Source organism: Hymenobacter nitidus, from assembly GCF_020447315.1.
Taxonomy (GTDB): Bacteria; Bacteroidota; Bacteroidia; order Cytophagales; family Hymenobacteraceae; genus Hymenobacter; species Hymenobacter nitidus.
The window spans coordinates 1-57671 of record NZ_JAJADQ010000018.1; the positions used below are offsets into that span (position 1 = coordinate 1).

Sequence of the window (57671 nt, forward strand, 5' to 3'; positions counted from 1 at the left end):
CGTGTAGTAAAAGAAGAGGAAATAGAGCCGTCCTAAAAGTTACCTTACATTAAATCGAGCGGCTTAGACCACCGTTTCGCTGAACGGATGATCGAGTTGCAACCAGCTAAGTGGACTGTCAACTGATTGGATTAGCCTGCGTTTCATTATTTGCACCCATGAATCCATCAGTGCCAGCTTTGCCCAGGTTATCTCTTCCGTTACGGATTGGAATTGCCCTCGTTCCGTTTGTCGTGAATGTACTTGCTATTGGGTGGCTGCTGTTGGAAGGCACGGGATTCGAAATCCACGACACGCCCGATTTGATGGTTTACCATCGCCTCGCCGTGGGGGCCAAAGCGCTGCTTGTAGGGCTTCTGCTTGCTAATTTGGGGCTGTTTGTTTACGTGCGCTACACCCACACCACCCAGGCGGCACGATGGTTCGGCGTGGGTGCGTTGTTTCCTATGCTCTTGCTCTTGCTAAGCTTATGGATGATATAACCCTCCTTTTCCTGAACCGCTATTGGTGAGTGCCTGCAAGCTCTGCAAAGCCCTCTACCGTCCAGAATGAGTTCAGAAAACTGGTTCAATTAGCTAAGTACAGAAAACCTTGTGTAGGAGATGAGTTTCGTGAACTCCTTCAAAGAGGTGCCTATGCTATCGTATCGGTGTCTACTTTAGTTCGCGATTAAGCAAAAGGAGCATTAAAATGCTTTACCTTCAAGGCCATGCTACAAGACTTACCACCCCAACGATGGGAAACGACAGCAGCGTTGCAACAGGTGGCCAGTAAATTAGGGCTTCCTTATAACGAGAATGACGAGGCCATGCAGGATTGGTCGTGGGAAGTAGCGTCGCCGGACCGCTTGCCAGACTACCTACAGCTCTATACTTCCTCTTCGGATGACGAGCGAGTCGTGCTCATGGAAATAATGCTGCAGGCAACTACGGACCAAGAAGAGCCAGCAGCCTTTGAACGTGCTTGGCACCACGTAAAAGAGCTGCTAGACCAAAACCCGACATTGCACGCGTGGTCAGTGTATTACTGGTGCTATTGGGGAGCAAGAGTAGAGGACTGCTTTGAAGTTACCCCCTACTTACGCACGTGGTGGGCGGCACACTTCGCACTTCCTGTATAACACAAAATCAGTCTTGGCACCAGTTCAGCCAAATGGTCCAAAAAGTAAAACAAGAACTAGTGGCAGGCTGTCATTTTCATTGAAGTGCTAGTTTCTTTACAATCCACTCTTCCGCTTTTTTGACTGGAATAATTGCCCCGACATAGCACCAGGCAAGGGGTATCCCCCCTGCAAGCACTAGAATCATTATCCGTTCCGCTAACACAGGAGCTCGGTGTACCCCATTGATTGTCCACTCATCCTGAAACAATGCGGACGGTATGAAAATGATGGGGAATAGCAACAGGAATGCGATTAAGAAGTAGTTCGGCGTAATCTGCAAGCGAATAGTGGTTGGGGCCTCTTGCATAATCTCGCCTTTGATTTTGGGCATTGCAGGCAAGTTCTGCCGCGGGTAGGCATTGCGCAGGGTAAAGCTGTTGCCAACCAGATCTGCTGAGTAGTTATTTACCTGATAGAGCTGAAACTGCTGACGGGCTGGTTGTAGCTGGTTGAGGAGGGTATTGACCTGCTCGTAGGGAAGCGCACTGGTATAAACTTTCGCAATGGTGAAGGGAAGAACCATGAGTAAAAAGGAGTGGAATGGTGCGGGCCGATTGAAAATGTTCTTTCGTGGCCCACTTTAACAGTTCGTTCACTCAAACGGTCGGAATACTGTATAACGAGACCATGGCTGCCTTACATTAACCTCATGCGCGGCTTCTCGTCCGTCCAATAGAAGGTCAGCGGCTCGCTCTTCTTAAACTGGGGGTCACGTTTCACCACGAGATAACGGCGGTTAGGGTCGTAGGCAATGCCCAACCCGATGGATCGTTCAAAGAGCCCGAAACACCACACCCGGGTGATAAATACATCGACTCGGCCCGCGGCCCGCAAATTGGGCCTACTGGGAAGTTGAAACGAGTCGAGGTAGGCTCCGCCCCGAGGGGTAGACAGCACGCGCTTACCGTCGTAATACACGCGGTAGGCTTCGCGTTTCGGGCCGACGCCCCACATAAACACCGTCAAGGAGTCAGCGGTGGCGGCTGCTTCAAACGGCAAGAAACAGGCGGCCAGTAAGAACAGGCTAATGGGTAGTTTCATGAAGTTAAAACGGGCACAGTCCAAGGTCGTACTTAGACGACCGCCCTTGTTCAGGAAAAGGGTGGTTCTAGCGAAACGAGCGTTATTTTGCTCTCCCTCCGACTTTTCTAGTCAACAATTCAGACCACTCGAATACAAGCAGTACATGCATACCTATTTGACCGTGAGTGACGATCCTGAGGGAAGGACGATTGCAGTAAGAGATAGTGTTCTGGAGGTTTTCATGTATTTGTGGCTCGAATCTCTTGAGAATGAAACGTTAACAGCTGAACAGCAGGAGGTGTATGCGCACTACAAGCGGGAGATGACCCAAGGAAACTACTCGTTCATAGACTTGTGGTTGGGAGAAATTCACGTGAGCCCCTCCTTAACGGAGTGGTATCTAGGCACCTTAATCACTCTGAAGGATCGTCTATCCAAATGGGTCCCCACCATTGATCACCATTTCTTAAATGGCCTTAAGCTCTGGCGCCGAGAGTATTCTCGTCCGTTCCCCGTCATTCTCATGTACTTTCTGATCAATGACCTGCAGTGGCTCTTCTACCAAGAGGGTATGCGCCCGTCAGAGAACTTTAAATGGTTTGAGGAAGGGAAGTCGGGCCCCCCTCTCTAACACCACTGAATATGAAATGCTCCAGAAGTATTCAGTAGCCGTCTAGGTTCACGAAAACGGTGGTTTATCACCTATTGAAACGTGGTAGAACCTGCAAGGCGCAACGCCAAATAGCCGCGAGTAGCGCATGCATCAGGACGGTCTACAGCACAGCCGCAACGGTGGCTTATGGATTCAGTCCTGACCTAACCAGGTGAACGCTCCAGTCTTCTTGTCTAGAAACCCGAATTGCGTGTTATTGTAGGTTAGCCAAATAACTTCCTTTTTCTTGGCCGAGTCATCTTTCCCCAAAGCGAAATAGCTGATGACAGGCCTTGTTACACGGTAGGCTGCTAGGTGATTGTCTTTCCACGCATCTGTCCTCCATAACTTCTTTCCCTGCGGATTAAAGGCCGTAACCATGATTCTCGCCGAATCGAGTACGAATCGGTTTCCAGTGGCGGCATCTGTGAGGGTAATAGCTTTGAATTTGGTAGCCAGCGTGTGATGGCTTACATATTGTTGCTGTCCAAAACAGAAATAGCTCGAAAAACAGCAGAGGATGAGTAAAAGAGCTTTGGCCATAGTGATAGCAGTTTAGGTAGTAATCTGACGAAAGTACCACATTTGATAGTCCAGTGTGGTAAGGCTAGGTAGAAGATGAGCGCTTTTTGCCAGGTAGTTATGCGCAGGTCAGGCAAACGGTTGTTCTCGTGTCCAAAAATCGACTCTATTCTGAACACTTGTAGTACCCACGATAAAGGCCCCGAAAACACTGTTTTCTGGGGCCTTTTTTCAACGAGTAATCTGAACACCTAATTCTGTTCAGAATTCTAGTATCACCAGCCTAGTGCTTTACTATTAGGCTGCTTAGATGAGTATAGGATTAAAAGGGGGCATATGTTATCGTGTGTACATACGTATACCCTCCACTGGTAGAGACATCACGCAAGTGAACGGAGGTAGCTGTGAGTTCTACGATTTCAAGTAGTGTGCTTGGCCTATCGGTGTAGCTGTACCGTAGCTGCGTTTCGTTTTTCTCGAGCGCCCAGCCGTAGCTGAACACCTGTGGACCCGACGCACTGCATTTGACCACGCCTTCGTCCACGGAGAGCGTGTTATCGGCATTGAACCGCAAGAAATTGTCCCGGGCGCAGGCCGGGTCCGCTGCGAGGAAGTCGAGACTGGTTCCAGTGGTGACGTTTAGGGAGATATTGCTCGTCACTTTCCACCTGATACCGGTAAGCAGCGCGGTGCGTTCGGTCAGCACGGTGACATCCTGAGTTTTGGGAGCACTGCTGGCTTCTACAGTCAGAACTTGAGATGGAGGAGCAGCATACCCAGCTACGGGCACAAATTTTAACTCATATTTGCCCAGCGGCAGACTTTGGAATCGATACGTTCCCGTCACGGTCATCGTGGCCACATACTCGGTTCCCCCACCAACTGGAGTAGCCGTAATCTTGGTAAGCGCCGTCGCAGGGGAGAAAGTGCCGACGGCGTCCTGTGATGTTACTGAGGAGACAGGGGCAGGGGATTCCTTTGTTGAGTCGCTGCAAGCGGTGAAACTGACCGTGCTGATGCACAGCGCCAAAAGATGAATGCGGAAAGATATTGCCATGTAATATTGACGAAGACAGTACCGTAAAGATAGTGATTTGGTAGGGTCTGATGAGCAGATGTTGTGATTCATTATGAAAGCTATAGGGAACGTAATGATATCAGGAAGCAAATCGGGGTTGTTGACAATTGATTACGTAAAAGACAGCCATTCCCAAGCTTATAGCATAGTTGAAACAAATGGGCACAGGCAAAATCCGAGTACTTATGGCGAGAAAGGAAGACATTGGGTTTAGCCCGAAAATGGGGCCGGGCCGGTGGTGGCTGCCCAGACGGGTTTGCGTAGTTTTGAAGAATTTTCCACTCCTTGCTTCTGCCATCCAGTGAATCCTACGCTACCCGTATTGGTTACTGTCTTATCTCTAAGCGGCACTCTAGCCCTGCTGCCTCACGCGGCCTGTGCTCAGGCCAAAGTCGGGGTGATTCCGCAGAAGGGCTATATCGTTACGCTGGCCGGTGATACGGTGCAGGGCTACATCCTGCCAGCTCCGGCCACGCGGGCCAGCACCGCCTGCGATTTTATGCTGCCCCGGCAGGTGGAAGTGAAACATTATCTGGCCGGTGAGTTGCGCGGCTACGGCACAGCCGCTATAACCTGCGAAAGCCACCAGGTGCCAAGCGTAACCGGGAAGTTGCCTCGATCAATGGTGCCGGTATTCCTAGCCGTTGTTACCCGCGGTCCACTCACGTTGTTTCATCTGAGCACCGGCGAGACGCCTCGTTATTTCCTGGGGGGCTACCGGCTGGGCAAGGTAGTCGAGCTGGAGATTCGTACCGAGAAAATCTACCGCAATTCCCAAACTTTCCTGGTGCGCATGCCTCTCTACCAGGATACGTTGGCCCGTGCTTTCCGCTCTTGCCCCGGCGAAGCCAAGCGCGTGTCCCAATACAGTTTGCAAACCAAAGAACTTAAGAGGGCCGTGGAGCGCTTTAATTTCTGCGGCAAGCCATGACCAGGCAGCGGGCATAGCCGTTACGCTGGTCTGGCCGACTTCCACTGGTTGAGGGCGACCAGGGGGTAGCGCTAGAGCCTGCCTACAGCTCGGGCATAGGTACCGGCGCGGGGCTTAAGTGTTACCTAGCCAGGAGCCAGCAGTTTTCGACGGGGCTGCGGGCCGAGCGTACGGACTCTCGAACGTGGGCATTAGCAATCACTCCAGGCCGGGCAACATCCGCCTGGGGCTGAGTTGCACGCTGAGACGGCAGACAGCCTGGGACTTTGCGGAAGCTGACTGGTAGCGTGCGTACCCTTGGTAGATGCAGCTAACGTGCTTCGAATCAGTGACCCACCCATTTCAGTTCAGGAAAACGGTCCTACGGTAAACGAGGCTATTGCATTACAACTTTAGGCGTTTGACCTCCTGCAATAAGTCCAAAGCGGGTTTCAGCACAGCGCTGTCAGCGGGTTGTACAAAGGGCGTGCCTTGCTGCTCCAGCCCACGGGCGACTGGCGCCAACGCTATGCTTGGCGGCTTCGGTACGGGCAGGTCTGTAAATTCTCCTACCAGGCTGAGCATGGTAGTGGGGCCTTGCTTGACCCAGAGCATTTCGTACCGGACCACGGAACTGTAGTCCAGGCACATAGTGGAGAAGTATCCGGCGGGCGTTGTCAGCATCTTCTCCAGGGCGGAACTCGAAAAAGTGGTGCTATCCACTTGCCCCGGCCGCTGGTAAACATAGGCCGTGAACTGACCCGGCCCACGCTGCACTACGCGCAGGCAGCGGCTCCGGTCAGGATGTCCCGAGACGGTCACCATGTAGAGCAGAGCATACGGATTGCCTATGTGCCGGGCAAAGTCCTGCACCGCAGCATACGCCACGGTAGTGTCCGCTGCGGCGTACTCGGCCGGCAGTTTTGATCGCATCACGTAATACGTTAACGCCGCCGGGGCAGAAACGCGTGAGGTGGTGCATGCTCCGAGCGCACCTAATACGAGGAAGAAAGGGCGCATGTGGTTGTAAGATACACTTACCTTTCCTTAAGGCATGCAACAGAAATTCGACGAAAGGGTGGTTTAAACAGCTTTCGGAGAAAGCTTACCGCACTACTTCCAGCCATCCTTTATACTGCTTTTTAGAGGTGGTGTGCACTAAATGATAATAATAGACTCCGCTCGGTAACCCAAGCGCCTGCCACCCATTGTCATACGCCTGCGTAGCAAATACCTGCTTTCCCCAGCGAGTATAGAGGGTCACCGACCACTCAGCGGCCTGCACGCCTTTCAGCACCCAGGAATCATTGCGGTTATCGCCGTTGGGCGTAATAATGTTGGGAATGACGAGCGCACATTCCTGCCCGCTAACGACAACCTGTGCTGTAGCTGTACAGCCACTAGCCGACCGAACCTCCACCCAATACGTACCGGGCTGGGACGCCGTGTACGTCGGGCCTGAAGAGCCGTCCTGCCAGCGTAACGTGCTGCCTGCTGCCTGCGGAGAGGGACGCAACACCAGCGAGGAGGCACTCGAGCAAAGGACCGTATCCGGACCCAGGGATACCGTTGGCGCCGGACTGGCAGCGACCAGTACGGAATCCTGGACGATACAACCCTGCGCCGACGTGACGCTCACCCGGTACAGGCCCGGTCGCCGGACCAAGTAGGCCGGCCCGGTGGTGCCATCCTGCCAGCGATAGGTGGCACCCGCCAGGGAATTCACGGTGAGCGGCAAGGAGTCGCCGGGGCATAGCACCCGATTGCGCGGAGCCAGCGAAACGGCCAGGGCCGGCAAGGTTGTGAAGATCGTTGTCGTCTGCGCCAGCAGCGTGCCGGCCGGGTTATGTACCTGCAGACTGACCAGGTAGGTTCCCGGCTGTTGGTACCGATGGGCGGGGTTGGGGCCCGTGGCTGTGTTGGCCGTCCCTGAGGCCGGGTCCCCGAACGTCCAGGTGTAGACACTGCCGACCGGCAGCGGCCCCGGGGCCACACTGGCGGAAAACAGCGTGGCCGAGGCAACACAGCCGGCAGCAGCGGTAATGCGCACAAAGGAGCGCCCCGGGGTCGCAAACTGGTTCGGGAAGTTGGGTAAGCCATAGTCTGCCCCCGCCAGCAGAAACTTTTCCTGATAGCCACAAGCCGCGCCCCGCACGTTGGGCTGCGCAATCACCCCGAGGTACAGGCCTCTCTGGGCGACGTAAATCCGCTCATCCGGCCCTCGCTGCAGCGCACTGGCCTCGCTTCTGGTGTCCGCAAACTTTCCCACCACCATCTGCGAGCGCACGACCTCTGCCGCGGCGCCCGCGAGCAGGTCGTACTGGTAGATCTCGTTATCCCGGATGTTGGAGGCATACAGCTTCGAGCCATCGGCGGAAAACTCCACGCCGTAGACATCGGAGAACTGCCCCAGCAGCACGGCGTTGCTGGGGCGGCCAGTGAGCGGATCGAAGTCCAGCAATTCCAGGCTTCCCTGCCGGGTGACGGCACACGCCAGTTTGGTACCCGTCGGGGAAGCCCGCAGGCAGCCCGCATAGCCGGAGACGCCACTCGTGCCACTGCGTCCGTGCACGACGCCGACGGCGGTGCTGACCGGGCTGGCCGCCACGCCGGCGGGGGAGACCAAGTAGGCATAATACATATTGGTGTAGTAGCCATGCACCAGCACCCACGTGTCCCGGCCGTTAGCATGCACGATGCCTGTTAGCTTTTCCGTCAGCGCGACACCCGGCAGCGATAAAGTGCGCATGGGGCTGACAACATCGCCCAGTCCATCGTTCAGGCGCATGTCGACGACGACATAGCCAAAGCCCTCCGGGTAAGTATACGCGGCCTGACGAAATACATAGTACCGCTGTGCATCACCCGGATCCTGCACAATCAAGGCCCCCTGGGTGGCGGAGTACTGGAAAGAAAGACCCAGACCGGTGCCACGGGGCATGGGCCGATGCCGGCGCGTCCAGATGGTCGACCCGTCGGTGTAGAACAGCAGGTTGCCGGCCGCATCCGAAACGCTGGCGCTGCCTTCCTCACTATCCAGCAGGACCACTGCGGGTTGAGCGACCACACCGGCAGGGGTGAAATGCAGGATCTTTGAGGCGTAGAACCACCAGTTGCCCTCTCCTTGCGCGAGAGCCTGCTGCCCAAGGCTGCTGAACAGTAACAAAAGCAAGCACCATAGACGCTTCATCAACAGAAAATTATATTCTTACGGAGTGCAGGCTGTGGTGAGATATGGGTCAATCACCATCCTATATCGTGCAAAGATAGCTTCAACAAGCAGAGGTTCCTGCTATTGAAGTTATTGACTATCGGGGATAGACAGCGCTCCAATTGGAATGGCAGCGTTGGGCTTTCTTAGAAATTTCGTTTTTCCTCTTCAGGATAGCCTTGTTGCCCATCTTCGGATGGAATAACGACCCTGGAAGAAATATTGTACAGAAAGCACTGCTTGCGAAGAAGTTGACAAGCTATATTCGCACCGAGGTATGCTTTGTTGCGTGCATTATGGAATAGTACCTCACTACTACTTTACGTGTTTACCCGCAACCTATTGATGAAACACCTTTACCATCCTGGGAAAAGTACTGCTTACTGGTCACCGTGTTCTACCGCCTGCCTCCTATTGCTGTGCAGCATCCTTTGGCTGCCAGGGCGAGCACAAACGCCAATCAACAGCCAATACCAAACAAGTCGATATGATTATTCTCCGGTCCGCCCTTCCCCCAAGGTAGCGAAGCTGGGAGAATATGGGGACATCCCGGTGAACGAATATACGGGGTTGCCAGACATCAAGATACCATTATATACCTACCAGAAGAACGGATTGGAGCTACCCATTTACCTCTCATATCATTCCACGGGGCTACGGGTGGATGAGCGGTCCAGTGAAGTGGGATTAGGCTGGTCCTTGCATGCTGGCGGCGTCATTGGCCACACCATGTATGGCTACGACGATAAGGGGTTTGGCGGATACGCTTCCAAAGTGCCCTTACCTTCCATGTATGAGGCTACACTAGATGCCAATCAGCTGAAAAACCTTTGTAAGGAGGTAGCTCAGTTTCAGACGCGCGATTCCGAGCCAGATGTATTCAATTATAGCTATGGGAATCAATCAGGACGATATGTGCTGGATTATATGGGGGTTCCACACCCTACTCCCTTTCGGGATATCCGCATTAACGGAGAGACTATCACCGATGAGCAAGGCATTCGGTATGTCTACCATGGCTATTATGAGCAAACAGAAACCTTCCCTGGTAGCTATTGCGCACTGCCCCCACCGGCCTTTGGTCCAGCCAGCCGCCGTAAATTTACGTCAGCCAGCTACTTATCCGAAATTATTAGCCCCACGAAAGACACAATCCGCCTCAGCTATATTCGAGATACTGTTCGATACTATAACCAATCTGACTTTACCATTACCCGCTTGCGGATGGCTCCCGATTGCAAGCCAGTTTATAATAATAACAACAATCCCAATTTTCAGCCCTGTGTCGAAACAACCGAGCATTACGGTTATAAGATTAATACCATCACCAGCAGTAATGGAGTAGTAGTACGGTTCTTCTACGCAAAACGGTTAGACGTGAGCAGTAGCCGCCGGCTCACTGCCATCGAAGTTAAGGACGGGACGACGACTAAGCGCTTTGACTTCTATCAAAGCTATTTTGTGGCCCCCTCGCCGCTCACCACCAACGACCCGTTGGAACTGGAAAAACGGTATCGGTTGCGATTAGACTCTCTGCGGGAGCAAGGTCAACCCAGCCACACATTTACCTATCATAGGGCGCCCGGGGTCGATTTCCCCATCATTGGAAGCTATGCGCAGGATGTGATGGGGTATTTCAATGGCAAACCCAATACGGCGTTGGTCTCTGCTGATATGCTCGACAAAAAGCCGGTCCTGATTGAGCCCACCCCGGTGTATGGGGTCAATCGACAAATCGATACTGTGGCCGTCAAGCACGGCATGCTGGAGCGTATCACCTATCCAACCGGAGGCACCACTAACTTAGTCTACGAGGCAAATTCCTACTTTGTCGGTAAAAACTTCACGGTTGACAAAGACAGTTTGCTGGTTCACCTGGAAGCGAATGTGAGAAACGAGATCTACAGTGGCAATTTCGCTGAGCGATATCAACTACTCACCGTACACAAAACCACGCGGGTCCGCCTTGATTGGTCTATTAATGTTGAAAATCCAGACGACCTGCCCAGAACCAACAGCTATGTCGATATCAGACTAGAGAGCACAAATGAATCTCTTTATCCAATGCCGCCTGGTTCACGTAATTCAAAGGTTCTTACCCTGCAAGCAGGCACAACATACCGAGTAATCGCTAGTGCATCGGCAGAGACAACAGCCGGCTCACTCACTGTCAAAGTGGATGTAACAGCCTTACTTGGCGAAGATAAGTACGTTCAGAACTACCCCTTTCATGGATGCCGGATAAAGTCTATCACAAGCAGTGGGCGAACTGCTTTTGGACAAGATATACAGACCCTGTATGGGTATAATAAATACAAACCTGGCACGGAGATAATAGGGCGGGACTCCATTGCGTCACAATCTCTAGTAGTGAGTGCTGGGGGTAGTGAAACCGGAGAATACTCTAAGAGACTGGAGCGAACACTTCAAGTAAGTGTGCCTACTCAATACAATATATCCTGTCTCTTACAATCAGGACCTAGTTTGACCGCTACTTTCTCAGTATCAATAGTTGATACGAAAAGAAGCTTTAACAATACCCTCTTTAGCACAACAGAAACGGGAGATTCTCAACCATTTATCCTGCAGCCAGGTGTTTACCGTCTAACTGCCTCAGTGCAGGACAGGGAAAGTCCGGTTCTACTGCAAATAGAACTGACTGCAAGAACAATCATTGGAAGCTACACACCGGAAGTATTTACTCTGACCAATGAGTCCAGTGGCTATATTTTATATCAGCCACAACTGCAATATGATAAGCTCATTCGAGAAGCTATCTCCTTGGCGGATCCTGATCCCAATGGCTCAGTAGACCCTAGTGCTCCAAGTGTCAGGTACGTGTTTTGTGCCTATGACGTGTTGGCCCAAAGCCCGATTAACCCAGTAGGCAGCATTCACGGGGGCAATATTGCTTACTCACACGTCCAGGTATTCCAAAAAGCTGCTACGACGGATCTGCGGACGGATTACGTATACTCCTCAGCTCCTGACCGGGACGTCCACATCGAAACGCCCTTTCCACCACCCACCTCCTTTGACTGGCAACGGGGACAATTACTGAAGAAAATCAGCTTTGTTAAAGAGAAGCAGGCCTATACACCCGTGCAAATTATACGCAGCACCTATAGCTCATTCTTTGAACCTCATCTACTGCGAGACTCCGTCTTCTTATCAACCTACCATCACCTGACCCTGATTCCGGCCTACCGCATACTCATGGTTGGGGCCGAGAATCCTCCGATTACTGGCATTTTTCATTATTTCCCTTATCAGTATATCTCCGCGTTTTCCTATTTGCAACGGGAAAGCACCACGATGGTGGGAGCCACAGGGGACAGTTTAACGACAACCAAGATCTTCACCTACGGCAGCCCTAACCACACACAGCCGACTATCGTCAAAACCGTGACGAGCGGCCGGGATACAGTAGTCAACTATCTCAGCTACCCGGCTGACTATGCCCTTCAGGCAGTTACGCCTACTGCTGATAGCCGGCTCCGGGCCCTGCGCCGGTTACAGGAGTACCACATTCAAACGCCTGTTATCGAGAACCGGACCGCCGTGATTCCGGCTGGCGGAACGGCCGCCCAGACCGTGCGCAGCTCCCTGCTGCAGTATCAACTGGTCAACCAGGTTCCGCTCGTCAGCAGGGTCCTGGAGTGGAAGACTGACCGTCCCCGCCTTTTGAGCCCATTGGTAGCCACGTCCACTACCTGGCAGCAGGACCCCGGTTACCACGTCAAAGAGGAGGTTGTCTATACCCCTGAATACAGCGTAGCATCGCTGCGGAAGACCGGAGGGCTACCCACCAGCTTTGTGCGGGATCAAGACCAGGAAGTAATTGCCAGCGTGCAAAATGCAACGCTGGCCCAGAGTGCCTTTACCAGTTTCGAAACGGGAGCCACCGGGTCCTGGGACTACGATGAACGGCCAACCGGGGGAGCCCGGATCGCCACGGCGCGTACCGGGAAATACGGCTACCACCTGTCCGTTGGCGCGCAGCCGATTGCACGGACTGGTTTGCCCAGTGGAGACTATATGCTTGTCTTCTGGGCGACTGCCCCGCCCCGTGTCGTAGTCAACGGTACTCAGCGCCCCGCCGCGGAGCTACAGCTCGTGGCGCAGGGACCGGGGAGCTGGCGGCAGTACAGCCAGCGACTCTCGGCTGCTACCGCCGTTCAGCTACAGGCCAATGGCCCGGCACTGACCCTCGACGAGCTTCGCCTGTATCCGGTCGGGGCCCAGATGAGCAGCTATACGTTTACTTCCCTCCTCGGCATTACCTCCGCTACGACGCCCGACGGGCGCCTGATGACCTACGAGTATGATGCGCAGGGCCGTTTGCGTCGCGTGCGCGATGAGCAGGGGCGGATTCTGACGCAGCAGCAGTACCAGTACGCCCGCCCCTAAGCTGGCGGCGCCTCCTCCTTCGACTACTATAGCAAGTGCTCCTATGCGTGACCGTTACGCTGCATACCCCTTTCTGCTCGTTTTCCTGTTCTTGTTCGGGGGCTTTCGTCCGCAGGCGCGGGCCCAATCCCAGGGCCTGGTGCCGGACTCCACGGAGGTGCGTGTCCTGCGCCAGCTTTACGCTAAGACGCGCGGCAGCGCGTGGCTCACACAGACAAACTGGCTTGAGGGAACCACGCTGGATGCCGTGGCTACCTGGCACGGAGTCACCGTCGTGGCGGGAGACATCTGGGCTATCCACCTACCCAACAACCGCCTGCAGGGGCCCTTACCAGCTAGCCTGGGCCTGCTGGCCAATCTGCGGGAGCTAGACCTGAGTTACAACCAGCTGCAAGGCGCTTTGCCTACTTCGCTGGGGCAACTCCTCCGGCTTCGAACGCTGGTGCTGAGCCATAATACGTTTACCGGCATCATACCCAAAGTGCTCGGCACCGTGCAGTCCTTGGAGCAGCTACAGCTTAACCACAACCGGTTAGAAGGCTCCCTGCCAGGCAGCCTGTGGTCGATTCCCTACCTGCGTCGTCTGGATGTAAGCTATAACCAGCTCAAGGGTACCGTACCCGACAGCGCGGGCGGACAACCCGTGCTCTATGTGCTCTTACTCCAGCACAATCAGTTTACCGGGCCGCTGCCTGCCTCCCTGGGGCAGGTGACCAGCCTGGCCATCCTGGACCTTTCCGAAAACCGGCTATCCGGGAAGCTACCCACGGCTTGGAGCACCCTCTCCAATCTGGCTAACCTGTACCTGAGTCATAACCAGTTAGCAGGAGAAATACCAAAAGCATGGGAGAACATGCGGGGCTTGCAACAGCTTTCGCTTGACCATAATCAGCTGGAAGGCTCGGTTCCTGCCGAGCTTAAGCGTATCCCTACGTTGTACGGGCTGGTGCTGCATCACAACAAGTTCACATACCTGCCCAGTTGGGCGGGTACCTCCCTGGCCTTGCTAGATGTGCGCGACAACTACCTGGCCTTTAACAGTATCGAGCCCAATTTCTCAGCTACTGGCACCAGCATTGTCCCCTCTTTCTCGTTTACCCCGCAACGTATTCTGCCGCCCGATACGCTCCAGAATTGCCTGGTAGGCAGTCAGCGCAGCCTGCATCGTGGCATGAAAGGCACGGGCCTGCTCTACCAGTGGGAACGCCAGCTGGGCGCGGTGTGGATCGAGGTAGCGGCCCCAAACGACAGCACGCTTCAGCTTTCGCCCGTGACGGCAAGCATGGAAGGCAACTACCGCGTTCGGGTCACGCATCCCAAGGTCACAACATCCTATGGGGCGGCGATCCCCTTGTACACGCGCACGACGTATGTCGATGTGCTGCCATATGCACCGCTGGCGTTAAATGAACCCAAGGACACCGGGTGTCCGCCGCTAACCCTGCTTCCGGCGCTGGTGGTCGCCTCGCGGCCGGCCACGAGTGCCGACTCGGTGAACTACGTGCGGACCTATACGGCGCGGGCCGCTTACACAGATTCGACCCTGCTGGCCCAGGCTCCGGTTGATTCCGTGCAGATCTCCACGGCTTACCTCGATGGCCTGGGGCGGGTGGTACAAACGGTGATACAGCAAGAATCCCCGAATAAGCGCGACATCGTTCAGCCCATCGCCTACGACGCGCTCGGCCGGCAGGAAAAAGAGTATCTGCCCTACACTGCCACTCCCAACGCGGTACGGAAGGAAAAAGCAGGCGGCTACCGGGGCGATGCCTTGCACGAGCAGTACCAGTTCTACGTCGCCCCGACGGGGAGCTGGCCCAGCACGCAGGTGGCGTACAGCAAAAAAGCCTTTGAGCCTTCCCCGCTCAACCGGGTCACCGCGCAGGGATCGGCAGGAGAAGCCTGGAATCTGGATGCCCTGGACAGTCATGCCGTGGTTCTTTTCGAGCGTCCCACGACGGCGCGCGACACAGTTTATCGGTGGGCACCGGGCTTTGGCAACAATCATGAAGATCTGCTTCCTCGGCAGCCCTACGCACCGGGCGAACTCTGGTCTACGCTCACGCGGGATGAACAATGGCACCTGAGCCAGAGCTTTACGGACAAGCAGGGCCGGGTGGTGCTCAAGCAAGTGGCCGAGCACATCACGGCCCGCGACACCAGCTGGCTGAAAACCTACTACGTCTACGACGAGTTTGACCGCTTGCGGGCCGTGCTCCCACCGCTGGCCGTGCAGCGGATTCGCCGCAACAACTTGCAAGTCACGGGGGCAGGGGTAGAGCGGCTACTGTTTCGCTACAACTACGATGACCAGGGCCGCTTAATCGCCAAGCGCATCCCGGACCAGGACGGCTACACCTACAGCGTCTATGATGGCTTGGACCGTCCTGTTCTTACGCAGGATGTTGCTCAGCGAAGCCGCAGTGAATGGGTGGCCACCAAGTATGACGCCCTGGGGCGCGTGGCGTATACGGCCCTGATCCGCCGGCCCGGTAGTGAGCGGGATATGCTGCAAGCCCAGGCCAGCCAGGACACGACTCATTGGGAGAATCCCAGCGCCACCCGCTTGCTGGAGCGGGCCTACTACACCAACCGGAGTTACCCCACCTTGACCAGTGGTGATCAACTGCTCAGCATCGCCTATTACGACACGTACGATTATAACCAGGATGGTGTCACTGATGCGGATGCGGCGTACGTGCCCGCCACCGAGCAACAGCTAGGAGGGAAAGTGCCCGTTGCCGACACGCGGGTAACCGGACTGGCGACCCGTAGTGAGACCCGTGTGCTGGGCACGCCCATGGCCAGCAACGGTGCCTGGCTCACAAGCACGAGCTTTTTCGATGAGAAGCAACGGCTCATTCAGGTTGTAAGCACCAACGCACGGGGAGGTCAGGATGTGGTCAGCAGCCGGTATGACTTTGCCGGCAAAGTCCGGGGGACGTATACGGTCCATACCGATCCCAGGCACGAGGCGATTACCGTGCAGGAGAAACCAACCTACGACCATGCCGGACGGGTCTTATCTACCACGCAGGCCCTCAACGGTGGGGCGGCGGTGCCGCTGGCCCAACATACCTATAACGAGATAGGGCAGCTGGAGAAAAAGGTGTTGGGGAACGCGTTGCAAACCGTTGACTACCGCTATAATATCCGGGGCTGGCTCACCCAGTTGAATAACCCGGATCAGGCGCAGACCGACGATCTGTGGAGCATGTCGCTGCACTACGACTGTGGCTTTACCACGCGGGAATACAACGGGAATATCGCCGGGCAGCGGTGGCGCAGCAAGTCGGATAACATCGAGCGGGCCTATGGCTACCGGTACGACAGCCTGAACCGGGTGCTGCAGGGCGACTTCGTCGCCAAAGGCCTGAACGCGACCACCTGGGAGGCCGAGCGCGGTAACTACCGCTTCTGGGCCGCCAGCTACGACGCGAATGGCAACCTGCTCAGCCTGCGCCGTCGGGGACTCCTGCAGGAAGCGACCCGCACGACACCCCGGCAGTATGGGGTGACGGATAACATCCGCTACCGCTATGCGCCGGCCACCTTGAGCGAGCCGGTCAGCAACCGATTACTGCGGGTGGACGAGTTAGCCCCGGCCGCGGCGGCGCCGGCAGCCGGGCAGCCGGCTCGACCTGACTTCCAGGATGGAGCGACCAGTGGCAGTACCCAGGCGGATTACACCTACGATGCCGCGGGCTCTCTGACCAGTGATCGGAACAAAGGCATTACGGCCATTCGCTATAATCACCTGCGTTTGCCCGAAGCCATTCGTTTTGCGACAGGAGACTCGCTGCTCTACCGCTATACAGCCAGTGGGCAGAAGGTCGCCAAGGTCGCCTATGCCGTGGGCAAGCCCCAGGTGCAGACCGATTACGCGGGTGCCTGGCAGTACGAGAAGGATTCGCTCCGCTGGCTCAACCACAGTGAAGGGCGCCTGCTGCGGTTTGAAACCCGCAATGTGATTGGCCAGCCCGTGGTGCGCTACAGCTACGAATATACGCTGAAGGACCACCTGGGGAATTTGCGGGTAGCCTTCCGTGAGGGAGTGATCGATACGGATACGGCCACATTGGAACCGGTAACGGCCGCCCGCGAACGGCGCCTCTTTGACGCTGCGTCAGTGTCGGCACCTGTGGCACGGGAGACGAGTGAAGCACGCACGGGAAGATTTGCGGCCGTCCTGAATGCAGCGGGCACCTCGCTGCACCCGCCGACGCCCCTTGGCCCATTCAAGCAGATCGCCGTCGCGAAGGGCGATGCTGTGCAGGTCAAGGCTTATGCCCATTATCTCCAGCCCAAGCAGCAATCCAACTGGACGTTTACCCTGGCGGGATTTGTGGCAGGGTTACTACAGCCCGCCCCATTGTCCCCCACGACGGGGCCTGACGTGAGCGGTAAGCTAAAAGTCTTGCCCTTGTTGAACGTGGCGCTGAACTCCTCCATCATTGAGGCCCTGAGACAGTTTCCCGATGGCGTTCCGCAAGCCTATGTCCGCCTCCTAGTCTTCAATCAGGACTCGGTGCCCATTGCGGAGGTAACGCAACAGATCAGCATTCTGGCGCAGACCGAGCACGAGGTATTAATGATAGACATTCCACCCCTGGAACAGGCCGGGTATGTGCAGGTGTATGTGGCCAATGAGAGTGATACGGACGTGTACTTTGATGATATTGAGGTCACCCATCATCAGGGGCTACAAGTACAGGAGAATCACTACGATCCGTTTGGGCTGGACTTAGTTGGCGTTAGTAAGTCAGCTACCCCTGAGAATAAGTATAGCTGGAATGGAAAGGAGAAGCAGAGCGAATTTGGCCTGAACTGGCACGATCACGGCTGGCGCTTTTATGATCCGGCTCTGGGGCGCTGGGTCGTCAGTGACCCCGATGCCGAGGAGGCAGATCAGGAAAGTTGGGGTACTTACCAGTTTGGCTTAGATAATGCCGTTCGTTATAATGACTTAGATGGACGGCAGGCAGGGCCAGGGGATGAAATTCCAACAGTTGCAGGAGCATTTGTTGATTTTTCTGCTTCTGTTGCTAATCTGGTCCTGAGTACATGGGCTTATGCAACCGGTTCATCAACTAAGCTTCAGGCACAGGTTGACAATTTTCAAGTTCACTATGAGACGGTACCAGTTGGTGGTGTAAAGCAGGAGGCAAAATCGTTTGGATTAGATGCTCTTAACGTTGCATTGAATGTTATGCCAACTGGCAAGGCTGGCGCCGGTCGCATGTTAGAAGATGCCACACGACGTGTTGTTGCTACTGAGGTAGCCACAGGTGCTAAAGCAACCAAATTAATTGGACCAGCCGGTGATCCAGGAGCTGTTGTAACAAAACAAATACCTAAAGGGTACAAAGCTGTACCCGCAGGTAAAAATAATGAAGGCACTAGCTTTCAATTATCAGACCCAAAGAAGCCAAACAGCAATCCTAATAGCACGGTGAGGGTAATGCCTGGCAATAAAAACAGCCCGCATCCAGAACAACAAGTTCCATATGTTAAACAAGTAAAAAACGGTCAACAATTAGATGCACAAGGCAATCGTTTGCCAAGTGGGAATGTCGGCCCTGCTCACATACCAAGAGACTCTTTTATATTTAGATAATATGGATGAATTTACTGCTTGGAAACAGATGGTTTACAATGCTATATTTAGCATAGCAGACCTTGATTTTCAAAAAAATGCTTGGTTTAATAACGCATCAGAGCTGTCTTCATCTTTTGTTGAGACTATTAGCATACTTTATGATGACTCTTTTTTTGTTAAGTTCTTAGAGGCTGACAGCTGGAAGTTTTTAAAGCTTAGTAATAAACTTCATGAAGAAATGAGTGCTCTAAAGAATATGATTGATGCCTATAATGAACCTGAGAGCCATAAGGCCATATTAGAAGACCCTAATTGGCTTGCTATTGTGTTTCAAGCTCGAAAAGTAATTCTCTTATTTGACGAGGAAATCAAGTATAAAGGATAAATTATAAAAGGAATACTTCTTTTTAACTACTCAGCATTGAAATAGCAGATAGAGCACCTTTGATAGTCGTGAACAAACAGAATCCCCGGCCAGATGGTCGGAGATTCTGTTTTTGTATTGTGGTAAAGAAAGCAGAGAAAAGAGAGTGAATCTCTTTTTTAACGGGTTTGCGAAAAGGTTAATATGTTCACAATTGTGACATAAGGTCTAGTCCTTGTTCGCTAAGTTATGCCTATGTCGCAGCTACTCCTACTAATCACTCACTATGACCAAGGTGCAGTACGGATATGCTCTAGTACTTCATACAAATCACGCTGGTCACAGGCAAAGCACACTTCCCCCTCTTTACCGACTGTTACACCCTTGCCCGCTACCAACTCCAGCCTCCCATCGGCGTGATGGACTGGATAGCCACAACTTGAATAAAGATAACTTGGTGGTTGCCCCAGCGGAGAGTCTTTGAATCGCTTGATTACAGCAAGACGGCGTGTACGCTTCCCCGAATCGAGAGCCGGCCGGGACTCCGACGGCTGACAGGCCGAAAACAACAAGGAGAGCATCAAAAAGTGTGGGGCAGTCGGGTTCAACCACCTGTTGGCTTAACTTGGGAGCCCATCTCTGACGGTGACCGCCATGCTCCCTGCCGTTACCCCGCCTCCCGCCGGCGCTGACCGTCTGGCGGCGGTCTACCAGCTCAAGATTCACCTGGTCGGCATCAGCCCGCACATCAGCCGGCGCGTGCTCGTGCGGGGCGACACCACCCTGGCGGAGCTGCATCACGTCTTTCAGGTCGCGATGGGCTGGGAGAACTGGCACCTGCACAGTTTTAAGCTCTGGGGCAAGGAGTACGGCATTCCCTATGCCGGTGGCATCTACTTTGCCGACGATGCCCGGCGGGTCCACCTGGGCGATTTCCCCTGGCAGGTCAACGACAAATTCACTTACACCTACGACTTCGGCGATTACTGGCTCCACCAGGTGCGGGTGGAACAGGTGCTGCCGCCGACCGCCTTGTCGGCCCACCCGGTGTGCGTGAGTGGCCGCCGGGCCTGTCCCCCGGAAGAAGTGGGCGGCCCCCGTGGCTACGACCAGCGCACGCTGGACCAGTTCTCATGGAGCTACGAGGCCTTGGACCGGCTGCTGGCCGGCGAGAACATTTTCGAGGACGACGTACCGACCTGATTCTGGACCTACCGGCCGGAACACTTCGACAAAGGCCAAGTCAATCGAAAACTGGCCAAAGTGTATCAACTAAAGGGTAATCCCGATTTCCTGTATTCACAGGGCGGCTACGACTACTTTTTCGCGGATGAGCGGCCGTGAAATGTGTATCAGAAAAACCAGATGGTTTAAATGATACAGCAGGAATAGCTTTGCGCCATGCAACAGGCCGTTATTTTCGTGCGCGTCTCTAAAAAGGAGCAAGACTACCAGCGGCAGGTGGAAGACCTGCGCGCCGTGGCCCAGAGCCAGGCCGTGCAGGTGGTGGCCGAGATTGCGGAGAAAATTAGTGGGGCGAAAAGGAATCAGGAGCGGGAAGGGATTCAGCAATTGCTGAGCATGAGCCGGCGGGGAGCCGTTCAGAAGGTGCTCGTGAGCGAGGTCTCGCGTCTGGGTCGCTCCACGGTCGAAGTCCTGCAAATCGTCGAGGAGCTGACCCTGCTGGGCGTCAGCATCTACGTCCAAAACTTTGGCATCGAAACGCTCAAAAACGGCAAACGCAATCCGGTGGCCCAGTTCATGTTCACGCTGCTGGCCGAATTCGCCCGTCTGGAACGCGAAACCCTGCGCGAGCGCATTCTCTCGGGCATGGACGAAGCGCGGCGGCAAGGCGTCACGATTGGCCGCCCGGTAGGTGCGACGGAAGACAAAGCCGTCTTTCTGAAAAAGTATGCGGCCGTCGCCCGGCAGCTGCGGGCGGGCCTGAGCGTACGTAACACGGCCAAGCTGTGCGACGTGGCCATCAATACGGTTCGTAAAGTGAAGGCCTTGCTCTAATCCTTAACCCCCAGCCCCATGAACTTCAAACTACAACTGGTAGCTTGTCCGTCAACAGGCGACGAGCCCCTCCTCGAAGACGTGTTCACCTGGAGCCGGGAGGACCTGAGCTTAGCCAGCGTGGGCCTGACGCTGGCCGAATCGAAAGAACTGCTGCAGCGCATTCAGCAAAAGATGATTGGGCAGCAGATAGCGACGCACCTGCAGCTGCAACAGCCTGTCGGCTTACGGAAGAAGGGCAGCTACCCGCTCCAACTGAAAACCTTGTTCGGCAACGTCACGGTCGATAGCCCGCGCTACTATCTGCCGCCCACCGAGGCGGGACCCAAAACCTTCAGCCCCCTCCAGCACCTGTTTCCGCAGCACGTGACGCCGGAGCGGCTGTACCTGGAAACCAAGTGGGCCAGCCTGATTCCCTACCAGAAAACGGCCGATTTGCTCCACGATGTGCTGCCCCTGAGTGCGAAGCTCACAGGCACGACCATCCAGCAGCACCTGCACGCCGTGGTCGAGGCGCAGGAACAGCTGCTGCCGCACGAAGTGGCCCCTTTTCACGGCGTTTGCCAGCGCGACCGCGAGGCCTTGCCGTGCCCGCCCCGCCCGCTGGTGGTCGGCCTCGACGGCGGCTACATCCGGCACTGGCATAAAAAAGGCTATTTCGAGGTGATCGCGGGCAAAAGCATTCCCGCCGAAGGAGATGCCAAATGCTTCGGCTTCGTGCAGGAGGTCGATGCCAAGCCGCGCCGACGGGTGTTCGAGGTCCTGCGTTTGCAGGGGCTGCAGGCCAATCAAGCAGTGGAATTTTTCACGGACGGCGCCGCGGTGCTGCGGTCGCTGACCAGTTATTTGAGTGCGGAGTCCACCCACATCCTGGACTGGTTTCACCTGACCATGCGCCTGACGGTGCTGCACCAGTACGCGCTGGGATTCGCCCAGGTCGACACGGCCGGGGGAAAAGCGCTGCAAGACAGCTTGACCAGCATCAAATGGCACCTCTGGCACGGCAACGCTGAGCGGGCCCTGGAGAAAATGCAGGACTTGGACGACGCCCTGGCCGTGCACCAGGACGACCCGCTCGTGGCCAAGAAATACAGCAAGTGTAAGCCGTTGGCCAGGCTGATTGCGGATTTTCACACCTACGTGGAGCAGAACAGCGGCTTTATCGTGGATTACGCCGAGCGCCATCGCTACGGCGAACGCGTCTCCACCGGATTTGTGGAGTCGGCGGTCAACCAGGTGCTGGCCAAGCGCCTGTTGAAACGGCAGCAGATGCAGTGGACCAAGAAAGGCGCGCACCTGCTCGTGCAGGCCCGCACCAAGGTCCTCAATGAAGAGTGGGAAGACTGTTTCCGGCAGCAATACCCCGGCTTCCGGCCACTGCCGACGGAGCCCCTACCGATGGCCGCTTAACCCGCTGCCCCACACTTTTTGATGCTCTCCTACACAGTCACCCGCTTTCGGGGCCTGCTGACGCAGCACGGGGCCGTGCAGAGCATGAGCCAGCCCAGCAACTGCTACGATAACGCCCAGCACAAGTCCTTCTGGAGGAGGCTCAAGACCGAGTTGCTTGATGGCGGTAGTTCTCCTGGTCTGGATAAGGCCCGACTTGAACTGGCCCGCTATAGTGCGTACAACAACAACGAGCGATGCCACTCTGCCTTCGGCTACTACTCGCCAAACTGCTTCGACACCCATCTTCAAACCATATCTCCGAAGTGTCCAGCCTAGCTAGACTACGTCGACTTTGTGTACACAGACAGGCGTTGACTTCCGTGATGTGCCACTGCCCGGCGCCTGCAGTGCATCAGGTTCTACATAGCGTAGCATAAGCTTATGCTTGCGCGGGGGGATATTCGACCGTCAGCTTCACCGGGGTAGCTGTAATCGTGTCAAAAACCAGTTCCATGCCATCGGCTAGCCAGCCTTCCTGGGTTGCTTGCTGAAAGTACCGCTGCGCATCTGCAGGCAAGTTCGGAATCAATTTTTCCAGCAAAGTTACATTCGCGGTAAAGTAACTACGAACCTGAGCCAACCCACCCAACTCACGACTCACGCCAAAGGCCTCAATACTGCCAATGGCGGCGTTTTTGACGAACTCGATGTAGCTGGCCGGGTCTGCCCGAAGCGCAGCCAGCATGGCCTGCTCATACTGTTCGGTTTCTGCTCCTTCTGCATTTGCGCGCTGGCCTGAGGCAGCATGCGTGACCGCGACCGTTGTATCGTCGACCAGCTCTACTTCAATAACAACTTTAACTATCTGGGGGGAAGCCATACGCTTTTCGGATAGAGGAGGTGACGTTTGGAAGGGCAAGAGGAAACAGCCAAACCCAAGCAGGTACTTCTACGCTTAGGCAACTCTTTCCCTACCCGTTCTTGTAAATGTCCTTGCTTCATTAGGTGATGGACTGTGTCGTCACAGAAGATATTTGGACTTACCTCCAATCTACTAGAGTAAACTCAGGCTGTTCAGCAGAGAAAGGCATCGATAACAGGAGACAACAGCAAGAAGAAGAACAGCAGCAAGTATAGCCTATTATAATATGTTTATTGCAATAGGTTTATTATAGTAGGTTACTTTTAAGAGGTGGAAGCCGGACTTTTCCAGTCCATGTCACACCCTGATGCCTCAGCTGATCCCCGCTTAGCGCTTATTGCTGCTCGTTTACGGCAGCTGCGTCTTCAAGCGGGGTATACGTCCTATGAAGCCTTTGCCTACGATCATAATCTGCCCCGTGTCGGCTATGGCCGCCATGAGCAAGGGGTTAATCTGACCCTTAAAAGCTTACTGCGCTTGCTGGACATTCACCACCTAAGCCTGGCCGAGTTCTTTGCTTCCCTCGACGAGTCCCCTTCTACTCCACCCGGGTCACCTACTGAAAGTAAATGAGCGCACATCTACGTCCCAATGGTCTTCATGTGCATACTGCTAGAAGCGTGACAACAGCTTGAGTGACGAAGTGGAGCAGCGTCTTCTGCTGCAACGAGATATACTGTCTAGTCTTATGGATGCTGTAAGAGCGTGAAGCGCACGGAAAACGAAAGCGTCCGATTCTAGCGCACAGAAGCCCTGACCGGTGACGCGGCCAGGGCTTCGGAAAGCAGGTGGTTCTAACACCTACTGCCTAAGGCAAGCACCCCGGCAGGAGGTATCACTCTCCTTCGGGCCACTTGGGACTCCCGCAGCCGGTCAAACAGCGGCGGGAGAAACAGGGGCATCACTGCGTCGTGGCGTGATGCCCCACTGGAAGTAAGGGTAGGGGGACGCAGAGACTAACTCTGTGTTTTTCCTGCGAGCAAGATACCGGATTTCTATTGCTTGTGCTGCGCATCGGTTCCGGTAGGAACCCTACTGTGCATAGGTATAGGGCTGCAGGTGCACCCCCATGAGCTGGGGGACGGGGCGGCAGGGCCCCGTGACGCCAGGCGACTGTTCCGGGATCTGCACCCGGTAGCCGTAGCGGCGAAACAGGCGCTGGAATAAGCGCAGGCGCTCCTGGGTAAAGCCCGTCCGGCTCATGCCCTCGGCTCCTTTGGGTGCGGTGAGCAAGGAGCGCACCACGGCCTGGGGCAGGCGGACATGGCGGCTGATGGCGGAGACATTCCAGGGACGCAACGAATCATTGTTGCGCTCGAACCAGTGCTGCAGGTGCTGCCAGCCGTCGGGCTGTTCATAAATGGTACGATGCGTGGGCATGCGGTGGGAGCAAAAAAACGAATTCAGGCGGCAAGATACCGCTAGCCCAGTAAGTACGAGCGTTCGTAGATGCGGCAGGCGATAGCCGGCGAAATCCGAACGATACGGGTTCTATCTACTGCTGCTCTTATTCACGATCTTCATCCCCGCGAACATCCTGGGTGTACCCATGGGTACCCAGGGCCCGGCTTAACTCCTGACCTACGCCAGCGACGTTGCGCGCCGCGGAAGGCTGGTAGGTACGGGCCATGCGGGTGCCGGGACGGCTGTACGTGGGGGGCACTCGGGGCAGCCTGGCTGTTGCAGCAGCGGCCGAAGGCAGCTCATCGCGCAACTCCTTTTCGGGCTTATGCACGCGGCCGGTTCGTAGAAAAGCATACGGTTCCCGCACGGCTTTCCTCGTGTTGGCCTCCCGCCCAATGCGGTTCAGCCGACCATAAAACGCCTTGCTATACTCTTGCTCTCGGGCTATTTCGAGCACCTGGTTAGGAGCCAACTGCTGCTGCTGTGGTAGCTTTTTATTGAGCCGTTCTACCTGCTCCAGAAGCCGATTATCCCGCTTCTGGTTCTCGGCAATCGTGCTGGCAGCCGTCTTGGCATCCTTCCCCGTACGCAGAAACTCATAGGGGTAGTCGTGGTAATTCTGCTTCGCCCCCTCCTTGCCCAGCTGCCCTAAGCGGCCGTAGAAGGCCTTACTGTAGTCCATCTTTCGGGCGGCTTCCAGCACCTGGTTATGCACCAACTGCCGGTCAGCGGGGAGTGTTTTATTTACCCGGTCTACCTGGTTGAAGAGCTGCTTATCGCGCAGATCATCGCCCGTCCGTGGGCTCCTGCTGCCTCCTTTGTTAGTCGCCGACGAGGCGGACTGGCCCTCGTTGGCAGCTGCGCGGCGGCCGATGGAATCGGCCATTTCCTCGGCTGTTTGGGTACGCCTACGGCCTGCGGTACCGGCCTCCTGCTCGTCGGGCTGACCCGCTTCTTGGCCGCGACGACCGGCCTGTTTTACGGGTCCGAACTGCTCTTCAAAGGCAACGTTGGCCTTGGCCATGAAGCTCACCCGGTTGAAGCGGGCGGCACTTCCCAGCGGGTTCAGCGTCAGCTTTTGCTGCGCATCCCGGGCCGACACCATCAGGTGTAGATGGGTCTGCGGCCCCTCCTTGGGCTGGCCGCTGGGGGCCCCATCGTGGCCTCGATGCTTCCGCTCGTCGTGCCGGGTGGCGACCCACACCAGGTCTTTTTCCGTTAGGGGCTGGCCGGATTTCGTGACAAACGTAGCGGCATATTCCTGCATCACCCGGGCCGTATAGGCCTGCAGTTTCTGCGGATCATGGCCGATGTGTTCCAGCTCCTGGGCACTGGGACTGATGACCAGGGAGTAGAATTTCGCGTCGTCTTTGCGCAGGCCCTTGCGGTTGGAATCGATTAATTGCACGGCTTCATCGCCGCTGATATCGTCCCGATTCGCATTGAAAAACACGGCTTTTTCACCTTGTTTCTTAGCCTCACCTTCGAGATAATTGGTGGCTTGCCGGGCACTGCCCCGGTTAGAATAGGCGTTCTTACCGTTGGTGGCCGGGTTGATAATCTTGATGTACATGCGCTGGAAAGGCGGGCTTAGTAGGCGCTGGCCGCCGGGGTGGACTCCTCCGGTTTGGCCGCGGGTTTGGGCCGCTCGGGCCAGGGTGTTGGTTGCGGCGTGGCCTGAGGGGGTGCCAGCGTGGGCAGCAGTTTTTCGACAAACTTGTTCCACTTGGCCTGCACCTCCGCATCCCGTTTCACGTTGAACTCGCGGTGCTTGTCGGGGTACTCAGCCAGCTCCCGGCCCAGGACTTTGAGCATGATCTGCTCGCCCAGCCGCCGGCCATACAGGGCCTCGACATTGTTGAGAAACAGCTCGCGGAGCATGGGCTGAAAGAACAATTCTTCCTGCCCGCTCAGGTGTTCGTGCACGTTACTTTCCATGCCCTGCAGGTAGCCGAACAAGGTCCTTTCGTGGCCGCGCAAATAGCCCGACATATTCTTTTCGTGCTGGGTCAGCCAGCCGAAGACCCGGTTGCCCAGGGCCGTGACCACCTTCTCTAAGTCGTGAATTTTGCCTTGGAGTATCATCCCATCCCGCTGAACTTCCTGCAGGGGGTTGATGCCCCGCTGGGTGAAATAGTCGATGGCCGCTGTGGCATACTCGGCGTTAGTGACTCCCATATTCGTGGTGGCCGCCGTCAACTGGGCGTGGGTTGTTCGGTCAATTTGCACGGCGGTCTTCAGACTGGCCCGCTGCTTTTTGGGGGCTGGGGTGGGAGCGGATTTCTTCATTGGATAGGCATAGCATGGCACAAAACGAGGCCTGAGGCATCGAAAGGTAAAAGGTATGCAATTATTTCTAATCGCATTGTGAGAATCAAGTAGCTAGATCGAATAATTACCAGTATCTTGTAGTAGGCGTTAAATGGGCCATTTTGGCAGCATAGAAAAGTAGAGTTATTACTATTTCCCTATTGACTGTTAAGCAGTTAGAGTATATTATTACCGAAAATCTCTGATTTTTGGACTAAATCATTGACTACCATCGCTTTAGCGTGGAGTCTGTGATGCTCCTCTTGCTAACTATCGTTAGCGTTTTTTTAGGCCGGCTTTCTAGGGCTATTTCCGTCTGCTCTGGCTGGGGGCTGTTTGCTGCGGATCTGCCTACCTCGCGCCTCCCTGGACCCTGCTGTTTCCGGAGCATCCGAACAGCCAGGCCTCCCTACTCCCAGCCCTACCTTGACCAGCTACCTGGTACTCTGTCGGCCCTGGATGTTGACCACTGCCCCAGTTGAGCGGGTGCCCGGTTTGTACCTGGTGGCTGCTCGACTCCCGGGTCCCTTCCTCGCCCAGGTCTCCCCTCCGCTGCACTGCTCTGGCCTGGCCTGGCTGCTCCCTGTGGCCACCAACTCCTGCAGCAGCTCCCGTGGCTCTGCGTTTCTGCCGGCACTTCTTCCCCGAGCTACCCGACTGCCCACTGCCCCCTTGCTGCCTCCCTCGCGCCTGCTCCCGCCCTCGTGTGTGTGCGACCCCCGATCAGCGTGAAAAATGGCACTCCCTCTCCCCGGCCATTTCCGACTGTGCGCCTCCTGCAGCTCCTGGCCCTTCTGCCTCAGCTGCCCTGTTCCCTTCGCGTCTCTTGTGGCCGAACCTTCCCGATGGCCACTACCGGCCGTTGGGGAATTCTTGGCGCGGGTGTTTCTCCAGACTCTTGGGTATCCTGCGCTGGCCAGTACCCAGCTTTCACCCAGTTGCTGACTACTGCTCTCCCACCCAGGTCCTACGCGCTCCCCTGCCCATCACCCGAAGCACCTGCTCCCGGGTACTCCTACCTGCTTGGGTATGCGGTTGTGTGTGCTCGCCTGTCTGCCTGCTCGCTCCCGTGTCCTTGCACTCACCCACCTGCGCACTCCTGCCCCCACACGTGCACGCCTACCCACGCACATGCCTACTCGCACGCGACCCCTAAATAGCCTGACTAGCTGATAAAGCATAACGGGCAGTCGAGCTAAAAACTCGCCCCTCCCCCTTGTCATCACCTCCGAATTGTGCTGCTGACCTGGTGCTGGATTTTCCCTGCAAAAGCATCTCTAGAATCTGACGCCTCTTCAGCTGCTTCAGATTCCTCACTCCTCAGGCTTCTGAGAAACTTCATCGGAGCCGTTGTTGGTCGTTGCCATGGTAATCAGAAATCGAAGCTGCTCGAAATCCAGAGTCACACGCCCGCCCACGTGTATACACGTGCGTGCGCGTGTGACCCCCATTGCCGGCTGAGCGAATATTTACTACAAAGCCGAAATCAGGAAGTACAAGGAATTCTATTTTCCCAGAAATGCGGTACAATGGCAAATTCCAGAAAGTCCATTTTAGTCTAAAACCGCATTCTGGCCATGTCCCATTTTATACCAATATGGGCCGCCCATAATTCCTGGTTTCCTAGATTTTATACCTCGCACACAGGCGCGCAGTACATGTGCGCACGTGAGCATGTACCTGCTCATCCCTACGTACCCATTGTGTGTGCCTGCTCCTGACTCCCACCTTTCAGAAATTCCTGTACCTTGCTTCCGACTCGAACGCATTAGGCCTCCGAGTTCGACTATCACTACCCCGCTACCTTTCCCATCATGAGCAATCTGGAAAATCAATCCTCCCCTGGTTCGGATGCCTCAGAGGCTGCAGCAGACTCGGCCGGCCCCTCTCCCGCGCCCACGTCTGCCCCTGCTCGTACGAGCACGACGGCCACCACCGGCAAAAAGAAGAACAGCCCGCCGACGCCCACGACGGTTGAGCGCGTCGGCCAGCCCTACCGTCTGACTCAACCCCTGGACTGGGGCGTACGGTTTGCCTGTTTGATGCTGGAGCAGGAAGATGGCACCCGACGCACCCAACAGGACTTCGTGGATGAAGCCGTCCGGGCCCACCTCGACCGCCTCCGCAAAAAGGGCATGGCCTTCCCTGACAAGATGCTGGAGTAAGCGGTTTCCCCCAGGCCCTGAGGCTGCTCCTGGCGCCGAGAAAACCTGAATTCTCTCCGGCGTGATTCGTGCTCTCTCGTTTTACGCGTTTTTAAGCCCGTCACTGCACGATCAGCTTTTAGGCAGCCCTTTGTACGCATTTGGGGTCGTTCTTCTCACAGCGCACAGGAATCTATCGGATAGTGGCTGTTCCTATCCCACTCCTCCCTATCCTGTTGCTGATTTTTGAGAGACAGCACACCATTTTGTATGTTAATGTATAATTAATATTTAAATAGTGCAATCGCCTTCACTGGCTTCGTGTTGATTTGTTTTGTCTGTTTCGTTTCGCTTGTGTTTTGATTTACGAACAGATCCTTTCAATGCTTTTTACCCCTTCCCAATTATTGTGAGCTTTTTATTTATTTGTTCTATTTGAGGGCTTTCTAACTGCATGTATTCCAATGCATTACAATGGTTAACTGTTAGGTTTCGTGTGTTAACTGTTAGGTTTCGTGTGTTAACTGTTAGGTTTCGTGTGTTAACTGTTAGGTTTCGTGTGTTGAACTGTTAGGTTTCGTGTGTTAACTGTTAGCAAGGTTATAAACACTAACACATGGTCGATAATTGGTTAGGTTGGTCGATTTCAGTCATCCACATTAGTCTTTCCTCCTTAAATCGGGATTATTTTGTCCTCTAAAGCACTGTTTAAGAGCCCGATAAGCTATTAATTTTAATAGCTTATCGGGCTAACTGTTAGGTTTCGTGCGTCGAACTGTTAGAGTTCGTGTGTAATGTTTGAAAGCCATTTTCACCCTAGTATGAGTCTCAGGTGGGTTCTGTATTTCACGTATTCATCATAATCATTGTCAATATAATGTTGATATATAAAGCTTCATGCAATTAAATTTAATTGCATCACATTCAAACTGTTAGGTTTCGTGTGTTGAACTGTTAGAGTTCGTGTATCAAATTGTTAGTATTTTTGATAGCACTAACAGTTCCTATTGTTAGTATGCTTGCGGCAACTAACAATTTGATTATATTGTCACACAATTAATCCATTATACGATGGCAGGAACGCTGACAGTGGTTAAATCGCCACTTCATATTCGTCAACATAATGCTTTAACAACTGCTCGTTACGAGTATTCAGAGTTACAGTTGGATTTCCTGTTTTTTCTGATTTCCAAGCTTCGGGCGACTAAGGATAACGTCTCTTATACTCTTTCAATCTCCGAATTGTCTGCGCTCACAGGTAAGCGCTATAACTATAAATATTTGCAGGAAGCTACTGCTGCTATGGGTTCAAGGCTCTTTGAGATTAAAACTGAGGGCAGCTACAAACAGCTCTGGATGTTTCAATCCGTAGACTATCTGCACGGGCAAGGGATCATTGAAGTGAAGTTATCGGAGGATATACTTCCCTTCCTATTCGATCTCAAGAACAACTTCACTTCTTATGAATTACAAGCCGCGCTGAAGCTTACCAGTAAGTATGCTAAACGGATTTACCCTTTGTGCTCCCAATGGAAAGACAGAGGAGCTACTCCTCTTCAGACTCTGCGCGATTTCAAGCACATGTTAGGTCTTATCACAAAAGGAAAGGAAGAATATCCTACTTTCGGCCCTTTTAAGACATTCGTATTAAATACAGCGATCAAGCAGATTAACGAGAATACTGATATTGAGATCGAGTTGGTAACAGAGAAACTGGGAAGAGCCGTTCATCAAATTGGCTTCAAAGTATCTGTTAAGCCATATGCGCTGCAGATTCAGTTCAGTAACGATCACCTGCCCGCTATTTTAGCACCTGATGGCATTAACCATGAACAGTACGACAATGCTGAACGCATTCTTGATGAGGTCCGCATTGTCGACGAAAAGCTACGCCACCAAATTCTCAGTAGTTCAAAATTGGTTAGGGCTGTACTTAAGTTCAGCTATGACTTACGGACAGGGAAGATAGTGAAACCTAAGAATGCTGGTGGTTACCTCCTTACCGCACTTGGTTTAGCTCCCAGAGCGACCAAGTCCGCCGCCAAATCATCCTAAATTTCGTGGCGAAGGAGTCCATCAGTAGCCGGTTCGCTTCGACGAGTCTCCCAAGCAAACCAAGATTCGATGGCGCACCGGCATCTGAAGTTACTGAGTATCAAAGGTCCCAAGCTGATCAGCCAAATCATCAACGATGATGGGCTCGTAAATGAGCTGTTCAAGTTTATGTACCGTCTGAAGACTGATAAGATCAAAGCCGATAAGAACCCCGCCGGGCTCCTGTTAACTGTCCTGGGGCTCAAAACCCCGGCCAAAAGTAGCTACTCTACCCCTCCTCTGCCATGACACCACACGACCAAGAGGCCTATCGCGTGCTCAGAGCCTATCTGACGCATCTTCTGACCGATCCTCGGGACAAAGCCCTACAGGATGTGCCGGCGCTGCTACGCGCCAGTGTAGAAGCCTTTATGCAGGGCAAGACTGTGTACCATGATGCACAGGATCAGCCCATGATCTATGCCCATGACCTAGCCGCGTGGGCCCACCAGGTCATTCACGTTTCCGGCCTGGAGTACCCAGTAGCCTTGGCTACAGTCGACGTGGAGAGCCTGCGCCAAGCCATGGCGGCATGAGTTGGAGTGAAATTGAGCGCCTAACGGCGCTGGTGCAGCAGATAGAGGCCTCCGAACGCCTGTCGCGCCAACAGCTCAACCACGTGCTGGTATCTGCCCACTCGACGATGATTGAGGGCTCTCGAGTAACGGTACAGTCAGCCTTCGACTTCCTGGTAGGTGATGAAGCCAAAGTAGATCCCAGGCTTCCCTGGGATGGTTACGACATGCTGGCCGACCACGCCCAGGCACTGGACCTGGCGTTGCGGTGGGCTGATGAGCGGCGTCTTCCATCGGTGCACCTACTGCAGGAGTTAGCCGGGGCCGTCATGCGCACTACGGGGCTGCAAACCAATAGTATTTTAGGCACAACCGATGCTGCCCGCGGAGATTTCCGGTTGGACAAGGTTTCGATCCTAGGGGCCAGTTCCTTCCCCAACGCCCAGAAAGTACCGGCGCTCGTGGAGCAGCTTACCCAACAGTTGCGGGAACAAATGAAGCAAGCAGCTACGCTGCAGGAGCAGCTCACCCTTGCGTTTGATGCCCACCAGCAACTGGTGAGTATCCATCCCTTCAACGATGGCAATGGACGTACCTCCCGGTTGCTCATGAACTACATCCAGCACTATTATGGCCAGCCATTAACCGTCGTCTTCCGGGAGTATAAAGCCGCTTATTTCTCGGCGCTGGAAGTAAGCCGGCAAACCCAGGACCTCACCCAATTCCGTGTGTTTATGCAGGCCCAACATATAAAATCGTTGGAGCACCAGTTACGCAAGTGAAACAACAACTGATTCTACAACTAAAATAGGATGTTAAAAAAGTTGTATATTAAGATACACATTCTATCTCAAGACATTCAAAAACAATGCATTACCCGTTTTTTCGCTGGTCTGGCATACACGATAGGCTATGAATATAGTTCGATGTCAAAGCACACTTTATATACTCGGCAGGATCCACTGTTGGTGAAATTACTGCACTAGTACCTATCGAGTTCCAGAGCAAAAGAACGCTTGCTGAGTCGCGCCTAGCGCAACCCTACATGGTCGTATTCCCAATCGGCATCAAGCAGATCAAAGAAGGTTTCTACAGGGGCCGCAGCGGCTTGAGCACCGCATATTATCTCTACTAACCCCTGCTTCTGGAAGTCCTTTTTGTAGCAGCTGGGGATAAAATTACGCTAAGCTTTTACGGCCAGTTGAGTTAGTAGCTCAGCGTGGCCTGCAGGTGCTTGGCCTTAGTTAAACGTTTGGTCCAAAGGTTACATGGGCGGCTTTATGGTGGCGGCATCCCACTCAATGGTAAGTAGAGTTTCCAAGTCGAATTGCAGCACACCTATCAGGCTTCATCAAAGAAATCAAACTCGCCTTAGAGGCTATCGCTACAACCCGTCTAAAAATTTCGTTAAGTCCGAGTAGGACATTGTAGCCCCTGTAGCTGTTTTACAGCAACTTCGAACCACTAGACAGCCAAGAAGGCCTTGGGAAATACCACCACAGCCGCTGCTTCCACCAATACTCTACAGCGCCGCTGGTCACCGATTTCAGCCCGGTGGTCAAATCATTTTCTGGCCGACAAGTAGTTGGAGTTCCTTTGGCAGAAAGACCTTGCACCGCTGACTTCAAGCCCATGGAACCAACTCCCCGCCAACCCTACCTCGACTGGCTGCGCCTGCTGTGCATTGCCGGTGTGCTAGTATTTCACTGCGCGATGCCCTTTGCCGCCGAAGAGCAGTGGCACATCCGCAACCCGGAAAGTACTAACCTGCTGATGGAGCTGGTCGTGTTCCTGCATCTGTTTCGCATGCCACTACTGTTTTTCGTGTCGGGCGCGGTGAGCTATTACATGCTGCGGCGGCGCTCGGCCGGCCGCTTCGTGGGGCTGCGGCTGCGGCGGCTGCTGGTGCCGCTGCTGTTCGGCATGCTGGTGGTGGTACCCCCGCAGGTTTACATGGAGCGGCTCACACAGGGCTTCCTGGGTAACTTCTGGGACTTTTACCCAAGCATCTTCACCACCGGCCCCTACCCGGCCGGCAACTTGAGCTGGCACCACCTCTGGTTTGTGGCCTACCTGCTGGCCTACGACGTCCTCTTTGCCCCGGTGTTTGCCTGGCTGGCCAGCCCGCGCAGCGCTGGGTTCCGAGCTTGGCTGAGACACCAGGCGCGGGGCTACCGGGTGTACTGGCTGGCGCTGCCCGGCATCCTGTGGTACGCCGCTACCTCCCGCGCCCTGCCCCAAACCAACGACCTGGTGCACGACGGCGGCTACTTCGTCTACTGGCTGCTGTTTGTGTTGGTGGGTTTCCTGTGCGCTGCCCAGCCCGCCTTGCTCGACCGACTGGAACGGCTGCGACGGCCCTCGCTCACTATCGGCTTCGTGCTGCTGCTGGTATTCAACTACCTGCGCTGGAACGACGTGGAACTCCCTGCCGGTTTCCCGCCGATTTTTACCCCGGCCATTGCTTGGAGTTTGGTGCTGGCCTTCATCGGCTACGGGAAGCGCTACCTGCAGCGCCCACACGCTACGCTGGTCTACTTCAACCAGGCCGCCTATCCCTTCTACATCGTGCACCAAACGGTGATCGTGGTGCTGGCCTACTACGTGGTGCAGGTACAGCACGAGAGCATTCTGGGCAAGTACCTGTTCCTGGTAAGTACTACCTTGCTCGTGTCCATGGGTATCTTTCACCTGTTGGTGCAGCCGTTCGCCCCACTACGGTTCCTGTTCGGCATGAAGCCCCTGGCAAAGCAGTCGAATCGGCCTTCGCTATCTGAACCGTTGGCTCCAATAACGCAAGAAGTGCTGCTCACCGCTTAATTTTGCCCCGTGAAGTATCTACCTGCCCTGCGCCGCTACCTGCTGCCGGCCGGCTTTGGCTTGCTGGGGTATGGTACCTTGCGGCTGCTGAACGACACGGTATCAGGGTTCCGCTTCTGGGAGCGGTCTTGGGCGCTGAACTTGCTGGAAATGGCTGTTAGCGTGGGGCTGGGGTATGGGCTGCTTGCCGCCTGCCGGCGCTTGCTGCATTCCTTTCATCCAGAGGCTGGGCCAGCTGCCGACCACGCGGTGCTGGGGCGTGAGCTGCTGGCCGTAGCGGCTGTCACGGAGCTGATGGTCAACCTGGTTTTTACCCCGTTGGCAGCCCTGACCGACGATGGCCTCTCATGGGCCGACTTTGCGGCCATCAACACCGTGCCGCTTCTCTACGTGCTGATGTACTATGGCGTGCTGCGCAGCCGCCACTACCTACGCACCGCGCTCAGCCAGCAGCTGCAGCTGGAGCGTGCCGCTCGCGAGCAGGCCCTTACCGAGCTTAAGTTCTTACGGGCGCAGTACCACCCACACTTTCTGTTCAACGCGTTGAACACGGTATACTTTCAGATGGACGAGGACGTAGCCGCCGCTAAGCGCAGCGTGGAGCAACTGGCCGACCTGCTCCGCTACCAGCTCTACGACCAGCAGCAGCCTGTGCCCATCCGGCAGGAGTTGCAGTACCTGCGCAGCTACTTGGAACTGCAGCGGGTACGCAACTCGGAGAAGCTGCGGCTGCACGTAGCAGTGGCCCCACAGCTGTGCGAGCAGCGCCTGTACCCTCTGCTGCTGCTGCCCTTGCTGGAAAATGCGTTCAAGTACGTGGGCGGGGCCTACGAAATCGACGTGCGGGCTACGCTAACTGCCGACACGCTGGAGTTCCGGGTGTGCAACTCCGTAGCCGCCAGCCCCCGCGCCGTGTGCCCTAGCGGCATTGGCTTGGATAACTTACGCCGCCGCTTACAGCTGCTTTACCCACAGCGCCACCAGCTGCGGGTCGAGCCGCAGCCTACGTCTTTTACGGCTTCGCTCACCCTCGCCCTGTTGCCCGCATGAACCGTCCCTTGCGCTGTCTGATCACCGACGACGAACCCTTCGCCCGCAAAGGCCTGCAACGCTACGTGGAGCAGCTGGCCTTTTTGGAGCTGCGCGGCCTGTGCGCCGATGCGCTGGAACTGGGTGAACATCTGCGTCGCCAACCCATTGACCTGGTATTCCTCGACATCGAAATGCCCCAGCTGAGCGGGTTGGAGTTCCTGCGCCAGGCACCCGGCCCGCACCCGCAAATCATTTTCACCACGGCCTACGAACAGTACGCGTTGGCGGGCTACGAGCTCGACGTGCTCGACTACCTGGTTAAGCCGATTTCCTTCGAGCGGTTTGTGCGTGCCGCGGGGAAGGCCTACGATTACTTTCGGCTGCGTATTCAACCCGAGGCCAATCCCGGCTACTTCTTCGTGAAGGCTGACGGCCGGCTGGAGAAAGTGGTGTTTGCCGACATCCTCTTCGTGGAGGCGCTGGAAAACTACGTCACCATCTACACAGCCGAGCGCAAAATCATCACGCACTCTACCTTGAAGGCGCTGCTGGCCCGCCTACCCGTCAGCACTTTCGTGCAAACGCACAAGTCGTACTTGGTAGCCCTGCAGCACGTGGACTTCCTGGAAGGCAACGTGCTGCGGCTGCGCCAGCACCAGGTACCCATCAGCAAGCTGATGCGGCCCCAAGTACTGACGCAGCTCGGGCTTATGGACTTGTAGTCGGACTAGAGATTAACCCTGTTCAGTTAAACGTCGAGTGGAAAACGGATAACCCTAGGCCACCCATGTAACCTTTGGACCAAACGTTTAACTAAGGCCAAGCACCTGCAGGCCACGCTGAGCTACTAACTCAACTGGCCGTAAAAGCTTAGCGTAATTTTATCCCCAGCTGCTACAAAAAGGACTTATTTAAGTTGAATTTTACAACTAAAATTACAACCTAGACTACAACTATTTTTGGTTGCGAGATTTCCTTTCCTTCTCGATCTTCTCCTTCACCGCCGACACGACAAAATCGTGAATAGAGATCCGATCACGCTTGGGCAAGCTATCCTGGATAGCGCGGATCTGCGCCAGCTCACTCTCATAGATTTTGAAGGTGAAAGACTTCAGCTTATCCTCTTCCGGTTCTGGTTTGGCCGGAGTGGCAGCAGGCTTTTCCAGAACAGACCCACCTTTGTCAATCATTTCCTGCATCGCCGGATTTACGAGTGACACAGGGGGAGTAGGAGGGAGGCCGAGCTTTGGTTTTTTCATGAATCAGGTTGTTAACTAGCTTCTATTTAGACAAGCAATTCTAGTTGCAAATCAAGTTGTGGTTTTGCTTGTCGTATTAGTTGCTTTCGCCGCCATTACTACAGTGCTACACAAGTCATTGACTTCAGCTATTGCTTTCTCGTCACCAGGCTTTAGTTCCAACACGCCCAGGCCAGCGGCAGCGGCATTGCCAAACGAAATCCGGTTACCCATAGCCGTCTCCAGAAACTGCAAGTACTCCGAGCTGCGAAGCAGTTCCGCGGCTTCCTCCTTATAGGTGCCACGTGCATCTGCCTTATTGATGAAGGTTAAGCAACGCAACGACGGGTTGAAAGGCGTTACCTCCGCAATCAGATTTTCCACTTTGCGCAGAGTCCAGATATCCAGTGACCGGGGAGCAAAGGGTACTAGGTACACGTGAGATATTGTCAAGGCCGAGCGTTGGCTTACCGTATCCCGTCCACCTGTATCGATAACAATGTCGTCACACTTAGTAGCCAGGCGCTGCACCTGGGCATTCAACTCCCGGCCGGTAACCTTTACCGCTGTATACCCTAAGTCGCCATCGAGAGTCTGATGGCGAAACGAAGTGAAGTCCGTTGCTGACTCCTGATCGTCGGCATCGATCAGAATTACGTCGCGTCCTTGCCGCAGCAGGTACACCGTTAGATTCGTGGCGACAGTGGTTTTACCACTACCCCCCTTGATACCGCCTACTGTGTAGATCATGTTGTCAATATTGAACTGAGCAGAGTTGCAAACCTAGTTGTAAAACTAGTTGCGCGTTCACATCTAAGCAAGTGCCGGCTACAAATAAAATTGTGTTGACTGATGTAGCAAGAAAGTGCTGTTCTACTGAAGAAACAGCATTATCTAGAGTGTCACACCTATATTTAAGCTAAAGGATGCGCGATCAGGCACGCTGCCGCAGTCCTTAACCATCACCTAATGGGCGCTCTGTCACATGTATATACCAGCCGGTTTCGAGTTTGCTGACCACCCATCCCTGGTTGCCTTCCTCCAACGTTACAGCTTTGCGACCCTGATCAGTGTCGACCAAGGCCTGCCCGTGGCCACGCACCTGCCCTTTAGCATCCTTTCCGACGGCGCACAGCTACGTCTTACCGCGCACCTGGCCCGGGCCAATCCCCAATGGCGCTCCTGGGCAGGACAAGAGGTGTTGGTCATCTTTGCTGAGCCGCACGCGTACATTTCACCCACTCTTTATGAAAAGCGGGAAAGTGTACCAACCTGGGATTACCTGGCCGTACACGCCTACGGTCAGGTACGCCTGCTGGAGAGCGAAGCAGACACGACTCAGGCCCTACAGCAGCTCATTGCCACGTATGAGCCGAGCTATCAGGGACAATGGGACAGTTTGCCCGCCGCGTATAAAGCCGGTATGTTCCGGGGTATTGTGGCCTTTGAGATAGAAGTAACCCACCTGCAGGGCCAACAGAAAGTCAGCCAGAACAAATCAGCCGCCGAGCGCGCTGCCATTGCTACGCATCTGGCCAGCAGCGACGATGCACTGGCGCGCGAACTGGCTCCCTATATCCAGATAGGGTAGGGGCCAGTTGCCTTTCGTTGGAATGTACCGGACTCAATTGTTCAGCAATTCGACCGTGGCTGTTGCAGAACTCGGTGCGGCCCTAATAAGCGAGGGTTTCAGGAACCAGTACCCGCTGCAAAAGCTCTCCAACAGCCTTTTACAGATAAATTATCGTTTCCAGTGCCGGTTTTGAACTGTCCAGAGACTTCTGCAACAGCCACGACCGTTTAAGTGAACGCTCAAATGCTACCTGACCCCAGCTCGTATCACTTTGTTGAGATGCAGCTTGATCCTAAGTACCGGTGGGTGGTACATAGTCCACTCATGAAAGGTGACGGTATCGCCAGTAGGTAGGATACGCCGTGTCACCCGATCGTTACTAAGAGGTAGCGTATGCTGCTTGGCAAGCGCTTTCAGGTCCAAGCGCTGGTTCTGAGCACACGCACTTGCGACCACTAACACTTGATGGGCACCCAGCTGCACCAGATCACAGGGCTCTAAGATGCGTATCACGGTTTCTAGATCGTCAACGGACGACATTTCCACTTGCGTGCTATCGTCCTGCTGAGTTACTTTTAGGTAATACAGTTGAGTCGAATCGATAGGATTGCGTTGGATATACGTCAGAAGCTGTTCCCGCACGGTGGCATTCGCTAATACAACAGCATAATGTGTAGGAGGCTTCTTCGTACAAGAGACCAGCAGGAGGAGCATACCGAACCATTTCAGCATAGAAATATCGTGTAGTAAAAGAAGAGGAAATAGAGCCGTCCTAAAAGTTACCTTACATTAAATCGAGCGGCTTAGACCACCGTTTGCTTGAACTCCTGCCTTTTTCATGCTCTCCCAAGTATGAAGCAGCGTGTTACCTTTGAGGGGCGTCCCAGAGTGGAAGCGAAGCGACATCATGTGGATTGTACTCTTTGTGTTTGGAGGCGTCATCGGCCTCTACCTGTTCCTTCTCCACTTCCTGCCCCGCTACCTTTCCCCTGAGGCTGTGCGGCGGCCTTTGCAATGGACACACTGGGGGAGCGGAGCATTAGTATTAGTGACCGTCCTGATAAGCAGTAGCAGTTGGGACCTGAGTATTCGCTACCCAACGCTTTTTTCTTTTGTCATCGTGGGCAGTGGGTTTATCGCGGGACTCCGTGTGAAGCTGGCCTTGATTTTTGGAAAGGGTAGGCTCCTTGCTCATTGGCAGTCGTTGCTCACTTCCCTGCTCATTCCCGTGCTATTCGTATGGGCGATCTTCCATCAGCGTGATATCGAGTATTGGGACGCGGACGTCAGCGTAGAGGTGACCAAGCACACCGACCCGTCCAGCGGTAGCCTGACGACCTGGGTGACGCTTTATCAGTCCCAAGGCATCCTATTTGAGCAGCACATAGGCTACCTGCACGCCACGAAGGCCAATCTGTACGACCACGATCATACGAACGAAGATTTCAACAATAAGGAGTGGTGGCACACCGTCCGCCACGTGACCGTCGAGGCCGACTCGCTGAGGGGAGTCGTTCAGCATCCTGAAGGGGACTATCCTTTTGTGGTGAGCAAGCACTGGAACCCTTCGAGCTAGGTGCTAGCACCTTCATCAGCGCCCGTCGAGGCCGCACGGCTGCCGGTCAAAGACAACAGTCCATCTACCGGGTAGAAGATTTGCTCGCTCTTTAAAGTGTTACCGCGTCGGTTCAAAATTGAGCTCCTTTTCCTGTACAACTCAGACACTGGGCGGTGGGGAGGAAAATAGCTCACGAAACAGCTGAAAACGGTTCAGAAAACTTGTTCAGCAATCAAAGTACAGGAAAGGGTATTCTTAAGATAAGAAGCCTGAACTCAGCTGTATGAGGAAAAGGACCTATTAGTATCTCCAAAGTAAAGGCATGGCCCATGAGGTTTTGATAGATGCGAGTCGCTAAAAATAGGTTGACCATAGCTCTATGGATTTACCCCAAAATTTGATAGCATTGTAGAATGCCTACATAGTGATGTAAGCAGTTAATCCTACTTTATGCTCCGCTTAGTACGGCCGTTGGTTGTCTTCGATTTAGAAACCACGGGAACAGATACCGTCAATGATCGAATCGTTGAAATATCCATCCTGAAGATATTTGCTGACGGTACCCGTGAAACCAAAACTCGACGGTTGAACCCGGGGCGTCCTATTCCGGCCGCGGCCACGGCTGTGCATGGCATCAGCGACGCGGATGTGGCCGCGGAGCCCACCTTTAAGCAGATAGCGAAGGGCTTATTGGTCTACTTGTCTGGATGCGACTTATGCACCTTCAATGGTAAGCGGTTTGATGTTCCTTTGCTGGCGGAAGAATTTGCGCTGGTCGGAGTAGACTTTCCTTCCTGGGACACGTCCGTCATTGACGTTTCTGACATCTACCGTATCCTAAACCCGCGCACCCTTGGCGCTGCGGTGACGCAATATCTAGGTCGTGAACACACGCAGGCCCATACCGCCGAGGCGGATACGGCGGCGACATTTGACCTACTCGAAGCGTTAGCCCATGGTCCATTATCTCATTTTCTACAAACCAGTGACCAGGTATGCGCCGATGAGCTGTTCTGCCCCAGCGGCCTAAGCGACTTCGGTGACGGGGTGCACCACGGCCGCTCGCGCGCCATCCGCATCGATCCGGCGGCCAAGATGATCCGCAACGCGGAGGGTATCATCGTCTGGAACTTCGGCAAGCACTTCGGCCAGCCGGTAACCCAGTCAGATCCGGGCTACATCACCTGGATCATGGGCAAGGACTTTGCCCAAACCACGAAGCTGACGGTGCGCAAAGTCTTGGACCGCCTCTTAGTGTAGCGGCACGCTCGCGCGCTATGCATTTGATTACCCCTCAGTGGGCCACTGCCTCCGCACAGGTGCTTCCTGTATACTTATTTCTGCACTATCCTTTTTTCCTTTTGTCTGATGAGTACGTACCCCAACCCGCTGGACCTGCACGGCCAGCCGCTGCAACTCTTTAACCGCGCTAATAACACGGCCAAAGCCGTAGACCAACTCGTGGGCATCTGCACGGGCATCTTGGCCGACGGCGAGGTCAGTGAGCGCGAAGCCATTTTCTTTGCCGAGTGGGTACGCAAGCACGCGGCCGACACACCGGTCTGGCCACTGACCGCTGTACTGAGCCGGGTAGAGCGCATCTTCGAAGACGGTGTCTGTGACGCTGAGGAGCGAGCGGAGCTGCAAGAAGTGATGGAAACGCTGTGCGGCTTTATGCAAGCGCCCACTCCCCAGGCGGAGACGTTGTCGACTGCCTTGCCGCTGTGTGTACCGCAACCCCACCCGCTGGTGTTCAGCGACAAGCAAGTGGTAGTAACCGGCAAATTTGCCTACGGGGCACGCACGGCTGTATTTGAAGCCATTGATGCGCTGGGCGGGCAGCCCACCGATTCGTCTCCCACTCGCGCTACCGATTACCTGGTTATCGGCGTATTTGCCAGTCGCGATTGGATCAATACCAGCCACGGGCGCAAAATTGAAAAGGCTGTGCAGTTGCGTGACAAGGGCACTGGCATTCGTATTCTCTCCGAAGAGCACTGGCGCCAGTTTGTCAAATAGCAATGCTGTAGTTGAGCACCCACCGGCATAGAACGCCTAACCCTTGAGTTACCCCACTCTTCTATATGAAAAAAATTCTACTTACGTTCTTATGCGGCTTCACAATGCAAGTGAGTTTTGGGCAGCAATTGCTTGACGTCGCGGATCTGACGCTCAGATTGAGAGCTGGCGAAGAGAAAGACTTGTACTATTCGTTTGACGCCAGTGACCAAGTTGTCTATAGCTTTCAAGAAATTGATCGTAAGCCACTGAAAACCATTTCTATTGTGGAAGAGGCTTCGGGAAGCGTGAAGTACGAGGACTACGAGGTGACCCAGGTACATGCCAAAACCATCCCCGTTTACAAACGAGGTGTCTACAAATTCCATTTCGTCAATGCCTCACTGCTGAAGGGCAAGGTGTGCAAAATCCGTATCCAGCGACAGCTGGCACCTGGCAGCCGGCCTGACTTCAATACCTCCGTGCGGTGGGTGGAGCAGGCCGATACGACCTACAACGTGTACACTAAGAAAGTCATTACCGGCTACCGGGAGTACGAGGTGCCGAAAACCCGGCGGGTATTAGCCCGGGTAGATACTACGATAATGCCCGTCTTAAACCGGGTTGAGTGGGTGCACTCCCAGATGAACCTCGACCACCCAAACTACTCGTTGATTAACTTTAGCTTGCCAGTGAACGTGGCGGAGCCCAACCAGTTGTTGCCGTATCGCACGACAGAAGTAGTGTCCTGGGCCTACAGCCTCGGGGTAGGGGACTCCGGAAAAGCCTGGTATAAAGACGCTAACAAGAAGGCTACCGTCAAGGGCGCCGTAAAGGCAGGCGTAGCCGCAGGGCTGGCGACGGGTGGAACCGGCGCGCTAGCCATGTTAGCTATTGAGGGAGTATCGCTGTTTAGCAATCCGCCAAGTGGGGACAACTGCCTGTTCTCGGTCTTATTTAGCCGCAACGGGCAGAACTACGCACTCACCACCGTGGCGGGGAATAGCGTTGCCGCGTCTGGCCAAGTGACATCCTTAAAGCAAGGTACCCTAACGCTGAAGCTCGAAAACGACAACACCATTGACGCCATCAACGTGGACGTGAACATCGTAGCCTGTGTGGTTACCAAGATATATAAGGACGAGACGTATTCGGTGAAGAAGAGTGAGCCCATCGAAGAGATGAAAACGATCAAAGAACCCAAGATTGCCATGCGCAAGGTGCCTATGCTGATGGACTAAGCTGAAATGCCTCTTGCGCCATCACTAAGACTGTTTTGTTAAGAAAAGCAAGGGTGCCTTCCACATCGAAGTACCTCTCTTTCACAACAGCAGCTTGCAAAGTGAGCGGTAGGGCTGCGCCCCACTTTGCAAAATCTAGCAAGGCCGGGTTGGTAGTTAATTCATCCTCTAGATGAAAGTCGATGTCCTCGGCAAACAAGCGCAGCTGCTCTATCAAGTCACGCAGCAGCGCCGGCGTGAGCGTAAACACAAAGCTACTGGTTTCCTCGTCGGCCGTGTAGCCCACCTGCAACCGTTGCAGGAGGAATTCCAGGGTGCGGTTGACCTTGGTGCCAGCGAAGGTGTAGAACGTGACAGTCGCGTCTTTGACGCGCACCGGCCGGGCATGTATGGGTTCGGGAGGCAAGGTAAAGCAGGCGAACTCCTGCCGCAAGGTGCGTAACGCTTCCTGGCTGGTGGGGTCCATTTCTGCGTGCTGGCTACTGCTGACCAACAGTTGCAACATGCGTTCGCGAATGCAGGCATGCACTACCCCGCCGCCACCGAAGAATTTGGGCCGTTTGCCGTCGTTAGCCGGGGCCACCTCGATACGTTTCGCTGACATGTCCACGTACAGGATCTTCCAAATGCGGGCCGCCAGCAGCATGTTTTCGCCTTCCTGTACCTGCGGCGAAAATGGAATCTCGCCCACAGTTTTTCCTGCGTGCACCACCTTGAACGCTGGCTCGGTGCGGAACACGCTGTAGAAGTCGCGGGAGTTCACCACGAACTCGCCCTCTACGCCGATGATCAGCTCCCCCGGCAGGGCTTCCAGCCAGTCGCGGCGCAGCAGTTCGTCGAGTACTGCCTCCGTGTGTTCAACTGGGATATCAGCGAAGGCCATGTTGGCCTGCAGCAACTGCACCAATACTGTGCGGGAACAGCCCGAGCGTTCTTTGGTGATGGACAGGGCTTGGTGTAGCAGCAAGTCGTACGGCAGCCGGGCCATGCGCAAGGGTTCCACGAACCCTTCCCGGTAGAGCTGCCAGCAGGCCAGCGAATGCAGCAGGCTCCAGGGGTTCGTGGCGTACAGCACGAGTTGGCTCTGCTCGTCGTTGCGGCGGCCGCTACGGCCCACGCGCTGGATTAACGAAGCGATGGAATGGGCCGCGTTGATCTGCACGACTTGCTCCACTGAGCCGATGTCAATGCCTAGTTCCAGTGTAGAGGTGCAGGCGATGCAAAATGGCTGCCGTTGGTTGTGTTTGGCAAAGTGCTCCACGTACTCGCGCACTTCCTTATCTACGGAGGAATGGTGCGAGAAATAGTGGGTATGCCCGCCGACTCGCTCAGCAATCTGGCGCAGCTTCACGGCAATGACTTCCGCCAGGCCGCGGCTGTTGGGAAAGATCAGGACTTTGCTGGCTGCGGTTTGCTTGTAGAGGTCTTTGAGCAAAGCAAGCGGCAGCTCCCCCCCGGTTTCCTCGTCGGAGAAGTACCGGAAGTGGGCCGCTATTTCCTTGCCGGCGCGGTCCAGCAGCACTTTTGTGCGACTCGGCTCCCCGGTAAAGCGCTTGGCTTCGGCATAGTCGCCGATGGTGGCCGATAAGCCCACCACGGAAAATGAATGGGTATTCACCCCACGCAGGCGGGCCAACAACGATTGCAGGTGCAGGCCCCGGTCTGTGCCCAGAAATGAGTGAATCTCGTCAATGACCACGTAGTGTAAACCCGCAAACAGCGCCTTGACGTGGTAGGGCGCGTTGACGAACATGGCTTCCAGTGACTCCGGCGTAATGAGCACGATGCCTTCGGGCTGCTGCACCAGATGCTTCTTGGCAGTGCGGCTGGCTTCGCCATGCCACTTGGTGACCTTGACGTCCAGGTACCGACACAGCTGTTCGACGCGCTGGAACTGGTCGTTGATCAGGGCGATGAGCGGGGAGATGTAGAGCACCTGCACACCAGGCTGCCGGAAGTTCACCTTCGAGAGGATGGGCAAAAAGGCAGCCTCCGTTTTACCGGAGGCCGTGCGCGAAGCTAGGATGTAATGATCGTCCGTAGCCATAATGTGCTGGATGGCTGCCGCCTGGATGGGGCGCAGCGACTCCCAGCGCTGGTCGCGAACAAAGCGGCGGACGGGCTCCGCCAGCAATTCAAAGCTCATCGGAATCAGAGGATTTCGATGCTATCCACCAACGCATCAACGGCCGACTCGTTCGGGCGCTCGTCGCGGATCTGGATGTCGCCGAAAAGCTGCTGCTTGTCCAGGCCGGGGTTCTGGCGCAGCAGGCTCAGGATGTTAAGGAAGTCGCGGATGACTTCGCGCGGGGTCAGAAACTCGCTGGCGCCGGGCTTATTGAACATCTCCTCCATGAAGGCTTGGATGTCAGTGTCGGAGACTGGTACCTGCGTTTTGTAGTTGAAGTCGAAGATGGCCCTTAGCTTCTGCAGCAACACGAACACTTCGTTGTGTGTGAGTGGCCGCAGCCGAATGACGGGCTGGGCAAAGTCGCGCACGCCGGCGGTTTCAAACTTATTTGTTTCCAGGCGCGACTTCAGGGCCTGGTAGCTGAATAGGCCGCGACGTTCATTTTCCAGCACGTCACGGGTACCGGCGAAGTTGAGGAAGAGGTGGTTGATTTTGCCCTGGAAGCAGTCATTGTAGATGGTCAGAATCTTCTCGTAGTTTTTCTCCCGCATGGCGGCGGTGGAGATTTTGTAGAGATTGATGGCCTCGTCGAGGTTGATCATGAACCCGCTGTAACCCATGCTCACGAACAACCGGCAAAAGTTCTTCAGCATGTCGTAGTAGTTCAGGTCGTGGATGATTTCGCGCACCCCCAGATCCTGCCGGGCCTCCGTCTTGGTGCGGTACTCGCCCTTGAGCCACTTGAGCGCGTTGCGGCGCAGCTGTTCGTCACCGGTCACGTAGCCCTCGTAGTACTTGAGGACGACCATCCCAAAGTCAAAGCCGCCCACGTCCGTCAACTCCTGGATAGTTTGCATGATGGCCGTCTGGATGAGCGGCAGGTGCGTAGGCTGCCGGATATCGGTCAGTGAAATGCCGTGGGTTTGCGCGGTTTTGGCGATGACCTGCTCGATCCACTTCTCCAGCAGCGTGGCTAGCGCCCCGCCTTCCGGTTTGGTTTGGATGGCGATGTTGTCCATGATGGCCGCGTAGAGCGCCACAGCTTTGCCGTCGTTGGCGTAGAGTCGGTTGTCGGGCGTAAAGTCGGCGTTGGCCACCACAAACTTCTGCTTGAGCGCCACTGTGTTGAGCAGGTGCAGCATGAAAGACTTGCCTGCCCCAAAATCGCCGATCCAGAACTTGACTAGGCTGTGTCCATTTTTTACGTCATCCAGCGCGTGCACGAAGGCCTCGACCTCGGGGGAGCGGCCCACGGTGATGTGTTGCACGCCCAGCTTGGGCACCACGCCGCCGAGCAGCGAGTTGACAATGGCCGTGGCTTCTTTGGGCTTGAGGTTCTCTAGCATGGGGCAGTCAGTTGCTGGTAGTAGGAATCGTAAATGGTGTAGGCATCGCCGTCCTCTTCGATCAGCACGTCGTCTAAGCGCTCGTAGCACAGTTCGTTGATGCTGTCGATGAGTTGGTTGCGTAGGGCACCGTGTTGGCGCGCGAAGGCTTCGACCTCGGCCTGGGGCACCGTCAGATTCTGCTGGGCAAACAAGGTGAGCAGCAATTGCTGGGAAGCCGACAAGCCCAACTCAGCCGGAAAATCACCCGCAACTGCTGCAGTCGACGGTGCGCTGACTACCAGCTGCACTTCCTCCAATTCGGGAGTGGGAGACGAAGGTGTCTGCGCAGCAACTGGTCCGTCGCCGAGTATGGGCTCCGGTTCGTCCTGCAGGTATTCGTTGAGCAGTTCGACGGTGCCAGCGTGTTGGTGTTGCACGTGCTGAATAGCTCCCAGGTCCAACTCAATGCGCTTACGCTGCTTCGCGTAGACGCCTGGTACCTGTGCCAGTGCTTCTTCCAGGTTATTGGTCGCAACCAGTTGCTGAATTATCGCCTCAAAGCGCTGCAAGTGTTCCGGTTGGGAAAACAAGCTATTTTGGATAGTCTTGGTCAGTTGCTTGTTGTTTACCGTGGCCGAGTGCAGGTCGTGGTAAACATAGTGTACGTAGAGTCGCAAAGCCTCTTCCCGGTCGTATTTCGCGATGTGTTTGGATGCTTCGTAATAGATATTTTCGACGGCTGGGTTGCGCGCGTTGCGCCGACCGAGCTCGTACACGCCGTGGACAAAGGCGGAGGCGGACATAGGCGACAGGCCGGCGGCAAGTAGCTCGAACTGCCCTTTCCAGCGCGTGGTGTTTTGCAGGTTTAGAGCGATGTCCATTGCCTCATCCGTTGCCTCAATCGAGCTGACCAATGTCGGGAGGATGCGTGCCATAGGCTGCCCCAATTGCTCTTCTATCTGTTGGCCAAGCGCCCCGTCTAGGCCCGAGAACTCGGCGGCTAACTTCCGTTTGTTGGCGTATACTTCGCGTACGGCGTTTTCGCACCGACGAAACAGGGTGGAATACACGATGGCCTCGGTTTGCTCACGTTGGTACTGTTCGTCGTATTTGCTCCACGTATAGCCAGCAGTCCGCACCGCAGCTTTGCGGAGCCGAATGCTTTCGCCCTGGCACCAAGTGACTACCTGTTCTAAGGAGGATTGCTGAGCGCGCAACTCCTGCTCCAACTGGGCAAGAACCCGCACATACAGTCGGGCGGTGGCTATGCAGCAGCCTTCGATAGCTAAAAAGACATTGCTTGGGTTCCAGAACTTGTTGAGCCAATCTTCCTCTTGCTTGCTGAGCTGGAGCTTCTTGCGATACTGCTTGCCCAGCCGTGGCAATTCGTATCCGTAGTCGGGCAACGTATACGACGACGTCTCACCAGGATGCTGCGGAGCCGGCGTTGTTGGTGTGGAACGCTCAATGCGTAGGCCTACTTGAAGACCCGTAACATCAACAATGGATTCATCGGTTGTGCGAGACGGGTCCACAGATTTGATTGGGATGGCCACCGGTTGGGGCTGTGGTGGTACTGAGCTGCTGGGTCGAGCTGAATGATTGGCAGCAGGGGCAGCTTGCAATGCCACCGTGGGTGCTGGCGTTGTTGGTGACGATTGGGCTAATGTAAAACCCGGCGTATTCGGGGCCAAAGGTGGCGCAAGAGCAATTTTACGCTTTTTAGAGCCTACAAACCAGGTAGCTATTAAGGCAACGGGCCAGAGGAAGAAAGCGAATAAGGCCCAGCCCAGGACAGAGCGGTTTCGTTGTTTGGCGCGAACGGCACAGAGAAGGATAATACCTGAAAAGAATAGTAGACCAATCCAGCTACTGGAATCCATGATAGCTACAGCGTAATGTAGAACGAACCACAATCTAAGCAGGAGTCATCTACTTACCTATAGGAATGTTGTAGCATTTTCTGCGGCGGTGGTGCTAGTCGAGCCAAAGCTTGCATCAGCAACGGCTCAAACGTTCTGGCAGCATTTACCTAGGTTGATTAAAAGCGAGCCAATGGCCAACTAGCAGTTATCGTCTTCGCCACATTGGCCCTCGCGCGGGCTGCGGCGGGAGTTTGTAATGAAGATCAGTGGGCACTGGAGTTGGAACAGTTTCAAATGCTATGTTAATAGCACGGCTGAGGCTTTGAGCCGTAAGGTTCATCCCGTATAAAGAGGAGCAATCTAAAAATTGGCATACTATGACACCAGTAAAGCCCGACACGGAAGACGCTGATTTATATCGATATTGTACTTCTAAGGAGAATATTTCCTCCCTATCTGAACTGTGCAAGCATTGCCCGATACCTACGCGTATACAAAGCGGACTGCCAAGGATATGGGCAGAGATTGCAATACAGCGCCAAGGGAATACAAGAGATGGGTTTAGGAAATACTGCAAGGAAGCACTTGATAACCACATCAAAAAGGCTGCTCAGTATGCTAATGATTTAGCGAATCCTTTCAAGATGCAGAGCCTAAACGTCGGACAATGTCTAGAAATAAAATTTTGGAACTTAGCGCTTTGCGAACTATACAAGTCTGAAATGGAGAAGTTATATCCTGCTGCTTTAGGTGCCCCGCCTATAACTATTGAACTCTTGCCTGACGATGTAGCGCACAGCCACGCTTATTTCACAGAATTACTGAGTGTTTGCGCGAAGCTGCCACCCCATGACGTAGCCTATACACTTCGCAATGCTTTTGAGCAATATCGCTCAAGAGGATTTTATGCCTGGGCTTCCTTTGTGGAGCGGCTTCCCACGTATATCAGTCAACACCTCAGCGCTGATGTACAAAAGATGCTGGAACGCCCTGGTGGTTTACTATCTTCATTTCGAGCCAAGCTGAGGATAGCCGAACTCCAACCCGAAAACTGGCCTTTCTGGGGACTGGACGAGCGCCCAAGGATACTGCGACGTCAGCAAGACGTGAAGGAGCGGCTCGAGTTGGCACAACAGGAAGGACGGGTGATCAATATCACAGAACATACGGATACTTTAGCCTGCATTGATCGCATTCTGGCCGCACTTGATGCTGCTGGTGCTGCCGGCAACATCGTAGTAAATGCTAGTGAACTCAACTCCCTATCGTCATCATCACGAACAGAACAGCAGGAATCCTCTGTAGATAGTCCTTTGTTGACCCCAGCCGCTTTGCATAGCCTTTACCTAAAAGCATTGCAGCACCCCGCCTTGGTAGAGGAGCTTTCTCCTTATCAAAAGTCGGAGTTACGAGTCTATGCTGAGCAAGAAAAGATGAATGGCGTCAGGTTAGCTGTCGATTTGATGGAAGGGAATCCAAGCCACGCATATCCTAGTGAATATCAGAATGGAAGAGAAGCGGAGTATTGGATGGATAAGATTGCAAGTTACCGTGACAGCTTGCAAGTTCTGCAATTGCTAAACTCATCTGGGGCTAAGTCTTCATGCGTCGACTTAGCGCCGCCCTTGGTATCATATCACCTTTTTGAACCGCTGTTGCTAAACTACACAGTAGACCAACTCCGCGGATTATTGCAAAAATTGGGGTTGGTGGCTATAGATGGCCGTGCCATGCCAGCAGCTACTCCTGGTGCGTGGGTAGGCGTTATTCACGGTCTGCTTGATGCTAAGCCGCCACGGCTGCGGAACAACAAGGCTGCTATCCAACGCGCCTTCCGTGAGCACTTTGGTGCCGTAGTAGGAGAGCGGGCGGTACAAGCTGGTGTTGGTAAGCGTGGGAGTGAGGCTGAGCAGTTTCGCGACCGAACGCTGGATCTGCTGCCCGCTGCAGATTAGTGCGGAGTAATGCGGATTTATGCGGCCGCAAGGTTCCGCATAGTTTGCACCCGCTCTTTGTGGCAACACAGCCGGCATACATCCCTGGCTTGTTGCACGAATGCAAGATCTTACCCAATTCGCTGGTCACGCCCAGCAACTTCTTTTAAATCTTTCACCTGAGCAGGTAACGGGTTTGGTAAAAAGTTTTTGTGCCGTTGGTGGGTTGGTACTACAATACCTCAAGTATAGACGCGGAAAGTCTCAACGATAACAACGGACAGTACACTAAGTGAGAAGTGTTTACACTCCTCTACTGCTCGTGTAGGCAATTCACGTGTTACATCCTTCAATCCACCGTCTAAAAAACGTAACAACAGCTGATGGGAGGCATTTTTAGGGTAATGAAGTCGAGGCTGTCCATCTATTTTTGGCAAAAGCCAATCAGCCATCCTCCCGTAGTATACCTTCGGAATAGATTGCGCTACTGGCCTTTGCTCGCTGACGCAAGCGGCTGAGCAAGTTGCTGCTGGTAGGCCCAATCTTCGGGCAACAAGATTGCCTGCAGGGACGCGTCATACCCAAGGTTGAGGTGCTCGAGGGCGTGCTGCCGGAGCGGCAGGCTATTCTTGCTCGCTTTGAATCTAGCGCCTTCCATGACCAGCTGCATCTTCTCGGGCAAGCCTTCGAGCCACTGGCGAAGTCATCTTCTTTCACCTAGCACGCAGCCTGCTGCTAGTAGCGATAAGTCTTAATTATCGTCCAGATTCCTTTTTTCTGCAGACACGCTTTTAAGGTATGATAAGGTTTACTTATCATACCTTATGCATTTGAAATAACGCACGCAGGTTTCAAAGACATTACTAATTGCCAAGTAGAGTTTACTAGCCGGGGAAGAGAAGCACTTATTCCAAAAATCATACATCCTGTGCCCCTAACAAGGTGCTAGGAAACTTGTATGTTGCCCGCTATAATCAACTACCATGAATCAATACCAGTTGACTGCCCAGGTGCGTCACTTGCGCTACGTCTGCTTTATCAGCAGCAACTACTCTTACGAAGGACTCTTCTCACTACTTCTCAACTGCCAGCGAAACTGGGGTGGACGGTATACACCCATCATCCCGGTTCACGATAATATCATTCCGGCCGGCTACGTGTCGCTGATTTCTCACTATGACCCCGACTATGTCCTGTATTCGGCTGGCATAGACGTTGAGGTCATCAAACAACTGCGCTGCTTCAACCCGGTGGGCTACTTTGAACTCGACGAAAAAGGCAGTAGTCGAGAATGGCACGGTGTGTATGCCTATCACCTACTCTCAGAGGTCGATCCCGCAATTCCTGTACTGGTTGCTGCTGGAATCAGCAACCTGCAAAGCCCACTGCTGGATTTTTATAAACTCAATTTTGGGCTGGTGACGTCGAACTATGTCGGTGATGACGAGATAGCTAGGCAGCGGCCTACCCTAGAAGTAACAACCGAAAACTTCGCTACTCTTAACCAACTTATTCATCAGCAAAAACCCGTGCTGCGGTCTCAGCTAGCCTGCCGAAACCTGCAAACTGTTATTCTGCGACCCCACACTTATCAGGCGAGCAACCTGACGGAATTGGTCGTGGCTAGGAATAAGGAATCCCTCACAGACCTGCTTTACTTTTGGAACCGGCAGCTTTTTGAATGCCGGAACGTGCTGTACTGCACGGTTGATGAATTGACCAGCTTAGGCCAAGACCAATTCTTCGGCGGTGTACTCCACGACCTAAGTAGTTGGGACCTTCCCATTCAGGTAGTGTCCTTTTCTCTTAGTGAAGAGGAGGTAAATGACCTGTTGGTGAGGATACTGCGCCCCATTGCTTTTCACCGTCAATTTCGTTACCGCGCCATCTCCGAATTTCCGTTTGCCATCCAAGATGCTGCGGGCCACCGGACGCACAAGAGCAGGGAGTAGCCCCTTACACAGACGCTAATTACAGAAGGGGGCTTACTGCGGCTCCCCACACCCAGCTTTTCGAATCGGCTCAGCTTTTATCCGCAGTATTGGGCCGTGGACTTGGAAATAACCCAGCGTACAGCCGACCACCGGAACAGGCTAATGTTTCCCCTCACTACCGGAACCGGCTTTGTCGTCAAGGCCTTCACCGGGCGGGTAAACCTGGGTCGTGAATTATCCATTGTAGTGCCAAGCCAAGGCAATGGGCCGGCCGATGCCACCATTGAGCTACCCACGTTCCCGCAGCAGCTACGTCAACTTGTTGCACTACCGGTACGGCACGGTCAGCTGACGCATTCTAGATTCCTGGACCAAGGGCCACACGACAGTAGTAACCGACTCGCTGCTTTCATCAGCATTTTTAACCAGGATTTCACGCTGATAGAAGACTTCTTTGATGATAAATTCTGGGTCGATACATTCGAAAAGCTTTGTTCCAGCGAGGCGCTGGCCGGCGATGCTATTCTTTTTGATGAACTCGTTGCTGCATGCCGAACCGTGCTACCGCAGCGGGGGATTGTATTGGGAGACCGTGGCGCTACATTTCAGAATGAGGAAAATCTGAGGTTGGGTCTTAAGCGAACGGTGCAGGAATTGTGCGGTTACGGGGCACTGTTACCCGGATTCAAATTAAAATGCTCCCACTGTTCCTCCATTTTCTGGTATCCGCTTAAAGGTGCAGCGGAAGCAGTTCAGTGTAACGGCTGCCTGCGCGATTTTGCCTTTCCGGTGGAGCAGCCATTTGCCTACAAGCTCAACAACGTGGTCAAAAACAACATGTTCCAGTCACGTACTATGCGCGATGGCAACCTGACCGTCATGCGCACGTTGGCCTATCTGTACAGACATGCCCGCAAGTCATTCGGCTTTAGCCCGCAAGTAAACTTATACGACAACCATCACTCAAACAGGCCTTGCGCGGAGCTGGATATTGCTGCGATGGTAGATGGGCAGTTTATCATTGGTGAGGCGAAGCACAACAGCGCGGCCTTCTCCGCCGATAACAACAAGTCCTTACGCGGCTTGGTTGAGGTCGCCAAAGAAATCTACCCTGACCAAATCATTTTGGCTTGCTATGAAGACCAGCACGGCAAACTAGCTAGGGCCGAACGGGCGTTGATACACTTATTTAACCGATGGGAGTATCAACCAACTATCTCTACCTTGATGATACATGAGCCCGATTACTTTAACTTAACAGGGTACCGTTACTTCCTGCACTAGACCCACAAGTAGTTAGGCTTCTTCGGGGTTGGTATTTGGCGCAACTTCCTCAGCTGCTACTTCCATGAAGTACTTAAGCAATAAAGTCATTCCAGAATCTACCTGCGTTTCATCAATGCCATGGTCTGCATCGTACTCACCGCTGATAGATATTTCAATTTCTAGAATCCAACATTTATCTATTTTATTCAACAGATGATGGGCTTTCCTAAGCAACACATTGTTTACATCAATGGCATCGTCAACTAATAGTCGGACCGGGTTATGAGCAATTAGATTCCTATGCTGTCGTATGGCTTGGAGGTCCGCTACATCGTCCTTGGTGATAGATCGAGCAGCAAGGCACTGGCGCTGGCATTCACCTGGGGCCGTCAGGCGCTGCGCGCCAGGGCAATCTGCACCGAGTCCGTGCGGGTATTCAGTGCTAGCTGGCGCAGGTTGGGTCGCTGGGCCAGCGCCCGGTAGTCGGCCAGGGTAAGGGAAGCGCCGCGGGCAGCGACTGAGCGGATCGGCCCGAGGCGAGCAGCGCCGGGGCTTCCCCTAGCAGGTATAAGGTTTTCATGCTGGAAAGTTAGTGGGCCAGTGCCAATGCGGGCTGGTCGACGACTTGCGTAACGGCGCCTACGCACACCCCGTGGAGCTGAAGGGCAAACTTGAATCGGCCCACTAACCGCTCAGCACGCTGGTCCTGGCCGACGAGTTGGCGGCGTTTCCCGAACACGCGCACTTTGTGCAAACCGTCGCTGGGCTCGACGCAGCCTTTGTCGCCTTCACTGTCCCGTGGCCCGACCCCGCGCCCGTGGATTTATCGGTGGTGGCAGGACCGTGTGCCGCAGTATTGGGTGGATGCCTAAACGTAGCGCCTAAAACCAGGTGCTGTAATAACGCTCGTTTCGCTTTTCGGACCGTTCAATTGAACGCCAGGCCAGGCATTAGTGGGTGGAGCCGGGCGGTGTGTGCGCAAAGTGGGTAGCAGCACAAACATGGCCACGATCCGGGAGCCATACTGGCAACACACCGAGGAGCTAACGGTGCGCGTCGCTGGAGTAGAGAGCAGGACTTGGCCAAGATGCGGCAGAAGGCTGCCGAGAAAGGGATGGTGTATGTGCACAGCTACCGGGTCTTAGCTTTAGAGCCGTTAACACGAATATGCAAGCCACAACAAGGGTTTTCTGCTAAATCAGCGTAGGCGTAGGCGTCGACGTGCCGGTCGGCACACTGCACAAGGAGAGATGCGCAACCAAACATAGTTTGCCTGATGTATCATTACATAAATGCCGGCTTATGATATAGTACCCCAACCTACTAAGCAGGCCTGTGAAGACAGTGACCAATCTTGTATCATTACACAAACGCAGGATGAAGAAATGAGTGTTGACGGCTAACCATAGCGACGTGATCCATGACCACATCCAGCCGGTTAGATTTGAAGCCGTCGGAATGGTCTCCTACAGCTAGGCCGATCTGCCCTTGCCTTCGCTCTGAATTTTTAGGGGCCCAGCCACGATACTGAACTCCATCCCGACGAGGTTGCGCACGATTGCTTGCTGGACGTCAACCGGTGACCCCTATGTTTCTACCGTGCCGGAGTCAGTTGCAAATACCCAACATGCTTCCTCACGACTCCTTATTATATAGTGTGCATTGGTGAAAGTTGCCGCAAGATAGCCCATATAACATTTAACAAACGGACGTTTAAGAAACGTTATATCGGCTATCTTGCGGCAACTTCCTTTCTCAACCGCCCCTCGATGCTGTCGTCGCCTACCGCTAAGAAGTACATTCCCTACTACCGCGTCTCCACCCAGAAGCAAGGCGCCTCCGGTCTGGGCCTGGAAGCCCAGCAAGCCGCGGTCCGAACTTTCATCACCGAGGCCGGCCAAGTGGTGGGCGAATTTGTCGAAGTCGAGAGCGGCAAGAAAAATCAACGACCGCAGCTGGCAGCCGCCATCGCCGCGGCCCGGCAGCACGGGGCTGTACTGCTCATCGCCAAGCTCGACCGACTCTCGCGTAATGCGGGGTTTATCTTTGCGCTGCGGGATTCGGGGGTCGAGTTTGTCTGCTGCGATATGCCCGATGCGAATACCCTTACCGTCGGGCTCTTTGCCGTCATCGCTCAGCATGAACGCGAGACGATTGCCAAGCGGACCAAGGATGCACTAGCTGCCAAGAAGGCTCGGGGCGCGCAGCTCGGGACACCGGCCAACCTGACACCGGCAGCTATTGAGAAGAGCCGGCAGGTGCGCCAGGCCAACGCCCGCGACAATCAGCAGAACCGCCAGGCCGCCCGGTTGGTAAGCTTGCTGCATGCGCAGGGCCACACCCTACAACAGATGGCCGATGAGCTCAACGAGGCCGGCTACCGGACCCGGCGAGGGAAGGCCTTCTTTCCCATGTCCGTGCAGCGCCTACTCAAGCGTGCCACCAAAACAGTAGCTGTACCTGTATAGTGATAAGACACGATACGGATGCGCCGGAAGACAATTACTACAACTACCAGCAGGTCATCCTCGACCAGCAGGAGCAACGAGGGGCACCGACACAGTATCTATACGCCATTCGCCAAGCCGATGTGTGATCTGCAGCCGCCGCAGGTCTTAATCAGCACGCAGTTGTGGCCCCTGGCGTAGCTATTTGGGTCTGCTCATAAAGCGCTTCCAAGCGGGCTACGGAGACAATTTGATTCTTCAGAGCTATTGAGGTATAGACAGAACGTACCACCATGGCTTTCACCACGACGGGATCCTGCAGCTGCTGGTAGCGGTCCCGAAGTTTCATGGAGCAAAAGTAACCCTATACTATACCTAGAGTAGTCCGATGTCAGTGGAAAGTTCATTGGGTAGTCGACGCGTGCCCTCAATAGTTGCTCGTTAACCAGCCCTGCTCCTTTTACTCCCAGCCGGGGGCATTGGTGTGCAGTCTGGCTGGGAATGTAATCTTATCGTGACGCAAACGTTTTTGATAAAAATTGCGTTATGTTTGCAGCAACAACACCCGCCACGCTTCTCGTTAGATCAGCGCACCAGGGCGGGTTTTTTGTTGCCTATCCCCCGTGATCTATTCGAAGCCCGCTCTCTCCTTCGCGCAACAAGTAGCTTTGCTGCAACGCCGTGGGCTCGTAATTGCCGATGTTACCGAAGCCGAACGTGCCTTGGCACGATTGAGTTACTATCGGCTGGCAGCCTACTTTCTGTCCTTTCAGACGCCCGGCGATTCTACCCATTCTTTTCGCCCAGGGACCACCTTTGAGACAGTTGTTCGCCTCTACGAATTCGACGAAGCATTACGCGCGCTCGTCTTTCGCGCGACCGGAACTATAGAAGTGGCCTTGCGAGCACAACTAGCCTATCAGAATGCGGTCGTATGGGGTCCGCATTGGTACGAGGACGTTCGCACCGCCATTAATCCACGTCGTTTTCAAGGTAACCTAGACGCATTGGATAAGGATCTAGCGCGTGCGCATGAGCTGTTTCTCGACCACTACCGCACTACCTATACGTTTCCGCAACGTCCTCCCTGCTGGATGGCCTTTGAGGTCGCCTCTTTCGGCCTATTGTCCAAGCTGCTACATAACCTACGTTCCTCTCCGGCTAGCAAAGCAATTGGTGGCTATTTTGGTGTAGATGAAATAGTCTTGAAAAGCTGGGCCCAAATGCTGAGCTATGTCCGCAACGTTTGTGCCCACCACTCCCGCTTGTGGAACCGTACGCTCACGATTAAACCCATACTGCCCCGGCGGCCACGCAATCAGTGGCTGGTGGCAGGACCACCTCCACAGGATGATCGGCTCTATATCGTCTTGGTGATTGCCGCCTATCTGTTGGATACCATTGACCCAAGAGCAGCGAACACGTTCAAGCAAGAGTTGAAAGCCTTGGTACACGCCTATCCAACCGTTCCAGAAAGCGTGATGGACTTTCCGGCCAACTGGCAACAAGATCCGTTTTGGCAGTAGTGCTCAGCACGTATAGGAAGCGGTGCTTTTATTCTTTACTTGCAACCGC

Annotated in this window: 46 protein-coding genes; 29 read left to right on the forward strand and 17 right to left on the reverse strand. The window is 54.5% G+C overall.

Annotation, left to right across the window (positions count from 1 at the left end; translation table 11 throughout):
• The first annotated feature begins 158 nt into the window (after positions 1-158).
• Both LGH70_RS22880 and LGH70_RS22885 read left to right on the forward strand, forming a co-directional pair.
• Positions 159-482, forward strand: coding sequence for a hypothetical protein (locus LGH70_RS22880; RefSeq protein WP_226190463.1), 324 nt, complete (start codon positions 159-161; stop codon positions 480-482).
• A 227-nt stretch (positions 483-709) separates the two neighbouring features.
• The gene (locus LGH70_RS22885; protein ID WP_226190465.1) at positions 710-1120 is read left to right on the forward strand and encodes a hypothetical protein; all 411 of its coding nucleotides are present in this window, start codon (positions 710-712) and stop codon (positions 1118-1120) included.
• A gap of 76 nt (positions 1121-1196) precedes the next feature.
• On the opposite strand, the gene LGH70_RS22890 is transcribed toward LGH70_RS22885, so the two are convergent.
• Complete coding sequence (locus tag LGH70_RS22890; protein ID WP_226190467.1) at positions 1197-1685, reverse strand: hypothetical protein; 489 nt, start codon at positions 1683-1685, stop codon at positions 1197-1199.
• 113 nt (positions 1686-1798) lie between these two features.
• Complete coding sequence (locus tag LGH70_RS22895) at positions 1799-2203, reverse strand: hypothetical protein (RefSeq protein ID WP_226190469.1); 405 nt, start codon at positions 2201-2203, stop codon at positions 1799-1801.
• 163 nt (positions 2204-2366) lie between these two features.
• On the opposite strand from LGH70_RS22895, the gene LGH70_RS22900 reads away from it, so the two are divergent.
• Positions 2367-2816 carry a hypothetical protein gene (locus LGH70_RS22900; RefSeq protein ID WP_226190470.1) on the forward strand — a complete coding sequence of 150 codons (450 nt, stop codon included), beginning with the start codon at positions 2367-2369 and terminating at the stop codon, positions 2814-2816.
• 174 nt (positions 2817-2990) lie between these two features.
• Here LGH70_RS22900 and LGH70_RS22905 read toward each other — a convergent pair whose 3' ends face one another.
• Positions 2991-3380 carry a hypothetical protein gene (locus LGH70_RS22905; protein ID WP_226190472.1) on the reverse strand — a complete coding sequence of 130 codons (390 nt, stop codon included), beginning with the start codon at positions 3378-3380 and terminating at the stop codon, positions 2991-2993.
• 301 nt (positions 3381-3681) lie between these two features.
• The gene (locus LGH70_RS22910) at positions 3682-4488 is read right to left on the reverse strand and encodes a carboxypeptidase-like regulatory domain-containing protein (RefSeq protein ID WP_226190474.1); all 807 of its coding nucleotides are present in this window, start codon (positions 4486-4488) and stop codon (positions 3682-3684) included.
• Between the two features lie 250 nt (positions 4489-4738).
• Between LGH70_RS22910 and LGH70_RS22915 the strand changes: the two genes are divergently transcribed.
• Positions 4739-5368 (forward strand): hypothetical protein, encoded by a 630-nt coding sequence (locus tag LGH70_RS22915; RefSeq protein ID WP_226190476.1) that lies wholly within the window; start codon positions 4739-4741, stop codon positions 5366-5368.
• A 384-nt stretch (positions 5369-5752) separates the two neighbouring features.
• Here LGH70_RS22915 and LGH70_RS22920 read toward each other — a convergent pair whose 3' ends face one another.
• On the reverse strand, positions 5753-6367 hold the full coding sequence (locus tag LGH70_RS22920) for a hypothetical protein (protein WP_226190478.1): 615 nt from the start codon (positions 6365-6367) through the stop codon (positions 5753-5755).
• An 85-nt stretch (positions 6368-6452) separates the two neighbouring features.
• Positions 6453-8537, reverse strand: a complete 2085-nt coding sequence (locus tag LGH70_RS22925) for a T9SS type B sorting domain-containing protein (RefSeq protein ID WP_226190479.1) — start codon at positions 8535-8537, stop codon at positions 6453-6455.
• Positions 8538-8903: 366 nt separating this feature from the next.
• On the opposite strand from LGH70_RS22925, the gene LGH70_RS22930 reads away from it, so the two are divergent.
• From LGH70_RS22930 to LGH70_RS23950, 7 genes are all read left to right on the forward strand, one after another.
• Positions 8904-12968 (forward strand): RHS repeat domain-containing protein, encoded by a 4065-nt coding sequence (locus LGH70_RS22930; protein ID WP_226190481.1) that lies wholly within the window; start codon positions 8904-8906, stop codon positions 12966-12968.
• 43 nt (positions 12969-13011) lie between these two features.
• Positions 13012-18585 carry a DUF6443 domain-containing protein gene (locus tag LGH70_RS22935; protein WP_226190483.1) on the forward strand — a complete coding sequence of 1858 codons (5574 nt, stop codon included), beginning with the start codon at positions 13012-13014 and terminating at the stop codon, positions 18583-18585.
• 1 nt (position 18586) lies between these two features.
• A complete protein-coding gene (locus LGH70_RS22940) occupies positions 18587-18952 on the forward strand; it encodes a hypothetical protein (RefSeq protein ID WP_226190485.1) in 366 nt (121 codons plus the stop codon).
• A 633-nt stretch (positions 18953-19585) separates the two neighbouring features.
• On the forward strand, positions 19586-20134 hold the full coding sequence (locus LGH70_RS22945) for a plasmid pRiA4b ORF-3 family protein (RefSeq protein ID WP_226190487.1): 549 nt from the start codon (positions 19586-19588) through the stop codon (positions 20132-20134).
• Positions 20135-20332: 198 nt separating this feature from the next.
• The gene (locus tag LGH70_RS22950) at positions 20333-20950 is read left to right on the forward strand and encodes a recombinase family protein (protein ID WP_226190489.1); all 618 of its coding nucleotides are present in this window, start codon (positions 20333-20335) and stop codon (positions 20948-20950) included.
• An 18-nt stretch (positions 20951-20968) separates the two neighbouring features.
• Positions 20969-22360, forward strand: coding sequence for an ISKra4 family transposase (locus LGH70_RS22955; RefSeq protein WP_226190491.1), 1392 nt, complete (start codon positions 20969-20971; stop codon positions 22358-22360).
• An 84-nt stretch (positions 22361-22444) separates the two neighbouring features.
• On the forward strand, positions 22445-22678 hold the full coding sequence (locus LGH70_RS23950; RefSeq protein ID WP_226190574.1) for an integrase core domain-containing protein: 234 nt from the start codon (positions 22445-22447) through the stop codon (positions 22676-22678).
• A 103-nt stretch (positions 22679-22781) separates the two neighbouring features.
• Here the strand turns inward: LGH70_RS23950 and LGH70_RS22965 are convergent, their stop codons facing one another.
• The 4 genes from LGH70_RS22965 to LGH70_RS22980 all read right to left on the reverse strand — a co-directional run bounded on the left by LGH70_RS22965 (position 22782) and on the right by LGH70_RS22980 (position 26957).
• Entirely contained in the window at positions 22782-23222 is a 441-nt protein-coding gene (locus tag LGH70_RS22965) for a hypothetical protein (protein ID WP_226190493.1), read from the reverse strand.
• 1074 nt (positions 23223-24296) lie between these two features.
• The gene (locus tag LGH70_RS22970; RefSeq protein WP_226190495.1) at positions 24297-24644 is read right to left on the reverse strand and encodes a hypothetical protein; all 348 of its coding nucleotides are present in this window, start codon (positions 24642-24644) and stop codon (positions 24297-24299) included.
• 127 nt (positions 24645-24771) lie between these two features.
• The gene (locus tag LGH70_RS22975) at positions 24772-26241 is read right to left on the reverse strand and encodes a DUF5712 family protein (protein WP_226190501.1); all 1470 of its coding nucleotides are present in this window, start codon (positions 26239-26241) and stop codon (positions 24772-24774) included.
• Positions 26242-26258: 17 nt separating this feature from the next.
• Positions 26259-26957, reverse strand: a complete 699-nt coding sequence (locus LGH70_RS22980) for a hypothetical protein (protein ID WP_226190508.1) — start codon at positions 26955-26957, stop codon at positions 26259-26261.
• A gap of 1835 nt (positions 26958-28792) precedes the next feature.
• On the opposite strand from LGH70_RS22980, the gene LGH70_RS22985 reads away from it, so the two are divergent.
• The 7 genes from LGH70_RS22985 (at position 28793) to LGH70_RS23015 (ending at position 36305) form a co-directional block, all read left to right on the forward strand.
• Positions 28793-29143: a hypothetical protein gene (locus tag LGH70_RS22985; RefSeq protein WP_226190510.1), complete on the forward strand. Its 351-nt coding sequence runs from the start codon at positions 28793-28795 to the stop codon at positions 29141-29143.
• A gap of 1050 nt (positions 29144-30193) precedes the next feature.
• Positions 30194-31177 (forward strand): replication initiation protein, encoded by a 984-nt coding sequence (locus LGH70_RS22990; RefSeq protein WP_226190512.1) that lies wholly within the window; start codon positions 30194-30196, stop codon positions 31175-31177.
• Between the two features lie 314 nt (positions 31178-31491).
• Entirely contained in the window at positions 31492-31752 is a 261-nt protein-coding gene (locus tag LGH70_RS22995) for a hypothetical protein (protein WP_226190514.1), read from the forward strand.
• On the forward strand, positions 31749-32513 hold the full coding sequence (locus tag LGH70_RS23000) for a Fic family protein (protein ID WP_226190516.1): 765 nt from the start codon (positions 31749-31751) through the stop codon (positions 32511-32513). Before LGH70_RS22995 ends, LGH70_RS23000 begins: the two co-directional genes overlap by 4 nt.
• Before the next feature lie 850 nt (positions 32514-33363).
• Positions 33364-34551 (forward strand): acyltransferase family protein, encoded by a 1188-nt coding sequence (locus tag LGH70_RS23005; protein ID WP_226190518.1) that lies wholly within the window; start codon positions 33364-33366, stop codon positions 34549-34551.
• 9 nt (positions 34552-34560) lie between these two features.
• Complete coding sequence (locus tag LGH70_RS23900; RefSeq protein WP_226190520.1) at positions 34561-35601, forward strand: sensor histidine kinase; 1041 nt, start codon at positions 34561-34563, stop codon at positions 35599-35601.
• The gene (locus tag LGH70_RS23015) at positions 35598-36305 is read left to right on the forward strand and encodes a LytR/AlgR family response regulator transcription factor (protein ID WP_226190523.1); all 708 of its coding nucleotides are present in this window, start codon (positions 35598-35600) and stop codon (positions 36303-36305) included. The genes LGH70_RS23900 and LGH70_RS23015 overlap by 4 nt, the downstream gene beginning before the upstream one ends.
• Before the next feature lie 231 nt (positions 36306-36536).
• Here LGH70_RS23015 and LGH70_RS23020 read toward each other — a convergent pair whose 3' ends face one another.
• Together LGH70_RS23020 and LGH70_RS23025 are read right to left on the reverse strand one after the other, a co-directional pair.
• Positions 36537-36842, reverse strand: a complete 306-nt coding sequence (locus LGH70_RS23020; protein ID WP_226190525.1) for a hypothetical protein — start codon at positions 36840-36842, stop codon at positions 36537-36539.
• 51 nt (positions 36843-36893) lie between these two features.
• Positions 36894-37571 (reverse strand): AAA family ATPase, encoded by a 678-nt coding sequence (locus tag LGH70_RS23025; protein ID WP_226190527.1) that lies wholly within the window; start codon positions 37569-37571, stop codon positions 36894-36896.
• 235 nt (positions 37572-37806) lie between these two features.
• On the opposite strand from LGH70_RS23025, the gene LGH70_RS23030 reads away from it, so the two are divergent.
• The 5 genes from LGH70_RS23030 to LGH70_RS23050 all read left to right on the forward strand — a co-directional run bounded on the left by LGH70_RS23030 (position 37807) and on the right by LGH70_RS23050 (position 43191).
• On the forward strand, positions 37807-38412 hold the full coding sequence (locus LGH70_RS23030) for an FMN-binding negative transcriptional regulator (protein ID WP_226190529.1): 606 nt from the start codon (positions 37807-37809) through the stop codon (positions 38410-38412).
• 889 nt (positions 38413-39301) lie between these two features.
• Positions 39302-39970 carry a hypothetical protein gene (locus LGH70_RS23035; protein ID WP_226190531.1) on the forward strand — a complete coding sequence of 223 codons (669 nt, stop codon included), beginning with the start codon at positions 39302-39304 and terminating at the stop codon, positions 39968-39970.
• A 432-nt stretch (positions 39971-40402) separates the two neighbouring features.
• Positions 40403-41212, forward strand: coding sequence for a 3'-5' exonuclease (locus LGH70_RS23040; protein ID WP_226190533.1), 810 nt, complete (start codon positions 40403-40405; stop codon positions 41210-41212).
• A 108-nt stretch (positions 41213-41320) separates the two neighbouring features.
• On the forward strand, positions 41321-41971 hold the full coding sequence (locus LGH70_RS23045) for a BRCT domain-containing protein (RefSeq protein ID WP_226190535.1): 651 nt from the start codon (positions 41321-41323) through the stop codon (positions 41969-41971).
• A 65-nt stretch (positions 41972-42036) separates the two neighbouring features.
• The gene (locus LGH70_RS23050) at positions 42037-43191 is read left to right on the forward strand and encodes a hypothetical protein (RefSeq protein ID WP_226190537.1); all 1155 of its coding nucleotides are present in this window, start codon (positions 42037-42039) and stop codon (positions 43189-43191) included.
• On the opposite strand, the gene LGH70_RS23055 is transcribed toward LGH70_RS23050, so the two are convergent.
• From LGH70_RS23055 to LGH70_RS23905, 3 genes are read right to left on the reverse strand one after another with little or no spacing between them, the layout of a single operon-like run.
• Positions 43175-45337, reverse strand: a complete 2163-nt coding sequence (locus tag LGH70_RS23055; protein ID WP_226190545.1) for a DEAD/DEAH box helicase — start codon at positions 45335-45337, stop codon at positions 43175-43177. The two genes, LGH70_RS23050 and LGH70_RS23055, sit on opposite strands and share 17 nt — an antisense overlap.
• A gap of 5 nt (positions 45338-45342) precedes the next feature.
• Complete coding sequence (locus LGH70_RS23060) at positions 45343-46668, reverse strand: ATP-binding protein (RefSeq protein ID WP_226190552.1); 1326 nt, start codon at positions 46666-46668, stop codon at positions 45343-45345.
• Positions 46662-48185, reverse strand: coding sequence for a tellurite resistance TerB C-terminal domain-containing protein (locus LGH70_RS23905; RefSeq protein ID WP_226190554.1), 1524 nt, complete (start codon positions 48183-48185; stop codon positions 46662-46664). The genes LGH70_RS23060 and LGH70_RS23905 overlap by 7 nt, the downstream gene beginning before the upstream one ends.
• A gap of 707 nt (positions 48186-48892) precedes the next feature.
• On the opposite strand from LGH70_RS23905, the gene LGH70_RS23070 reads away from it, so the two are divergent.
• The 3 genes from LGH70_RS23070 to LGH70_RS23080 all read left to right on the forward strand — a co-directional run bounded on the left by LGH70_RS23070 (position 48893) and on the right by LGH70_RS23080 (position 53667).
• Entirely contained in the window at positions 48893-50470 is a 1578-nt protein-coding gene (locus LGH70_RS23070) for a hypothetical protein (protein WP_226190561.1), read from the forward strand.
• A gap of 962 nt (positions 50471-51432) precedes the next feature.
• Positions 51433-52401, forward strand: coding sequence for a hypothetical protein (locus LGH70_RS23075; protein ID WP_226190563.1), 969 nt, complete (start codon positions 51433-51435; stop codon positions 52399-52401).
• Between the two features lie 144 nt (positions 52402-52545).
• Positions 52546-53667, forward strand: coding sequence for a hypothetical protein (locus tag LGH70_RS23080; RefSeq protein WP_226190565.1), 1122 nt, complete (start codon positions 52546-52548; stop codon positions 53665-53667).
• A gap of 12 nt (positions 53668-53679) precedes the next feature.
• On the opposite strand, the gene LGH70_RS23085 is transcribed toward LGH70_RS23080, so the two are convergent.
• On the reverse strand, positions 53680-53859 hold the full coding sequence (locus LGH70_RS23085; protein ID WP_226190567.1) for a hypothetical protein: 180 nt from the start codon (positions 53857-53859) through the stop codon (positions 53680-53682).
• A 232-nt stretch (positions 53860-54091) separates the two neighbouring features.
• Entirely contained in the window at positions 54092-54229 is a 138-nt protein-coding gene (locus LGH70_RS23090; RefSeq protein ID WP_226190570.1) for a hypothetical protein, read from the reverse strand.
• Positions 54230-55304: 1075 nt separating this feature from the next.
• On the opposite strand from LGH70_RS23090, the gene LGH70_RS23095 reads away from it, so the two are divergent.
• From LGH70_RS23095 to LGH70_RS23100, 3 genes are all read left to right on the forward strand, one after another.
• Positions 55305-56117, forward strand: a complete 813-nt coding sequence (locus tag LGH70_RS23095) for a recombinase family protein (RefSeq protein ID WP_348533758.1) — start codon at positions 55305-55307, stop codon at positions 56115-56117.
• Positions 56117-56245, forward strand: coding sequence for a hypothetical protein (locus tag LGH70_RS23725; protein WP_262905453.1), 129 nt, complete (start codon positions 56117-56119; stop codon positions 56243-56245). Before LGH70_RS23095 ends, LGH70_RS23725 begins: the two co-directional genes overlap by 1 nt.
• Positions 56246-56719: 474 nt before the next feature.
• Entirely contained in the window at positions 56720-57622 is a 903-nt protein-coding gene (locus LGH70_RS23100; RefSeq protein WP_226190572.1) for an Abi family protein, read from the forward strand.
• The last annotated feature ends 49 nt before the right edge of the window (positions 57623-57671 follow it).

Excerpts from the sequence above, each read along its gene's own strand:
- LGH70_RS22905 (WP_226190472.1), bottom strand. The coding sequence starts at position 3,380 with ATGGCCAAAGCTCTTTTACTCATCCTCTGCTGTTTTTCGAGCTATTTC.
- LGH70_RS22950 (WP_226190489.1), top strand. The coding sequence starts at position 20,333 with ATGCAACAGGCCGTTATTTTCGTGCGCGTCTCTAAAAAGGAGCAAGAC.
- LGH70_RS23050 (WP_226190537.1), top strand. The coding sequence starts at position 42,037 with ATGAAAAAAATTCTACTTACGTTCTTATGCGGCTTCACAATGCAAGTG.
- LGH70_RS22980 (WP_226190508.1), bottom strand. The coding sequence starts at position 26,957 with ATGAAGAAATCCGCTCCCACCCCAGCCCCCAAAAAGCAGCGGGCCAGT.
- LGH70_RS23040 (WP_226190533.1), top strand. The coding sequence starts at position 40,403 with ATGCTCCGCTTAGTACGGCCGTTGGTTGTCTTCGATTTAGAAACCACG.
- LGH70_RS22935 (WP_226190483.1), top strand. The coding sequence starts at position 13,012 with ATGCGTGACCGTTACGCTGCATACCCCTTTCTGCTCGTTTTCCTGTTC.
- LGH70_RS23005 (WP_226190518.1), top strand. The coding sequence starts at position 33,364 with ATGGAACCAACTCCCCGCCAACCCTACCTCGACTGGCTGCGCCTGCTG.
- LGH70_RS23030 (WP_226190529.1), top strand. The coding sequence starts at position 37,807 with ATGTATATACCAGCCGGTTTCGAGTTTGCTGACCACCCATCCCTGGTT.
- LGH70_RS23075 (WP_226190563.1), top strand. The coding sequence starts at position 51,433 with ATGAATCAATACCAGTTGACTGCCCAGGTGCGTCACTTGCGCTACGTC.
- LGH70_RS23000 (WP_226190516.1), top strand. The coding sequence starts at position 31,749 with ATGAGTTGGAGTGAAATTGAGCGCCTAACGGCGCTGGTGCAGCAGATA.
- LGH70_RS23060 (WP_226190552.1), bottom strand. The coding sequence starts at position 46,668 with ATGCTAGAGAACCTCAAGCCCAAAGAAGCCACGGCCATTGTCAACTCG.
- LGH70_RS22930 (WP_226190481.1), top strand. The coding sequence starts at position 8,904 with ATGAAACACCTTTACCATCCTGGGAAAAGTACTGCTTACTGGTCACCG.
- LGH70_RS22970 (WP_226190495.1), bottom strand. The coding sequence starts at position 24,644 with ATGCCCACGCATCGTACCATTTATGAACAGCCCGACGGCTGGCAGCAC.
- LGH70_RS22990 (WP_226190512.1), top strand. The coding sequence starts at position 30,194 with ATGGCAGGAACGCTGACAGTGGTTAAATCGCCACTTCATATTCGTCAA.
- LGH70_RS23035 (WP_226190531.1), top strand. The coding sequence starts at position 39,302 with ATGTGGATTGTACTCTTTGTGTTTGGAGGCGTCATCGGCCTCTACCTG.
- LGH70_RS23080 (WP_226190565.1), top strand. The coding sequence starts at position 52,546 with ATGTTTCCCCTCACTACCGGAACCGGCTTTGTCGTCAAGGCCTTCACC.
- LGH70_RS22920 (WP_226190478.1), bottom strand. The coding sequence starts at position 6,367 with ATGCGCCCTTTCTTCCTCGTATTAGGTGCGCTCGGAGCATGCACCACC.
- LGH70_RS22895 (WP_226190469.1), bottom strand. The coding sequence starts at position 2,203 with ATGAAACTACCCATTAGCCTGTTCTTACTGGCCGCCTGTTTCTTGCCG.
- LGH70_RS23020 (WP_226190525.1), bottom strand. The coding sequence starts at position 36,842 with ATGAAAAAACCAAAGCTCGGCCTCCCTCCTACTCCCCCTGTGTCACTC.
- LGH70_RS22945 (WP_226190487.1), top strand. The coding sequence starts at position 19,586 with ATGCTCCCTGCCGTTACCCCGCCTCCCGCCGGCGCTGACCGTCTGGCG.
- LGH70_RS22985 (WP_226190510.1), top strand. The coding sequence starts at position 28,793 with ATGAGCAATCTGGAAAATCAATCCTCCCCTGGTTCGGATGCCTCAGAG.
- LGH70_RS22925 (WP_226190479.1), bottom strand. The coding sequence starts at position 8,537 with ATGAAGCGTCTATGGTGCTTGCTTTTGTTACTGTTCAGCAGCCTTGGG.
- LGH70_RS23055 (WP_226190545.1), bottom strand. The coding sequence starts at position 45,337 with ATGAGCTTTGAATTGCTGGCGGAGCCCGTCCGCCGCTTTGTTCGCGAC.
- LGH70_RS23015 (WP_226190523.1), top strand. The coding sequence starts at position 35,598 with ATGAACCGTCCCTTGCGCTGTCTGATCACCGACGACGAACCCTTCGCC.
- LGH70_RS22910 (WP_226190474.1), bottom strand. The coding sequence starts at position 4,488 with ATGAATCACAACATCTGCTCATCAGACCCTACCAAATCACTATCTTTA.
- LGH70_RS22885 (WP_226190465.1), top strand. The coding sequence starts at position 710 with ATGCTACAAGACTTACCACCCCAACGATGGGAAACGACAGCAGCGTTG.
- LGH70_RS22890 (WP_226190467.1), bottom strand. The coding sequence starts at position 1,685 with ATGGTTCTTCCCTTCACCATTGCGAAAGTTTATACCAGTGCGCTTCCC.
- LGH70_RS22940 (WP_226190485.1), top strand. The coding sequence starts at position 18,587 with ATGGATGAATTTACTGCTTGGAAACAGATGGTTTACAATGCTATATTT.
- LGH70_RS22975 (WP_226190501.1), bottom strand. The coding sequence starts at position 26,241 with ATGTACATCAAGATTATCAACCCGGCCACCAACGGTAAGAACGCCTAT.
- LGH70_RS23045 (WP_226190535.1), top strand. The coding sequence starts at position 41,321 with ATGAGTACGTACCCCAACCCGCTGGACCTGCACGGCCAGCCGCTGCAA.
- LGH70_RS22880 (WP_226190463.1), top strand. The coding sequence starts at position 159 with ATGAATCCATCAGTGCCAGCTTTGCCCAGGTTATCTCTTCCGTTACGG.
- LGH70_RS23090 (WP_226190570.1), bottom strand. The coding sequence starts at position 54,229 with ATGAAAACCTTATACCTGCTAGGGGAAGCCCCGGCGCTGCTCGCCTCG.
- LGH70_RS22965 (WP_226190493.1), bottom strand. The coding sequence starts at position 23,222 with ATGGCTTCCCCCCAGATAGTTAAAGTTGTTATTGAAGTAGAGCTGGTC.
- LGH70_RS23950 (WP_226190574.1), top strand. The coding sequence starts at position 22,445 with ATGAGCCAGCCCAGCAACTGCTACGATAACGCCCAGCACAAGTCCTTC.
- LGH70_RS23070 (WP_226190561.1), top strand. The coding sequence starts at position 48,893 with ATGACACCAGTAAAGCCCGACACGGAAGACGCTGATTTATATCGATAT.
- LGH70_RS23025 (WP_226190527.1), bottom strand. The coding sequence starts at position 37,571 with ATGATCTACACAGTAGGCGGTATCAAGGGGGGTAGTGGTAAAACCACT.
- LGH70_RS22955 (WP_226190491.1), top strand. The coding sequence starts at position 20,969 with ATGAACTTCAAACTACAACTGGTAGCTTGTCCGTCAACAGGCGACGAG.